The following is a 57671-nucleotide window of genomic DNA, read 5'->3' as shown; positions in this document are numbered from 1 at the left end:
GACGTCGGCGTCGTCGATCCGGCCGTTCTTGGCGGGCGGGACGTTGAGCAGCAGCGAGGCGTTGCGGCCCACGCTGCGCTCGTACAGCGACATCAGCTGCGTGGCCGTCTTGGGGCGCTCGGCGGGGTGGTGGAACCAGCCGGGGCGCAGCGAGACGTCCGCCTCGGCCGGGTACCACTGGAGGTACTTCACGCCGGGGGCGGTCAGCTTCGCGCGGGAGCCGATGTCGGCGTCGGTGGAGTCGTTCGGCAGCCCGCCGCCGATCACGGTCCCGGGGTCGACGGCGGACGGGGTCACCGACCACTCCGTCTCGCGGGCGACGCCGTCCTCGTTGCCCACCCAGCGCACGCCCTGGGCGCCCTGGAAGACGACGGTGTCCGGGGAGAGGGCGCGGATCAGCCGGAACCAGTTGGCGACGTTGTACTTCTGTGTGATCCCGGCGCCCGACCAGGGGTTCGCGCCGTCCAGCCAGAACTCGTCGATGGGGCCGTACTGGGTGAGGATCTCGTAGATCTGGTTGAGGTAGTACGCGTCGTAGTCGTCGGCCGTGAAGCGGAAGCTGGGGAGCTTGCCGGAGGCGACGTCGGCGGCGCGGTCGTCGCCGGGCACGAGGGTGGGGATGGTGCGCTCGGTGGGCGTGCTGCCGTTGCCGTACCGGCCCTGCCCGGCGGGGGCGCGGCCCGCGTCCTCCAGCGCCATGCGCTCCGGCAGCGACAGTTGCCCGCCGTTCGCCTGCTTCTCGCGGACCTTCTCGACCCACTGGGCATGCCAGGCATGCGGCAGCTCGGCCCCGTCGGCGGGCGACAGGTACACCCCGACCTTGAGCCCCGCCGCACGGGCCGCCTTCGCGTACGCCCCGAGCACGTCTCCCTCGGGGTTCTTCTGGTCAGGTCCACGGGTCCACCAGGGACTGGCGGCCACGTCGTGCTGTGTGTAGCGGCTGGGGTAGAGCGTGAAGCCGTCGTGGTGCTTGGCGGTGAGCATGACTTGGCTGGCCCCGGCCGCCTTGTACGTGGTCATCCACTGGCCGAAGTCGAGCGCGGCGGGGTCGAACCGCTTCGGGTCCTCGGTGCCGGAGCCCCATTCGCGGTTGGTGAAGGTGTTCATGCCGAAGTGGGTGAACGCGGTGACGTCGCGCTCCTGCCAGGCGGCTTGGCCGGGCGTGGGGACGGTGTGGGCGGCCTTCTCGATGATGCGGGCGGGGGTGTCGCAGGCCTCGATGACGTGCGTCGGCGCGTTGGCGATGGGGGTCTCGCAGGCGTCTTGGGCGGCGGCGTCACCACCGCCCATGGGTATGAGCGTCGCGGCGGCGGCCATGGTGGCGAGGGCGAGGGTACGGAGTCTTCGGGCGGGCATGGGTCCCCTCCAGTATGCGGTTGTGTCCATGACATCCCTTCCCCGAACCCGGCATGGCTACATGCGGGCGCGGCCCGGTGGCCCGAGCCCCCCAGGCACTGGATGCGGGCCGCTGACCAAGTGCAGGCCGGTGGCCGGTTTGTGCCCACCCGTTCCGCCAGGGGGCACCTCCCAGCGGTAGCTGGGGGAGGAACGATTGCCCACAAACCGGGGCACATGGGCCGCCCCCGCGCCATCGGCGCTCCAGCCCCGGCGGGGGTTCGGCGCGCAGCCCCGGCGAGGCGCGGGAGCGGCCCCCGGCGGGAGCGGCCCCCCGGCGGGTGCAGGACACAGCCCCGGGGGGGGGCGGGGCGCAGCCCCGATTGGGGGTCCGGGGGCGGAGCCCCGGCGGGGGCCGGGGGCGGAGCCCCCGGTTTCGGGAAGGGGCGGGGTGGGGGCTAATCCGCCTCGGTCAGGGCCGTCATCAGGGCGTGGAGGCGGGGGGAGGCGGCCAGGGCCTCCAGGGTCATCGGCCTGCCCGCCGCGTCAGCGATCGGCAGCCGCCAGTTCGGATACTGATCCCACGTACCCGGCAGGTTCTGTGGCCGCCGGTCCCCCACCGTGTCCGGCAGCCACACACCCACCATCCGCGCGGGCGTGCGCAGCAGAAAGCGGTGGACGGCCCTGATCGCGGCCTCCTCATCACCCGGCCCCTCCGGCAGCAGGCCCAGCCGCCCCAGCAGCTCCGTCCACTCGGCGACCTCGGCGGCCTCGGCCGCCCGCTCGGCCGCGAGCGGGCGGGTGAGCAGGCCCAGCCGGTGACGCAGGGCGACGTGGTCGCCCGTGAGGCGGGCCGCGGTGCTGGGGAGGTCGTGCGTCGTGGCGGTGGCCAGGCAGTCGGCGCGCCATTCGCCGGGGGCCAGCGGACGGGCCGCGCCGCCGCCGTTCCAGTCGCGTTCGAACCACAGCACCGACGTGCCGAGCACGCCCCGCCCGGCCAGAGCCTCCCGTACGCCCGGCTCGACCGTCCCCAGGTCCTCGCCTATGACGACGGCACCGGCCCGGTGCGCCTCCAGGGCGAGCACGCCGAGCATCGCGTCCGCGTCGTACCGCACGTACGTGCCCTCGGTCGGCGGCCGTCCCTCCGGGACCCACCACAGCCGGAACAGGCCCATCACATGGTCGATGCGCAGCGCGCCCGCGTGCCGCAGCAGGCCGCGCAGCAGCTCGCGGTACGGGGCGTAGCCGGTGGCGGCGAGGGCGTCGGGGCGCCAGGGCGGGAGGCCCCAGTCCTGGCCACGGGAGTTGAAGGCGTCGGGGGGCGCGCCGATGGACATGCCGGAGGCGAAGACGTCCTGCAGGGCCCAGGCGTCGGCGCCGGACGGGTGCACCCCGACGGCGAGGTCGTGCACCAGCCCGATGCCCATGCCCGCGTCGAGCGCCGAGCGCTGGGCGTCGGCGAGCTGGCCATCAGTGAGCCAGGCGAGCCAGGAGTGGAAGTCGGCACGGTCCAGGTGCTCGCTCCGGGCGCGGGCGGTGCGGGCGGAGCGCGGGTCGGCCAGGCCGCCGGGCCAGCCGCGCCAGTCGGGGCCGTACGTATCGGCGAGGGCGCACCACAGGGCGTGGTCCTCCAGGGCCTGGCCGTGCTCGGCGAGGAAGTCGCAGTAGGCGGCGCGGCGGCCGGGGCTGAGGGGGACGGCCCGGACCAGCTCCAGGGCCTCGCGCTTGAGGGCCCAGACCGCGTCCCGGTCGATCAGCGCGCCGTCCCGCAGGACGGACGTACGGAGCGCGGCCGCGGCCTCCAGCAGCCGGTCGGCCCGCTCACGGGCGGCGCCGCCCAGGTGGGCGTATTCGGGCACGTTCTCGACCCGCAGATGGACGGGGTCGGGGAAGCGGCGCGAGGAGGGGCGGTACGGGGACGGGTCGGTGGGGGCGGCCGGAGTGCCGGGCACCGCCGAGTGCAACGGGTTGAGCTGGAGGAATCCGGTACCGAACGCGCGCCCGGACCAGGCGGCGAGGTCGGCCAGGTCGCCGAGGTCGCCCATGCCCCAGGAGCGGGCGGAGAGCAGCGAGTAGAGCTGGACGAGAAAGCCGTGGCTGCGGTCCGGGGGCGACGGCATCCGGTCGGGGGCCACGATGAGGGCGGCGGTGGCGGTGCGCCCGTCGGGGGCGTGCGCGGTGAGGGTGTGCGTACCCAAGGGCAACTGCGCGCCCAGGGGTGATTCCGCGTCCAGGGGCGCACCCGGAGCCCAAGGCACCCCCTCAGCGCCCATGGGCGCACCCGGAGCCCATGGCGCGCCCAGCGGCGCGCCCGGGGGTAATAACGGGCGCTCGGCGGCCGCCGGCCCCCACCCGCGTGGTGCGCCGTCCTCGGTGCGCACGCGCAGCTCCGTGCCGTCGGGCAGGGCCTCGGCCAGGCCCAGGCCGTCGGGCAGGGCCTGGCGCGGCGTTCCGCCGGGGCGCAGGACCACGCAGGGGGGCAGCAGCCGGTCGCGCTGTCGGCGCTCGTGCCGGTCCAGCGCGTCGTTCACTGATCGGGGGGTGGAAGCGTCCACGCCCAGCGCGGCGAGTACGGCCACGACGGTGTCCTCGGGCACCTGGACGGTGCGGCCCGGGGCGGGCTGGTAAGAGGTGGCGACACCGTGCAGCTCGGCGAGCCGCGCTCTGCCCATCAGTACTCCATCGGCTCCATGGCCGCGCCCGTGCCGGTCCCGGCGGCGGTCGGCTCACTGGTCAGAGGTAGTTCGGTGGCGAGCGGGGGCTCGCTGGTCAGGGGGATGTTGTCGGCGTGTGGGGGTTCGCTGGTGAGGGGCGCCTCGGTGGCGACACCGGACCCGAAACCGTCCAGTCCGCACAGTCCGCAGTCGGGGTCGGAGACCCCGGCGAACGGGTCCGGCTCGCGCACGGCTTCGGGCACGCGTTTGGACAGGGCGGTGGGGAGAAGAGCTGACGCGGCCACACGGACCTCCGTGGGGTGTCGGCAGTGTGTCAATGACGAGCCCTACCCACTCAAACCAGCCGCAGACGTAAACGACACCCGGACGTGCCGTACGTCACACGCGCGGGACAGGCGATTTCGCGGTGGGGAGGGGTCGGGAACACAGAGCTTACGGACAGGGGCCGCCTTCATCCGTCAGACTTGCGGAGGCGACACGACGGCGCGCAGGGGGGCGGCTCCGCAGGGAGCGCACATCCGTCGGCACCACCGCGCTCGCGGCAATGCCGACAGTTCGGTCATGCGCGTTGACACCCCCACCGGCGTACTGGTGGGCTCGTCGCCGATTGGCGCCTTTTTGCGGCCAGATCGACGGGGCCAGCTATCTGAATCGAGGAGACGCCCGTGCACTTCCGGGGGAAGAGGCCGAGGGCAGTGGGGGCGACGGCCATGGCGGCCGCGGTCATCGGCGGACTGCTCGGCGGCGCCCAGGGGGCGAGCGCCGCACCCGTGGACGATCCCGGCACCGCCGGGGCCTCCACACCGGACACACCGGACCGGAACAGCACGGGGGACGTACCGCCCGTCTGGCCTCGGCCCCAGTCGCTGCGCGCGCAGGGGGCGGACGTGGCGATCCCCGGCGAGGCCACGCTCATAGCCGACGGCGACGCCGATCCGTACGCGCTGGACGCGCTGCGCGCCCTGCTGCACGACGCGGGGGTGCGTACGGTCAGCGAGGCCACCCCCGGGGGCACACCCCCGGCGCGCGGGCTCGTGGTGCACGCCGGAGGCAAGGGCGCGCAGAGCGCGTTGCGGGCGCTGCGGGCGCCGGAGCGCGGCGACCTCCCGTCCGGCGGCTACCGGCTTGCCACCGGCCGGGTGGACGGGCGGGCCACGGTCGCGCTGGACGGCGTCGGGCAGGACGGCCTCTTCCACGCCGTCCAGACGCTGCGCCAGCTGCTCGTCCAGCGGTCCGGACAGGAGGCCAGGGCCTTCGCCGGGGTCACCGTCCGCGACTGGCCCGGTACGGCGGTCCGCGGCACCACCGAGGGCTTCTACGGCTCCCCCTGGTCGCAGCGGGACCGGCTGGCCCAGCTCGACTTCATGGGCCGCACCAAGCAGAACCGCTACCTCTACGCGCCCGGCGACGACCCGTACCGCCAGGCCCGCTGGCGCGATCCGTACCCCGCCGAGCGGCGCGCGGAGTTCCGCGAGCTGGCCACCCGTGCCCGCGCCAACCATGTGACCCTCGGCTGGGCGGTCTCCCCCGGCCAGGAGATGTGCTTCTCCTCCGACAGCGACCGGAAGGCGCTGCTGAAGAAGGTCGACGCCATGTGGGCGCTGGGGGTGCGCTCCTTCCAGCTCCAGTTCCAGGACGTCAGCTACAGCGAGTGGCACTGCGACAAGGACGCCGACACCTTCGGCTCCGGCCCCGAGGCGGCCGCGAAGGCGCAGGCCACGATGGCCAACGCGCTGGCCCGCCACATCGCCGGGCGGCACCCGGACGCGGCTCCGCTCTCGCTGATGCCGACCGAGTACTTCCAGGACGGCGACACCGAGTTCCGGCGCGCGCTGGCCGCCGAGCTGGACACCGCCATCGAGGTGGCCTGGACCGGCGTCGGGGTGGTGCCCAGGACGATCACCGGCGGTGAGCTGGCCGACGCCCGGGCCGCCTTCGGCCACCGGCTGGTCACCATGGACAACTACCCGGTCAACGACTACGCCCAGGACCGGATCTTCCTCGGCCCCTACACCGGCCGGGACCCGGCCGTGGCCACCCAGTCCGCCGCCCTGCTGGCCAACGCCATGGAGCAGCCGACCGCGTCCCGCATCCCGCTGTTCACGGCGGCCGACTTCGCCTGGAACCCGCGCGGCTACCGCCCCCAGGAGTCCTGGCAGGCGGCCATCGACGACCTGGCCGGGCCCGACGACAAGACCCGCGCGGCGCTGCGCGCGCTCGCCGGGAACGACGCGTCCTCGGTGCTCAGCGCCGACGAGTCCGCGTATCTGCGCCCCCTGACCGACGCCTTCTGGGCGACGGTCGGCCACACCGACGTGGAGCGGCTGGACCGGGCGGCGAAGCGGCTGCGCGCGGCGTTCGTCACCATGCGCGACGCCCCCGAGCGGCTGTCCGGGACGCTGGGCGAGGACGTACGGCCCTGGCTGGACCAGCTCGGGCGCTACGGCGACGCGGGCGTCCAGGCCGTGGACATGCTCACCGCCCAGGCGCACGGCGACGGCGACAAGGCCTGGACGGCGCGGCTGGCGGTGGAGGGGCTCCGCGAGAAGATCGCGGACAGCCGGGTCACGGTCGGGAAGGGCGTGCTGGACCCGTTCCTGAAGAAGGCCCTGGCCGAGGCGGACGGCTGGACCGGCGTGCACCGGTCGAGCAAGGAGAAGCTCCGTACGCACGAGGCCGACCGCGCGGCCGCCGACGGCAAGGCGACCACCACGGTGGTCTCCCCGGGCAAACCGGTCACCGTACGCTTCGGCCGCACCCGCCCGCTGGCCTCGGTCTCCGCGCTCACCGGGCGGTCCGCCGAGGACTCGGGCACGGTCGAGGCCCATGTGCCGGGCGAGGGCTGGCGCAGCCTCGGCGCGCTGGCCTCGGACGGCTTCACCCAGGTCGGCGGCAAGGGCCTGCGGGCCGACGCGGTCCGGCTGAACTGGGCGGCGGGCACCACCCCGCCCACGGTGCACGAGATCACCCCCTGGTTCGCCGACACCCCGGCCGCCACGCTGCGACTGTCCCGGGGGTCCGTGGACGCGGAGGTCGGCGGGGAGTCCGCGACCATCGAGGCCGAGCTGACCTCGCTGCGCCCCGGCGATGTGAACGACAAGCTCACGCTGCGCACCCCGCAGGGCATCACGGCCCGGGCCCCCGAGGGGGCGGTGGCCCCGCGCGGGGCCACGGCGACCGTCCGGATCGAGGTGTCCGTCGACAAGGACACCAAGCCGGGCACATACGCCGTACCGGTCCGCTTCGGAGCGGAGAAGCGGATGCTGACGGTCCGGGCCCTGCCGCGCACCAGCGGCCCCGACCTGGCCCGTGCGAAGGGGACGAAGGCCAGCTCGTCCGGCGACGAGACGCCCGACTTCCCGGCGTCCGCGGCGGTCGACGGCGACGCCAGGACCCGCTGGTCCTCCCCCGCCGAGGACGGCGCCTGGCTCCAGCTCGAACTGGCCCGCCCGACCCACCTCGGGCGGCTCGACCTGCGCTGGCAGGACGCGTACGCGGCGCGCTACCGGGTCCAGGTCTCGGCCGACGGACGCAACTGGCGCACGGCGGCGACCGTCACGGACGGCCACGGCGGCCGGGAGATGGTGGGGGTGGACGCCCCGGACACCCGGTTCGTCCGCATCCAGGGCATCGAGCGCGGCACCCGCTTCGGCTACTCGCTCTGGTCGGTCGCGGCGTACGCGGTGGAGAAGGGCGAGAAGTAGCCCTTCGGCCCGCCCCCGGTGCTGGCCGGGGGCGGGCCGAAGCGGCGCGCCGGAGGCTGATCGGACCTCAACGCGAATCGGGCCTCAACAAAGCACTGAGCCCGGTATCTCAGGCGGATTTGCCATCGATCCGGGCCATCGCGTCGTCCGCGCCGAATGCCTCCAGGTACGGCATCCAGCGCGGGTCCCTATGGCCGGTGCCGATGATCCGCCAGGCGAGGCCGGACGGCGGCGCGGGTTGATGACGCAGCCGCCAGCCGATCTCGGCGACGTGCCGGTCGGCTTTGACGTGATTGCACCTGCGGCAGGCGGCGACCACGTTTTCCCAGGTGTGCTGCCCGCCACGGCTGCGCGGGATGACGTGATCGACGCTGGTTGCGACGCCACCGCAATAGGCGCATCTCCCGCCGTCGCGGGCGAACAGGGCGCGGCGGGTAAGCGGGACGGGCCCGCGAAAGGGCACCCTCACGAAGCGCTTCAGCCTGACGACGCTGGGAGCGGGGATCGCGTGGGTTGCGCTGTGCATCAGGGCGCCTGAGTCCTCGAGGCTGATGGCCTTGTCGTTGAGGACGAGAATGAGCGCGCGGCGGAGCGGTACGACGCCGAGCGGCTCGTACGACGCGTTGAGGACCAGGACATGCGGCACGGATGCCTCCTTGTACGCCGGCGGCGCGTGGCTCGCGCCGGGACGATCTCCCCCAGTTTCCCCTGAACCCTGGCCGGAACGCCACTATCACCGGGTTAACGGTTGAGAGGCATTTCCGCGTACCGCTCGTATACGGCCCGCACACACCGCTCACGAGGCCTTCAGAACTTCGTGGAGTGGCAAGAATCACGGCCCGGGCGGCCCCGGAGCCGATCTTGTGGCCCTCCGGGAGATCCGGTGAGCGGCGGAAACCGCGAGCTGAGGCCGATCCCCCTGCTTTCGTGCGCCCCCCGAGCGCCTTCGCGCGCTCTCGAACACAGGAACGGCGGTTTCCCGCGCCCGGCTACTGTGTGAAGGAATTGCGCGTGCGCCAACCGCGCGGGCATGCCGTACACGAAGGGTTTCCGCTGTGTTCTGGTCCGCTGCTCTGGCCGCTGACTCGACGCCTCGTCCTACCGCCCCGACGACCCTGGACGATGCGCACCGGAGCGCCACCAACGCCGCGGGCTGGGTGGAGGAGAACTGGTCCACCTGGCTCAGCGTCGGGCTGCGTATAGCCCTGATCCTGGTGATCGCGTTCGTGCTCCGGACCGTCGTCCGGCGGGGGATCACCAAGCTGATAGAGCGCATGAACCGCACGGCCCAGGCCGTGAACGGCACCGCGCTCGGCGGCCTGTTGGTGAACGTCGAACGGCGGCGGCAGCGGTCCGCGGCCATAGGCTCGGTGCTGCGCTCGGTCGCCTCGTTCGCGATCATGGGGACCGCGGGGCTGATGATCCTCTCCGCCCTGCAGATCAACCTGGCGCCGCTGCTCGCGAGCGCCGGTGTGGCGGGTGTGGCGATCGGTTTCGGCGCCCGCAACCTGGTCACCGACTTCCTCTCCGGCGTCTTCATGATCCTTGAGGACCAGTACGGAGTGGGCGACTCGGTCGACGCCGGGGTGGCCTCCGGCGAGGTGATCGAGGTCGGCCTGCGCGTCACCAAGCTGCGCGGGGACAACGGCGAGATCTGGTACGTCCGCAACGGCGAGGTCAAGCGGATCGGCAACCTCAGCCAGGGCTGGGCGACGGCCGCGGTGGACGTGCAGATCCGCTCCGACGAGGATCTGGACCGGGTCCGCGAGGTGATCAACCAGGTCGGCGTGGACATGGGCAAGGACGAGCCGTGGAACGAGCGGCTCTGGGAGCCGATCGAGGTCCTGGGGCTCGCCGCGGTCTATCTGGACTCCATGGTCGTCCAGGTCTCGGCGCGGACCATGCCGGGCAAGGCGCTCGGCGTCGAGCGCGAGCTGCGCTGGCGGATCAAGAAGGCGCTGAACGAGGCGGGCATCCAGCTGGTCGGCCACCCGCCCGAGGCGAACATGGCGACCGACGCGGCCGACGGGTCGGCGGGCATGAACGCGCCGTCCGCGCTGGCCAACCCGGACTCGCCGCAGTCCGTGGCGGCCAGCCCCCTCACGCCGCCCGCGACGACGACCCCGGCACCGGCGCCTCCCACGAAGTAACGGGCCGAGCACACCGCGACAAGACACCAAATCCGGACGCTCCCACCCATTGACGCCACCCCCGCGCCGCCTTACCTTCCTCTTCATCGATAGGAAAGTTTCTTAACAGAGTGAGGCGGGGCACCACCATGGCGGCACCACCCCCCGGCAACACCCCAGGCGGCACCCCCGGGACCCCCCGGGTCCTGCGCGCCATGAACGACCGGGCCGCGCTGGATCTGCTGGCCGCGCACGGCCCGCTCACCCGGACCCGGCTCGGGGAGCTGACCGGGCTGTCCAAGCCGACCGCTTCGCAGCTGCTGACCCGTCTGGAGTCCGCCGGGCTGGTCCGGCCGACCGGCAATGTGACCGGCCGCCCCGGGCCCAACGCCCAGCTGTACGAGATCAACCCGGCCGCCGCCCATGTCGCCGCGCTCGCCGTCGACCAGGAGGGCATCAGCGCCGCCATCGCCGACATCACCGGCCAGGTGGTCGGGGAACACCGGGTGACCGCTCCCACGACCGACGAGTCACTGACCGGCCGCACCGCGGAGCTGGTGGCCGAGGCCGTCGACGGCGCCCTGGCCGCGGCCGGGCTCGTACGGGCCGACCTGCACGGGACCGTCATCGGCACCCCCGGCGCGCTCGACCCGCGCACCGGGACCCTGCGGTACGCGCCGCACCTGCCGGGCTGGCAGTCGCGCGCCCTGCGGGACGAGCTGGCCGAGGTGCTGCACACCCCGATCGTCATCGAGAACGACGTCAATCTGGCGGCCGTCGCCGAACAGCACCACGGCGCCGCCCAGGACTTCGACGACTTCGCCCTCGTCTGGGCCGACGAGGGGGTCGGCGCGGCCATCGTGCTCGGGGGCACGCTGCTGCGCGGGGCCACCGGCGGCGCCGGAGAGATCGGCTACATGCCGCTGCCGGGGGCGCCGCTCGCCCGTGGCGGGCCGGACGCGGCGGCCCGGCCGGACGCGGGCGGCGGGTTCCAGAAGCTGGTCGGCTGCCCCGCCGTCGTGGACCTGGCGCGGGAGCACGGCATCGAGGCGCCCACGGCCGCCAAGGCGCTGACCGCCGCGCTGCGCACCCCGGGGGCGGGCGACGAGGTGCTGACCGAGCTGGCCCGGCGGCTGGCCACCGGGCTCGCGTCCGTGGTCGCGGTGGTCGACCCGGAGCTGGTGGTGCTGTCGGGGGAGGTGGCGCAGGCCGGTGGGGAGCGGCTGCGCGAGCTGGTCGAGACCGAGCTGACGGGGCTCGCACTGCCCCGGCCGGAATTGCGGATCAGCGATATCGAGGGGGATCCGATACTCATCGGCGCGCTGCGTCAGGCGGTCGCCGATGCCCGTAACACCGTTTTCGATACGGCCTGATTTCGGCCTCTTTCCTCCCCCGCAAGGAAGTACCGCCATGCCACCAAGACTGGCTGTTCTCGCGTCGGTGCTCAGCGCCGGTGCCCTTCTGCTGGCCGGTTGCGCCAATCCCAGCACCGGCAGCGCGACCGACGATCCGACCAAACCCGTCACGCTGAAGTTCTGGCACGGCTGGTCGGAGAAGAACGAGGTCAAGGCGATCGATGACAGCATCGCCCGGTTCGAGAAGCTCCACCCCAATATCAAGGTGAAGACCACCGGCAATGTCACCGACGCCACCTTGAACCAGGCCCTGCGGGCCGGCGGGAGCGACGCTCCGGACGTGGCCTCGTCGTTCACCACCAACAATGTCGGGCAGTACTGCTCGTCCGGGATGTGGGCGGATCTCGACCCGTTCATGAAGAAGACCGGGCTGGACAAGAACAAGGTCTTCCCCAAGACGCTCCTGGACTACACCAGTTACGACGGCGACCAGTGCGCCCTGCCGCTGCTCGCCGACGCGTACGGCATGTACTACAACAAGGACGCGTTCAAGGAGGCCGGGATCTCCCGGCCGCCGCGCACCATGTCGGAGCTGAAGCGGGACGCCGTCAAGCTGACCAAACGCACCAAGAACGGCGGTTATGAGCGGGTCGGCTTCATGCCGAACTTCCGGCTCTACCAGAACAGCCCGGACCGCCTCTTCGCCCAGTGGGGTCCGACCTACTTCGACAAGGACGGCAAGGCGCAGCTGGCGAAGGGCAGCGCCGCCAAGGACTTCTTCGCCACCACCCGGGACCTGGTGAAGAGCCAGGGCGGCTACGGTCCGCTGGAGAAGTTCCGTACGTCCTTCGGCGACGAGATGTCCTCGCAGAACGCCTTCCTCACCGGCAAGCTGGCCATGCACATGGACGGCGAATGGCGCGGCCTCTTCATGAAGGGCGCGAAATTCAAATGGGGCACCGCTCCCCTGCCGGTGCCCGACGACCAGCCCGAGACCTACGGCCGGGGCTATCTCACCGGAACGGTGATCGGCATAGGGCACAGCAGCACCCACCAGAACGCCGCCTGGGAACTCGTGAAGTTCCTGACCGCTGACACCAACCAGGTCGTCTCCTTCGCCAACGCCATTCACAACGTACCGTCCACCAAGGCGGCGCTCACCTCCCCCAAGCTCGATCCCGACCCCACCTTCCGCGCCTTCCTGGACATCGCGCAGAACCGATACAGCACCGCCCTGCCCGCCTCGATCAACGGCGGACAGTACGTGGTCTCCCTCCAGGACTTCTCCTATGGCGTCGAAGAAGGCAAGAAACCCGATCTGGACAAGGGCCTGAGGGAACTGGACAAGGAAATCGACGCCGACAATCTCCAGGCCCAGAACTGACGGAGCGCGACATGGCCACAGTGATGAACAACCCCGCCCTGCGCCGCAAGGCCGTGCGCGAGCGGCTGCGCACCCTCGGTTTCCTCTCCCCCTGGCTGGTCGGTTTCACCGTCTTCTTCGGCTATCCGCTGGTCGCCACCGTCTATTTCTCCTTCATGCACTACAACCAGATCGAGACCCCGACCTTCGTGGGGCTGCGGAACTGGCGGTATGTGTTCGAGCAGATGCCGCTGTTCGGCCCGGCGCTGTGGAACACGCTCTGGCTGGTCGTGGTGATGGTCGCGCTGCGGGTCGTCTTCGGCCTCGGCATCGGCCTTCTGGTCACCAAGGTGAAGTCGGGCGTCGGTTTCTTCCGCACCGCTTTCTACCTTCCGTATCTGGCTCCCCCGGTGGCGGCCACCGTCGCCTTCGTCTTCCTGCTGAACCCCGGCACCGGTCCGGTGAACGACATTCTCGGGACGATCGGGATCTCCGCCCCCAACTGGTTCAACGACCCGACATGGGCCAAGCCCTCGCTCGTCCTGCTGTCCCTGTGGGGCATCGGCGATCTCATGGTCATCTTCATGGCGGCGCTGCTGGACGTGCCGAAGGACCAGTACGAGGCGGCCGACCTGGACGGCGCCAACGCGCTGCACAAGTTCCGCTATGTGACCTGGCCGTCGATCACCCCGATCGTGATGTTCGCGGTCGTGACGGGCGTCGTCCAGACCATGCAGTACTACACCCAGGCGCTGGTGGCCGGAAAGCTCGCCTCCGGCGTCAGCATCGGGCCCGGTTCGGTCATCCAGCCCGGCTATCCCGACCACTCCACCCTCACCGTGCCGCAGCTCGTCTACTCGCTCGGCTTCCAGAACTTCAACACCGGAGCCGCCTGCGTGCTGTCGCTCGTACTCTTCGCGATCGCGATGGCGGTGACGACGCTGCTGATGCGTCGGCGCGCCGGCCTGCTGTCGGCCGAGGACTGAGAGGACCCGTCCGCCATGACCGCAACCACCACCACGCTCACCGCGCCCTCCGCGCCCGTCCGTCCCCGCGCCCGGCGCTCCCCCGCCCCGGCCGCCCGCCGCCGCGCCGCGCTCCACTGGATCGCCGTGCACACCGTCGCCATCGCCGCGGCGCTCTTCTTCCTGCTGCCGTTCGTCTTCGTCTTCCTGACCGCCGTGATGAGCGACAGCCAGGCGATGAGCGGCGCCCTGTGGCCCACCGAATGGCACTGGTCGAATTACGCCGAGGTCTTCCGGACCCCCGGTTTCCTCGACTGGTGGCGCAATTCGCTGATGTACGCCGTGCTCGGCACCCTGTTCACGCTCTGTTCGTCCATTCCGGTCGCGTACGCGCTCGCCAAGTTCCGCTTCCGGGGCCGCCGTACCGCCATGCTTCTGGTCATCTCGACGATGATGCTGCCGCCGCAGGTCATCGTGGTGCCCATGTATCTGGTCTGGGCCCAGCAGTTCCATCTGTCGGGCTCGCTGTGGCCGCTGATCATTCCGATGGCGTTCGGTGACGCGTACTCCATCTTCCTGCTGCGCCAGTTCCTGCTGACGATTCCCCGGGAATACCTGGAGTCGGCGCGGGTCGACGGCTGCGGGGAGTTCCGCACCCTGCTGCGCGTCATCATTCCGATGGCGAAGCCGGGCATCGCCGCCGTCGCGCTCTTCCAGTTCTTCTACTGCTGGAACGACTACTTCGGCCCGCAGATCTACGCCGCGCAGAACCCGGGCGCCTGGACGCTCAGTTACGGGCTGGAGAGCTTCAAGAGCGCGCACAGCGTCAACTGGAACCTGACGATGGCCGCGACCTTGCTGGTCATGGCCCCCGTCATCATCGTCTTCTTCTTCGCGCAGAAAGCCTTCGTCGAGGGCGTCACACTGACAGGAGTCAAGGGTTGAAACTCGCAGTCGTGGGGGGCGGTTCCACCTACACCCCCGAACTCATCGACGGGTTCGCCCGGTTGCGGAATGTGCTCCCGATGGAGGAGCTGGTCCTGGTCGACCCGGCCGCCGACCGGCTGGAGCTGGTCGGCGGGCTCGCCCGCCGGATCTTCGCCAAGCAGGGCCATCCCGGGAAGGTCTCCTGGACCGACGACCTGGACAAGGGCGTGGACGGCGCCGACGCGGTGCTGCTCCAGCTGCGCGTCGGCGGCCAGGCCGCCCGCGCGCAGGACGAGACCTGGCCGCTGGAGTGCGGCTGCGTCGGCCAGGAGACCACCGGCGCGGGCGGGCTCGCCAAGGCGCTGCGTACCGTCCCGGTCGTCCTGGACATCGCGGAGCGGGTGCGCCGCCGCAACCCGGACGCGTGGATCGTGGACTTCACCAACCCGGTCGGCATCGTGACCCGGGCGCTGCTGACGGCCGGGCACCGGGCCGTGGGCCTGTGCAATGTCGCCATCGGCTTCCAGCGGAAGTTCGCGAAGCTGCTGAACGTGGCGCCCGGGGAGGTGACGCTGGAGCACGTCGGCCTCAACCACCTCACCTGGGAGCGGTCGGTGCGCGTCGGCGGCCCGGACGGCGAGGACGTGCTGCCGGGGCTGCTCGCCGAGCACGGCGACGCGATCGCCGACGACCTGCGGATGCCGCGCGACCTGGTGGACCGGCTGGGCGTCGTCCCGTCGTACTACCTGCGCTACTACTACCAGCACGACGCCGTCGTACGGGAGCTGCGCACCAAGCCGTCGCGGGCGGCGGAGGTGGCGGCGATCGAGCGCGAGCTGCTGGAGATGTACGGCGACCCCGCGCTGGACGAGAAGCCGGAGCTGCTGAGCCGCCGCGGCGGCGCGTTCTACTCGGAAGCGGCGGTCGATCTGACCTCGTCGCTGCTGCGGGACAGCGGGGAGGTACGCATCGTCAACGCGTTCAACGACGGCACCCTGCCCTTCCTGCCCGACGACGCGGTGATCGAGGTCCCGGCGGCCGTGAACGCACAGGGCGCGAAGCCCCTGCCGGTGCGCCCCCTGGAGCCGCTGTACGCCGGGCTGGTCGCCCATGTCACCGCGTATGAACACCTGGCGCTGGAGGCAGCGTTGAAGGGCGGGCGGGAGCGCGTCTTCCAGGCGCTGCTCTCCCACCCCCTCATCGGCCAGATCGACTGCGCCGAGAAGCTGACCGACGACCTGATCGCGCACAACCGGGAGCACCTGGCGTGGGCCTGACGCAGTCCGAACCGGCCGGTTCCGCACCGGCCTCCACCAGCTCCGCCGCGCCGGGGCCGTCCGTGCTGGCGATCGACGCGGGCAACAGCAAAACCGATGTCGCGCTGATCGGCCCGGACGGAACCGTGCTCGGCACGGCCCGCGGCGGCGGCTTCCAGCCGCCCATCGTGGGCACCGGGCGGGCCGTCGGCGCGCTCGCGCGGCTGGTGGAGGAGGCCGCGCGGCAGGCCGGTGGCACCGGCCCGCCGCGAGTCGGGCACGTCTCCGCGTGCCTGGCCAACGCCGATCTGCCGAGCGAGGAGAAGGAGCTGACGGAGGCGCTGACCGGCCACGGCTGGGGCGACACCGTCACGGTCGCCAACGACATCTTCGCGCTGCTGCGGGCCGGGGCCGCGGACGACGGCGAGCCGACCGGCGTCGCCGTCGTCTGCGGCGCCGGGATCAACTGCGCGGGGCTCGGCCACGGCGGGCGCACCGCCCGCTTCCCCGCCATCGGGCGACTCTCCGGCGACTGGGGCGGCGGGGGCTTCCTGTCGGAGGAGGCGCTGTGGTGGGCGGCCCGCGCGGAGGACGGCCGGGGCGAGCCGACCGAGCTGGCCCGCGCCCTCCCGGCGCACTTCGGCCTGACCACGATGTACGAGCTGATCGAGGCCGTTCACCTGGGACGGCTGGAGGCCTCCCACCGCTATGCGCTGACGCCGGTGCTCTTCGCGGTGGCCGCGGGCGGCGACGCGGTCGCGCGCGCGATCGTCGACCGGCAGGCGGAGGAGGTGGTCACGATGGCCACGGTCGCGCTGACCCGGCTGGACCTGCTGGCCGAGGAGACGCCGGTGATCCTGGGCGGCGGGGTGCTGGCGGCCCGGCATCCGCAGCTGGACGGCCGGATCCGCGAACTCCTCGCGGAGCGCGCTCCGAAGGCCGCGCCCCGGGTCGTCACGGTCCCGCCCGTGCTCGGCGCGGCGCTGCTCGGCCTGGACCGCACCGGCGCGCCGCCGACCGCGTACGCCCGGCTGCGGGCGCACTACGACGGGGCTGCGGAGGCGGCGCCCGCCGAGGGCCGGATGGAAACTGACAGTGACGAAATGGGAACCGGGAGTCCCTCCCGAGCGTAATAAAAAGGGGAGGGAAGATCGCGATCCGAGCAAGATCCAGGCAAGACCGGTGACCTTGTCGGGGGGCGCGGTCCATACTTCTGCGGACAGTGACCGTGGGGTCCGGACCAAGGGGGAGGTCTCGTGTCACATCAGTCGGCTCTGTCGACCACCAGCAGACCCGCGCCGCCACCCGCGCCCGCGGCCCCGCCGCGGACCGCGTGGCGGGAGGGCCTGGACCGGTTGCGGACCGCGGCCACGACGGAGCCCGGGCGGCTGCGGATCATCGGAGCCGTGCTGGCCGCGCTGGTGGTGGCGTTCGGGGCGGTGACGGCCTGGCAGGTCTCCGCCCGGGAGACCGCGGCCGACGCGGTGGCCGAGCACAGCCAGCCGCTGAGCGCGGACGCCGCGCGGATCTACCGCTCGCTGGCCGACGCCGACACCACGGCGGCGAGCGGCTTCCTGGCGGGCGGCCGGGAGCCCGCCGCGGTGCGGCGGCGGTATGAGCGGGACATCGACACCGCGTCCGAGCTGCTGGTGCGCGCCGCGGCCAACACGGAGGGTTCGGCCTCGGCGCGCACCGAGATACGGAAAATCAGCCAACTGCTGCCGGTCTACACGGGGCTGGTCGAGTCCGCGCGCGCCAACAACCGCCAGGGCCTGCCGCTGGGCGGCGCGTATCTGCGGTATGCGAACGACACGATGCGCACCCGGCTGCTGCCCGCCGCCGACCGGCTGTACGAGGCGGAGACGGCCCGGCTCGGCGAGGACTACGGGGACGCGAAGTCCTGGCCCTGGGTGGCGATAGGGGTGGGCGTGGTCGCGCTGGCCGCCCTGGGCTGGGCCCAGCGCCGCAACTACCGGCGGACCAACCGGGTGTTCAACCACGGTCTGCTGGGCGCGTCCGCCGCCGCCACGGTGGTGCTGGTGTGGCTGGTGGCCGGTCATGCCATCGCGCGGGCCGAGCTGAACGACTCCGACGACCACGGGGCGAAGTCCCTGCGGGTGCTCAACGAGGCGCGGATCGCCTCGCTGCGGGCCCGCGCCGACGAGAACCTGACGCTGATCGCCCGTGGCGCGGTCGTCGTCGACAAGGACGGGGCCAACAAGGGCAAGGACGCCTACGAGGTCAGCTATGCCTCGCGGATGGCCGGGCTGGTCGGCAGCGGGCCAGGTGGCCCTCCCGCCGGGGGCAGCCTGCTGGACCGGGCGCGGGATCTCGCGGACGACGGCGGGGGCCGGGAGCCGGTGGAGGCGGCCGCCACGGCGGTCCGCGCGTGGCAGGCCCGCCACAAGGCGGCCCGCGGCGCCGATGACGCGGGCGACTACAAGGACGCGCTGGCGAAGGTCATCGGTGCCAAGGACAGCACGGGCGCGTCCTTCGACCGGGTGGACGACGAGCTGGCGAAGGCGCTGGACCATGAGCAGCGGCAGTTCCAGCAGGCCGCGGACAGCGGGCGCGGGGCGTTCACCGCGCTGGCGGTCGGGGCCGGGGGGCTGGCGGTGCTGGGCGCGGCGGGCGCGGTCCTGGGCATAGGCCGCAGGCTGTCGGAGTACCGGTGACGGCGACGGGGGGCGGAGACATGCGATCGGTGCGACGGGGATCAGCGCGGATGCGATCGGGGCTGGCCGCGGCGGTGTGCGCCCTCGGGGTGGCCACGGCCCTCGCGGGGCCCGCGCTGGTGGGCGGCGGGGGCGGCGGCTCCCAGGAGCCCCAGCCGTCCCAGCGGTCCGGCCTGGGGCCGCACTCCGTGGGGGCCGGTACCGAGGCCGCGGCGGAGAGCTGTGAGAAGCCGGAGGCGAGCCTGCGGCCGTCGTCGGCGAGCGGCCCGGCCATCAAGCGGATCAAGGAACGGGAGATCAACGGGCACAAGGTCGGCAAGCTGATCGCGGGCGTCGACCAGAACAGCTACCGCTGGGGCTATCGCGACCCCGCCACCGGTGAGCTGACCGGATTCGACATCGACCTCGTGCGCGCGATCGCCAAGGACATCTTCGGCGATCCGGACGCGGTCATCTATCGCACCATTCCGACCAGTCAGCGCATCAAGGCCCTCCAGCAGGGCAAGGTGGACATCGTGGTGCGCGCCATGACCATCAACTGCGACCGGATCAAGGACGTGGCCTTCTCCACGGCCTACTTCCAGGCCGGACAGCAGGTGCTGGTCCCCGACGACTCGTCCATCACCGGCTACAACACGACCCTGCGCGGCAAGAGGGTCTGCACGGCGCACGGTTCGACCGCCGAGGCCGTGCTGGACGACCCGGAAAAGGGCGTCAAGGCACTCGGCGCGATCAAGGTCAAGCTCGTCCCCAACCAGCTGGACTGCCTGGTCAGACTGCAGATGGGCCAGGTGGACGCGGTGATAACGGACAATGCGCTGGCGGCGGGCCAGGCCGCCCAGGACCCCTCCGTCAAGCTGGTCGGCCCCCGATTCACCGACGAGTTGTACGGCGTGGCGATGAACAAGAACGACGACGACCTGGTACGCCGTGTCAACAAGGTCCTGGCGGACTACCGCAAGGGCGGTGCCGACAGCCCCTGGCAGCGCGCCTACCGCACCTGGCTCGCAGAGGACTTCGGCAGCACACAGCGGAACCCGGCGCCTCCGGATCCGCTGTACAAGGACTAGAGGGAGTTATGGATTAGCGCCCGGTTCAGACGCGTAAGGATGTCGCAGCAGACGGATCACGCCTGACGGATACGGACACGGATGACGGACACGGACTCGGAGAGGTGATCGATGGGGGTCCCGGGACCCTTCCCCGGCGCCGCGGGGACACCCGAGGGGCCGGTCATGGGCCGCGAAGAGGTGGACCGTGCGCTGGCGAGGCTCGGCGCCGAGCACGAGGCGATCGAGACGTCGCTGCTCGCCCTCCAGGACCACGCGGGCAGAAGGCTGCTCGAAGGCGCCGAGCTGACGGGCGTCACCAAGGACCGGTGGGCCACCACCGAGCAGGCCATCTCCCTGCTGTGGAGCTATTTCGACGCGTACACCGACGCCCTCCGGCGCGCCCGCGAGGTGCGCTCCCGGCACCGCTGGTCCACCCCGGGCGAACTGGCCGAGCTGACCGAGCTGCTGCGCGGCCCCGGCATCACCCTGCCCAGCACCGCCACACTCACCGGAACGCCGCTGCTCAGCGAGCAGTTGAGCCTGGACCGGCTGGTCGACCGGATGAACCGCTGGTATGCCGAGGCGCTGGACGTCATCGTCACGGCCGACGCCGTGTGGTCCGCGCTGCCCGCCCGGATCGACATGCTCTCCGCCGAGCTGCACCGCACCCGTTCGCTCGCCCACTCGGTCGGGGTGCGGCCCGGTGAGCACCCCTCGGGCGACGACCTGGAGCAGATCACCGCCGAGCTGACCGCGCTGCGCGCCGAGGTGGTCTCCGATCCGCTCGCCTTCTGGAAACCGGCCGCCGGGAGTTCGGCGCCCGGCGGCGGCATCCCCGACACCGTCCGCTACGACCGCGCCGCCCGCGCCCTGGACGACGTACGGCGCGAGATCGAGGCCGTCCTCGACGTCCGGCAGGACGCGGAGCGGCGTCTGATGCGGCTGCGCGATGTGCTGTCCCGCGCCGATCGCACCCTCGCGGAGGCCCGGCAGGCGCGCGGTGAGGTGCTGGCGAAGATCGCGGCGTCCGAGGTGCCCGCGGTCAGCGGCCCGCCGACCGCCCTGCACGAGCAGCTGGTCGCGGCCGCCGACTACCGGCGGCGCTCCCAGTGGCACCGGCTCTCCCCGCTGCTGGAGAGCCTGGAGCAGCGCGCCGACGACGAACTGCTGCGGGCCCGTGAGTCGTTGACGGCGGTGACCGCGCCGCTCGCGGTCCGCGCCGAGCTGCGCGGACGGCTGGACGCGTACAAGGCGAAGGTCGCCCGGCACGGCATGGCGGAGGACCCGCTGCTGGTCGAGCGGTACGACGCGGCGCGCCGGATGCTGTGGAGCGCCCCGTGCGATCTGCGCGTCGCCGGGCAGGCGGTCCTGCGCTACCAGCAGGCGGCCGCCGAGGCGTTGACACCCCGGCAGCCGGACCCGGCCGATCGCAGTCCCGCCGATCACGGCAGCGAGGGGGAGCGGTATGAGTGACACGGTCACCTGCCAGCGGCGCGAGTGCGGCGGGTCGTACGAGGACATGGGCGGCGGCGAGCTGTACTGCGACACCTGCGGGATGGCCCCGGTGGTCTCCCCGCAGGGCATGGTGAGTTCACCGCCGACCGGCGTCGCCGCCGGGGGCCATGGCTCGGCCTCGGCCTCGTCGTCGTCCAGCACCTCTCGATCGTCCCGGCCGTCCCGGTCGTCGTCGTCCCGCCGCTCGGTGTCCGGGCGGCTGTCCCGCTCCTCCTCCGGGCGCTCCTCGCGTTCGGTCTCGGTGCGCGGCTCCGGCTCCACCTCGACCCCCTCGGGGCGGAACGCGCTGGGCGCGGGCCTGGTCAGCGTCCCGGAGGTGCCGCGCCCCGATCCGCGTACGGCGGTGCTGGCCGACCCCGAGGTGCCGGAGCGCAAGCGGTTCTGCAGCCGGGGCGACTGCGGGGCGCCGGTGGGCCGCGCCCGCGGCGACCGGCCGGGCCGCACCGAGGGGTTCTGCACCAAGTGCGGCCACCCCTACTCGTTCGTGCCGAAGCTCGGCCCCGGCGACATCGTGCACGGGCAGTACGAGGTGGCGGGCTGCCTGGCGCACGGCGGGCTCGGCTGGGTCTATCTGGCCATCGACCGCGCGGTGTCGGACCGCTGGGTGGTGCTCAAGGGCCTGCTGGACACCGGCGACGAGGAGGCGCTGGCGGCCGCCGTCTCCGAGCGCCGCTTCCTCGCCGAGATCGAGCACTCCAACATCGTCCGGATCTACAACTTCGTCGAGCACCTCGACCAGAACACGGGCAGTCTCGACGGCTACATCGTCATGGAGTACGTCGGCGGCAAGTCCCTCAAGGACATCGCCAACGGGCGGCGCTCCCCGGACGGCAGGCGCGAGCCGCTGCCGGTCGAGCAGGCGTGCGCGTACGGGATCGAGGCGCTGGAGGCCCTCGGCCATCTGCACAGCCGCAATCTGCTCTACTGCGACTTCAAGGTCGACAACGCCATACAGCAGCAGGACCAGCTCAAGCTCATCGACATGGGCGCGGTCCGGCGGATGGACGACGAGGACAGCGCCATCTACGGCACCGTCGGCTATCAGGCCCCGGAGATCGCGGAGCAGGGCCCCTCGGTCGCCTCGGACCTCTACACGGTGGCGCGCACGCTCGCCGTGCTCACCTTCGACTTCCAGGGCTATACGAACGTCTTCGTGGACAGCCTCCCGGACCCCGAGCACATCGAGGTCTTCCGGCGGTACGAGTCCTTCTACCGGCTGCTGGTGCGGGCCACCGACCCCGACCCGGGGCGCCGGTTCTCCTCCGCGCAGGAGATGTCCGACCAGCTGACCGGTGTGCTGCGGGAGGCCGTGGCGCTGCAGACCGGGCGGCCGCGGCCCGCGCTGTCGACCCTGTTCGGGCCGGAGATCCGGGTGGTGGACTCGGAGTTGTTCGCCGAGCACGGCCAGGATGCGTCCCTGCTGGGCGGCCGGGCGGCGGGCCGGGGCGCGCCGCCCGGCGGGCCCGTACCGCCGCAGGGACCGCCGCAGGGCCTGCCGACGCTGCCGCTGGCCGCCATCGCGCCGCTGGACACCCGGGCCGCCGCGCTCGCCCTGCCGGTGCCGCTGGTGGATCCGTCCGATCCGAACGCCGGTTTCCTGGCCGGGCTGCTGTCCGCCCCGCCCGCCGAGGTCGACGCGGCGCTGCCCACCGCGCCCGTCGACTCGCCCGAGCTGCGGCTGCGCCGGGTGCGCGCCCTGCTGGAGCTGGGCCAGGCGCGGGAGGCGGGCGTCGCGCTGACCGGTCTGGAGGCCGCGTACCGCGACGACTGGCGGATCGTCTGGTACCGGGGGGTGCACGCGCTGGCGATCCGCGACCACGAGACGGCCGCGCTGTCCTTCGACGCCGTCTACGACGCGTTCCCCGGGGAGCCCGCGCCCAAGCTGGCGCTCGGCGTCTGCGCCGAGGTGCTGGGCCAGCTGGACAACGCGGCGGAGTACTACCGGCTCGTCTGGGCGACCGATCCGAGCTTCGTGTCCGCCGCCTTCGGGCTGGCCCGGGTCCGGCTGTGCTCCGGGGACCGGGCGGACGCGGTGCGGGTGCTGGAGTCGGTCCCGGAGTCGTCGATCCACTTCACGGCGGCCCGGGTCGCCGCGGTCCGGGCCCGGCTGCGCCAGCGTGCCGCCTGGGAGGGGCTGTTGGCCGATCTGACGGCGGCCGCCCTCCAGGTCGAGCGGCTGGGCGAGTTCGGCCTCGACGCGGTGCGGCGCGAGCGGCTGTGCACGGAAGTCCTGGGCAGTGCGCTGGATTGGGTACTGTCCGGCAGCAGCGGCGCGCCGCCGGGCCAGACCCGGCCGCCGCTGCTCGGCAGCAGCCTGGACGAGCGCGGGCTGCGGTTCGGACTGGAGCGCTCGTACCGGGTACTCGCCAGGCTCGCGCAGCGCGGCGAGGAAAGGATCGAACTGGTGGAGCGGGCCAACCGCTACCGCCCCAGGACGTGGGTGTGATCGATGTCGCAGATGCCACAGCTACCGCAGCTGTCAGCCTGCCCGACCTGTGCAGAGCCGCTGGAGGCGGGAGACAACTACTGTGGCGGGTGCGGGGCCGACCTGTCGGCGGCCGTGCCGTCCCCGCGGCGGGAGCCTGAGGACTACCCGCTGGCAGCCCCGACGCCGCCCCCGGTAGCCGACCCGCGGACCTCGGCGGCGCTCGACGCCCCGCCCCCGCCGGGACCCGGCACGCAACCGACCACCCCCGCCGGTGCGCCGACCGGCCCGCACCCGCACACTCAGACACACACTCAGACGCACACGCACACCAGTACACGCACGGCAGCGAGCGCGGGCACCGGCACCGGGGCGGACCCCCGGCAGCCCGGCGGCGAGAGCCGCCCCCGGTGCGCCGCGTGCCAGGAGGGCACCATCGACAGGGACGGATACTGCGAGCACTGCGGGCACGCGCAGGCGCGTGAGCGCGACCATATGGAGCGGGAGTTGGCGGGCGTCGCCGCGGCCAGTGACCGCGGCCTGCGCCACCACCGCAACGAGGACGCGTTCTCGGTGGCTACCGCCGCCCTTCCGGACGGCTCACCGGCCGTCGTCGCGGTGGTCTGCGACGGGGTCTCCTCGGCCACCCGCCCGGACGACGCGTCAGCGGCGGCCGCCCACGCGGCGGAAGAGTCGCTGCTCACCTTGCTCCCCCGGGGCACTCACCCCCAGGAGGCCATGAACGAGGCGATCGTGGCCGCCGCCGAGGCGGTCTCCTCGCTCGCCCTGGAGCCCGGCGTGCCGGCCCAGCACGAGGAGAACCAGCGCTATCAGAACGCTCCGGCCTGCACCATCGTCAGCGCCGTGGTCACCGGCGGGATGCTCACCGTCGGCTGGATCGGTGACAGCCGCGTCTACTGGGTGCCCGACGACCGGACGACCCAGCCCGCCCGGCTCACCGAGGACGACTCGTGGGCGGCCCAGATGGTGGCGGCGGGGCTGATGTCGGAGGCCGAGGCGTACGCGGACGAGCGGGCGCACGCCATCACCGGCTGGCTCGGGGCGGACGCCTATGAACTGGAGCCGCACACCGCCTCGTTCAAGCCCGACCGGCCGGGGGTCGTGGTGGTGTGCACCGACGGGCTGTGGAACTACGCCGAGTCGGCGGAGGAGATGGCCCGCGCGGTGCCGCCGGACGCCCGGGGCAGGCCGCTGCAGAGCGCGCGCGTCCTGGTGGGCCACGCCCTCAACGGCGGGGGCCACGACAACGTAACAGTGGCCGTGGTGCCGTTCCCCGCCGCGCCGGGAGGGGCAGGATCGGCCTGACGGCCCGAGGGGGGACGGGCTCCGGCCCGGAGGGGTAAGCGGGCTCCGGCCCGCGGGGCGGCTCCGGACGCCATCGCTCCGCCCACGTTCTCGCGGCACGACGCTATGCCCGTACGTCCCTGTGGAGTGCCAAGGAGCGGATCAGATGGCCAATTTCTCCAAGTCCCAAGCGCCGCGGTTCTCGGTCGACGTCTATCAGAACGAGTACCTCCCGGAGGGAGGCCGTGAGGTCAACGCGATCGTCACGGTCACCTCGACCGGCGGCGGGACGACCGGAGGGATACCCATCTCCGCTCCCGTCGCCGCCCCGGGCCAGTACGCCCAGGGCGGCGGCTCCACCGGCGCGGCCGTGGTGATCATGGTGGACTGCTCCGGCTCCATGGACTATCCGCCGACCAAGATGCGCCACGCCCGCGACGCGACCGCGGCCGCGATCGACACGGTGCGCGACGGGGTCGCCTTCGCCGTGATCGCGGGCACCCACAAGGCGGTCGAGGTCTTTCCGGGCAACGGGAGGCTGGCGATCGCCGATCCGCACACCCGCGCCGAGGCCAAGGACGCGCTGCGCGGGCTCTCCACGGGCGGCGGCACGGCGATCGGCACCTGGCTGAGGCTCGCCGACCGGCTGCTGGGCGCCGCCGATGTCGCGATCCGGCACGGCATCCTGCTCACCGACGGCCGCAACGAGCACGAGAAGCCGGAGGAGTTGCGGGCCGCGCTCGACGCCTGCGCGGGCCGCTTCACCTGCGACGCCCGAGGGGTGGGCACGGACTGGGAGGTCAAGGAGGTCACCGGGATCGCCTCCGCCCTGCTCGGAACGGCCGATATCGTGGCGAACCCGGCCGAACTGTCCGCGGATTTCACGCGGATGATGGCGACGGCCATGCGGAAGGAAGTCGCGGACGTGCACATGCGGCTGTGGGCCCCGGTGGGCGCCGAAGTGGTTTTTGTGAAACAGGTCGCACCCACGGTCGAGGATCTGACCGGGCGGCGCACCGAGGCCGGACCGCGCTCCGGCGACTACCCAACCGGGTCATGGGGGGACGAATCCCGCGATTACCACGTGTGTCTGCGGGTTCCGGCGGCGGAAATCGGCCAGGAAATGCTCGCGGCCCGGGTCTCTCTCGTCCTGCCGCAGCCGGACGGCCAGAGCCCTCCGGCCCCGCTGTCCCAGGGGCTCGTCCGGGCCGTGTGGACGGCCGACATGACCGCCTCCACCTCGATGAATCCGCAGGTCGCGCACTACACGGGCCAAGCCGAACTGGCACAGGTCATCCAACAGGGCATGGATGCGCGTAAGTCCGGCGATGTCGAGGGAGCGACCGCCAAGCTGGGAAGGGCCGTACAGCTGGCGAACACCTCGGGGAACAGAGACACGGCGAAACTGCTTGCGAAGGTGGTGGATGTGGTCGATGCGGCGGCAGGTACTGTGCGACTGAAAGCGAAGGTCGCGGAGGCGGACGAGATGACACTCGAAACACGCTCCACCAAGACAGTCCGCGTCAAGAAGTAGCACGAAGAGATCGCGTTACGGCAGAAATGCCAAGAACGGCACAAGAGGGGGATCACCGACATGCCGACTTGCCCTAACGGCCACCAATCGGCGGCCGACGACTGGTGCGAGGTGTGTGGCCACCGGATGTCGGGGACACCCATGCCCTCCGGCCCCGTCCCGCCGCCTCCGCCGCCCCCGCCGATGCCCGGCGGCTACGGCTACCCGGCCCCGGGCGGCCCGCCGCCCCCGCCCGGCGCGCCCTCCAGCGGCTACGGCTACCCCAGCCCCGCCCCGGCGCCCCCGCAGCCGGGCGGCTACCAGCCGGAGACGTGCCCGCAGTGCCGTACGCCGCGTGAGGCGCAGGCGCCGTTCTGCGAGGAGTGCCGCTACAACTTCCTGACGCAGCAGCCCACCTCGTACGCCCCGCCGCCCCCCGGACAGGGCGGTTTCCCGCCGCCGCCCGGACCGCCGCAGCCGTACGGGCAGCAGCCGTACGGGCAGCCGCCGCAGGGTCCGCCCGGGCAGCCGCAGCCGCCGCACGGCCAGCAGCAGCCGCCGCACCAGACCCACGGCGGCGACTACCAGGCCTCGCGCCCGTCCCAGGTCAACCGCCCTGCCGAGCCGCTGTCGCCGTCGCAGCCGAACCAGTCCTCCGGCCCGGCCTTCGGCTCCGCGGAGGACGACTGGCCGCTGGCGCCGCCGCAGGCGTCGGCGGGCGGCGCCCCGCCGCCCCCGGCTCCGGCCCCGCCACAGCAGCAGGGTTACGGCTACCCCCAGGCGCCGCAGCCGCCCGCGCCCCCGGCCCCGTCCTACGGCAACGAGGCGTACCAGGGCCCCGGCGCACCCCCGCCGCCCGGCCCGCCCGGCCCGCCCGGCCCGTACGGACAGGGCGGCGGCCACACGCCCCCGCCCCCGGCCGGACCGGCGAACTGGACGGCGGTCGTCGCGCCGGACCGTGACTACTTCACGGCGATGATGCACCGCAGCGGCCCGGAGGCCGCCGGGCTGAACCTCCCGGCGTACTCCCCCGAGCAGCAACTGCAGCTGGGCGGCCAGCAGATCACCATCGGCCGCCGCCGCCACAGCACGGGCGAGGCCCCGGACATCGACCTCGGGCGCGCGCCCGAGGACCCGGGCGTCTCGCACCAGCACGCGGTCCTCGTCCAGCAGCCGGACGGCGGCTGGGCGGTCGTCGATCAGGACTCGACGAACGGCACGACGATCAACGGCGGCGAGGAGCCGATCCAGCCGTACGTCCCGATCCCGCTCCAGGACGGCGACCGGGTGCACGTCGGCGCCTGGACGACGATCACCGTCCGCCGAGGCTAGGGCCCAAGCGACACATGGGCCGGGGCACTTCGCCCCGGCCCATGTCTCATCTGGCGAGGTCCGCGCCCAGCGGCCAGGCGTACGCGCCCTCCGCGTCGTCCAGCCAGGCCCACTGCCGCTCGCCCCGCACCGTCACCCCGTAGCGCTCGCGGCCCGGCCGCCCCTCGTGCTCCCACAGCGCCAGCGCCTCGACCGGTTCCAACTGGCCCGCGGCCACGTTCAGCAGGAAGCGGAACGAATCGTCCAGCAGCGGCCACGACGGCAGCCCGTGGGTGGGAACGGGCCCCGGCTCCCCACTGCCGCGCAGCGGGACGAAGTACGCGGGAGTGGCCAGAAAACGGCCCTCCGCATGCCGGGCGTCATGGACCCGCAGCACGATCAGCCCGGTGGCCAGCGGCATCAGCACCAGCGCCCCGGGCCGGCACTGACCGAGCCACGCGGACGGTACGGACGGCACGGCACACGTCGCGATGATCCGGTCGTAGGGGGCCCGCGCGGGAGCGCCGCGCGCCCCGTCACCGGTGACGACGGCCGGACGGAAGCCGGCCGCGGCCAGATGTCTGCGGGCGGCCTCGGTGATCTCCGGGTCGAGGTCGACGGTCGTCACCCGGGTGTCGCCGAGCCGGTGGGCGAGCAGCGCCGCGTTGTAGCCGCTGCCCGCGCCGATCTCCAGCACCCGGTCCCCGTCCCGTACCCGCAGCGCGTCGAGCATCCGCGCCATCAGGGACGGCTGGCTGCTGGAGGAGAGCAGCTCGCCGTCGCGCACCCGCGTCGCCAGGGGCGCGTCGGCGTACGCCCCGGCCAGCCAGCGGGCCCGGCGCAGCGGGTCCCGGTCGTCCCGCCACAGCCGGGTGGTGAGCCCCGCGCCGCCCGCCGCGTCCGCCGCGCCCGCTTCGTAGTAATACGGCACGAAAAGATGGCGCGGGACCGCCTCGAACGCCGCCCGCCACCGCGGATCGGTGAGCCCGCCGCCCGCCATGATCTCCCGGACGAGCCCGGCGCGCGCCACGGCGGCCGCGTCGGCATGACGGTCGGGCCGGTCGCCCGTACGTCCGCGCCCGCCGCCCGTCTCCGTCACGCCCGCGCCGCCCATGCCTCCACTGTCCTGCGGCCGGGCCGGGCCCGCTACAGGTCCGCCGGGTCCTACGCCCCCTTACCTAGGGCGGGCTGTCTGAGAGCATGGAGGCGTGAAAGATATTCCGCGCGGCACACTTCAGGAGCAGACCTTCTACGAGCTGGTCGGCGGCGAGCCGACCTTCCGGCGCCTGGTGCGACGCTTCTACCAAGGCGTCGCGGAGGACCCGCTGCTCCGGCCGATGTACCCCGAGGACGATCTGGGCCCGGCGGAGGAGCGGCTGGTGCTCTTCCTCATGCAGTACTGGGGCGGGCCCCGCACCTACAGCGACAACCGCGGCCATCCGCGGCTGCGCATGCGCCACGCGCCGTTCACCGTGAACCGGGCGGCGCATGACGCCTGGCTGCGCCATATGCGGGACGCGGTGGACGAGCTGGAGCTGGCGCCCGACTTGGAGCGCCAGCTGTGGAACTACCTCACCTACGCGGCCGCCTCCATGGTCAACACCGAGGGCTGAGACCACCCGGAGCCGCCCAGGGCCGGGACCGCCTAGGCGGGCGTCACGGACAGCCCGGGCAGCCCCGACGTACGCACCGCGATCGAGCCGTACGGAGTACGCAGCCGCAGCCAGCCGCCCGCGGCGAGCAGGGCCAGCGGCTCGGCCGCCGGGGCGAGGGCGGTGGCACCACGGGAGCCGGTGGCGGCACCCGCGCCCGCGCTCGCCCCCCGCGCGGGGCGCAGGAAGCCCAGCGACTGGGCGGCGTGCACGGCGCGCAGCGGCAGTCCGGTGTCCCCGAGCGTGCGGGACCAGATCTCGTGGCCGATACGGTCGCGCTCGGCGCGCGTACGGCGCTCCTCGGGGAGCGCCTCGTCGCGGGCCCGGAACTCGGCGACCGCGGCCGCGACCGCCCGGCGCACCTCGTCCGTGCCGGGCAGCTCCGCCTCCCGGCGCCAGCCGCCGCGCGGCGGCAGCACTCCGGCCCAGGGCGGGCCGGTGACGGCCTCCGGCACGGCGACGGTGAGCCCGCCGGACGCCGTCCGGCCGGTGCCCGCCGTGTCCAGCGCGTCGGCGAACTGACCGGCGGAGACGGTGGTGTCCAGCGCCCCCGGTCCGCCGGGCGCCCCGGCCTCCGAGGCACCCGCGGTGCCGACGGCTTCCAGCCGTGCCGTGCGGATGGCCAGCACCTCGAAGGACGGCGGCCGGCCGAAGACGGCCAGCACCCCGCCGCCCGCCTGCAGCCGGACCGCCGCGGCGCGGTCGTAGTGGATCAGCCGGGCCAGGAAGGCGGCGAGGTCGGCCGCCTCCCCGGCGTCGGCGAAGTGGAGCTGGTTCCCGAATGCCGTCATACGGTGACGGCCCCCTCGGCTGACTTCCCGGCGGACTTCCCGGTGCCCGGTTCGGGCTCCAGGTAGTCGGTCAGGAAGCTCTCCTCCTCGGACGTGACGCGGCGCGGCCGGCCCGCTTCGAGGTCGAAGGGGACGATGCGGGTGGCGGCCCGCACGTACACGGTCTCCTCGTCCTTGATCTCGTAGCGGAGGTTGATGTAGGCGGCACGGATGTCCGTCACCCAGGTCTCGATGCTCACCGGCGTGTGCCGGTGGACGAGCGGCTTCAGATAGTCGATCTCGTGCCGGGCCACGACCACCCCGCCGGTGAACGCGTCACTCCCGTTCCCCGGCGCCAGCCGCCACATGAAGTCGACGCGCGCCTCTTCCAGATAGCGCAGGAAGACCACGTTGTTGACATGGCCGAACGCGTCCATGTCGAACCAGCGCAGGGGGCAGGAGTAGATGTGCCGGGCCATGCGATCAGCCCCGGGTGAGCTTCTTGTAGGTGGCGCGGTGCGGACGGGCGGCGTCCGGGCCGAGCCGCTCGATCTTGTTCTTCTCGTACGACTCGAAGTTGCCCTCGAACCAGAACCACTTGGAGTCGCCCTCGTACGCCAGGATGTGGGTGGCGACGCGGTCGAGGAACCAGCGGTCGTGGGAGACGACCACGGCGCAGCCGGGGAAGTCGAGCAGCGCGTTCTCCAGGGAGGACAGGGTCTCCACGTCGAGGTCGTTCGTCGGCTCGTCGAGGAGCAGCAGGTTGCCGCCCTGCTTGAGGGTGAGCGCGAGGTTGAGGCGGTTGCGCTCACCGCCGGAGAGCACCCCGGCCGGCTTCTGCTGGTCCGGGCCCTTGAAGCCGAAGGCGGAGACGTAGGCGCGGGACGGCATTTCGACCTGGCCGACGTTGATGTAGTCCAGCTCGTCGGAGACGACGGCCCACAGCGTCTTCTTGGGGTCGATGTTGGCGCGGCTCTGGTCGACGTAGGAGATCTTGACGGTGTCGCCGACCTTGATCTTGCCCGCGTCCGCGGTCTCCAGGCCCTGGATCATCTTGAAGAGCGTGGTCTTGCCCGCGCCGTTGGGGCCGATGACGCCCACGATGCCGTTGCGCGGCAGGGTGAAGGAGAGGTCATCGATGAGGACCTTCTCGCCGAACGCCTTGGAGAGATTCTCCACCTCGACCACGACGTTGCCCAGGCGCGGGCCCGGCGGGATCTGGATCTCCTCGAAGTCCAGCTTCCGGGTCTTCTCGGCCTCGGCCGCCATCTCCTCGTAACGGCTCAGCCGGGACTTGGACTTGGCCTGGCGGCCCTTGGCGTTGGAGCGGACCCACTCCAGCTCTTCCTTGAGGCGCTTGGCGCGCTTGACGTCCTTCTGCCCCTCGACCTTGAGGCGGGCCTGCTTCTTCTCCAGGTACGTGGAGTAGTTGCCCTCGTAGCCGATGGCGCGGCCGCGGTCCAGCTCCAGGATCCACTCGGCGACGTTGTCCAGGAAGTACCGGTCGTGGGTAATGGCCACGACGGTGCCCGCGTACTTGGCGAGGTGCTGCTCCAGCCACTGGACCGACTCGGCGTCCAGGTGGTTGGTGGGCTCGTCGAGGAGCAGCAGGTCGGGGGCCTCCAGCAGCAGCTTGCAGAGCGCGACGCGGCGCTTCTCACCACCGGAGAGCTTGGTGACCGGCGCGTCGCCGGGCGGGCAGCCGAGGGCGTCCATGGCCTGCTCCAGCTGGGCGTCCATGTCCCACGCGTTGGCGTGGTCCAGGTCCTCCTGGAGCTTGCCCATCTCCTCGAGCAGCGCGTCGCTGTAGTCGGTCGCCATCTGCTCGGCGATCTCGTTGAAGCGGTCGAGCTTGCCCTTGGTCTCGGCCACGCCGTCCTGGACGTTCTCCAGCACGGTCTTGGACTCGTCCAGCGGGGGCTCCTGGAGCAGGATGCCGACGCTGTAGCCCGGCGAGAGGAAGGCATCGCCGTTGGACGGATGCTCCAGACCGGCCATGATCTTCAGCACCGTCGACTTACCGGCGCCGTTGGGACCCACGACACCGATCTTCGCGCCGGGCAGAAAGCTCAGCGTGACGTCGTCGAGGATCACCTTGTCGCCGTGAGCCTTGCGCGTCTTGCGCATGGTGTAGATGAACTCAGCCAAGAGAAACCGTCCGGCAGTCTGGTAGGTATCGATCTGCGGCCCGCGCCGCATGGGTGCATGCGGGCTCCGCCGCGTCCAGGGCAGAGACACCCCACCCCATCTTGCCGTACGGCAGGCCCGAGGCGGAAACCCATTGCTCGCCGCCCCGGCCCTTCCTCACCGTCCGTCGTCAGTAGTCACTCCACCGACGGTCACTCGCCCGTGGGGGACTTCTTCTTCCGGACGAAGAAGATCGCGGCGCCTCCGACCACGACGAGCGCTATGGCGATGCCCGCGATCACCGGGGTGGTGCTGCTGCCGCCGGTCTCGGCGAGGTCACCGCCGGTGTCGTCGACGGCGGTGGTGTCACCGCTGACGACCTCGCCGGTGCCCCCGGCCGACGCCGGGCCCGCCTTGGTGGAGGGGCTGTCACTGTCGCCGCCGGTCGCGGTGCCCGCGGTCTCGCAGTCGAGGACCCCGGAGAAGGACTTCTTGAAACCGTTCGGGCCCCGGACGCTGAACGTGTAGCTCCGGTCCTCGTTCACCGGAACGGTGACGGTCTTCGACTGACCGGCCTCGACCGTGTACTTCTGGTTCAGCAGCGAGAACGTGAACGCCTCGTCGCCCTTGTTGGTCGCCGTGACGTCCACACCGCCCTCGGCGCAGTCCTTCTCGGCGGTGACGGCCGGGACCGCGCCCTCCTCCGCCCAGTGGGCGGTGGCGGAGGCGGAGACGGTGCTCTCGCTGGAACCGGCGAGTATCTGGGTCTGGCTCTTGGTGTCGCTGGAGAACGCGCGGCCGACCGAAACCTTGGTGGCGGCCTGGGCGGTCAGCGAGATGGAGCCGTCGTCCGCGCCGGACGGCACGTCGACGTAGACCTCGCCGCCGTTGGCGGCGCTGGTGATCGTCTTGCCGCTCTTGTCGACGAGCCTCGCGCCGGATTCGACGGCCTCGGTGCCCGGGGTCAGGGTGACGCTCTCGGCGTTGGTGCGGACCGTGACCGGACCGATCGGCTCACCGGCCTTGCCGGAGACGGCGGACGGTTCCAGGCTCAGCGAGGCCTTGGGCTCGGCCAGGTTCCGCGCGCTCTTCTCCAGGTAGTCGGCGAGCTTCTCGGCCGCCGGGTCGACCGCGTCGACCTTCGCCCGGTCGGAGAAGCGCCAGATGGCGACCTGCGTACCGGCGGCCGCGGTCTTCTCGGTGAGGGCGCCGGAGCCCGCCTTCGAGGCGAGTTCGGCGAGGTCGTTCACCTGGGGGTAGGAGTTCTGCAGAATCCAGTTGATCTTGCCCGCTTCGCGGTTGTTGGCCAGTGAGGTCTGACTCCAGGGCTTTTCCTCGTACTTGGCCTTGCTCTGCGTCGGGTTGTGCAGATCGATGCAGTACGTCTGAATGCTGCCGCCGTTGTCGACCGCCATCTCGAAGAGACCGGCGCCGACCTCCTGGTCGCCCTTGCCGCCCTTTTCGTGGATGACCGCCTTGTCGAAGGTCTTGAGGCCGCTCAGCGTGGTGGTGGCCCCACCGCTTCCCGGAGGCACCTCGTCCGCGGCGGCGGCGCCGGCGCCGGCTATCGCGCCCACGGCGACCAGCCCAGACGCCAGAACGGCGGCCGCGAATCGGGCGGCACCCCGCCTCTTCACAGAAATCATGGTTTCCCCTCCGGGCGAGCGCCGGTCAGTCGGTGCGCATCGCCAGCGAACTCAAAACTCAGTAACCCCCGTTGGGCACTCAGGGATCCTAGGGAGCGAAAAGCCGCGTGATCCCCGATTGGACCTGACCCCAACCGATCCGAATCGGAATTGTTATCTCGCCCACAGACCCCAAATGACCTGGGATTATCGATAAATCCCCCCTGGTCACGGCGACGTTGCCCCGGTCGGTGCGTTTAAAAGCGGTTTGGCCTGTGAGACTCGCCGGAAGGCGGAGGTACCGCGCGTGAGGTCGTGCCCGACCGCCACCGCGTCGATCTCCGCGGTGACCCACCGCTTGGGTCCGCTCTCCCCCTCCCCCGCGCCCTGCCGGGCTCCCTCCCGCTCCCGCTCCTTTTCCCGCTCACGCACCCGCAAGGTGCCATGGACCAGCAGCGGTTCGCCGAGTGTCACCGAAGCGGCCACGTTCGCCGCGAGGGTGCGCCAGGCCCAGACCGTATAGAAGCTCGTGTACGCGTCCACCCAGCCGTCGCTCTTCCGGTCCCAGCGGCGCACCGTCGCCGCCAGCCGGAACCGGGCCACCGCGACCCCGGCCGCCGTCTCCCAGAAATCCGGCCGCGTCGCCGCGTTCCCCAGCACCGTCGTCCAGGTCTCGTTCATGCCCGCTCCCCCGCTCTCCCGCGCTCCCCCGGCGGCCCACCGGACCGCCGACCCCCATGCTGCCCGCGATCCGCGCCCCTCGCCGGAGCCTGTGCACAACCCCCAGGCTGTGGATAACCCGCGCCCTCGTTCCGGTGAAGCGACCCGGTGAGCCCCGACCGCCCTCAGCCCTCCCCCGCCGCGATCACGTACTGCGCCCGCACCTCCCGGTACCGCGCCAGCTCCGCGCCCACCGGCCCCAGCACCCGCGCTCGCCCGCAGCCCACCGCCGCGTCCCGCAGCCGGGTCTCCGCCGCCTGGCCGTACCGCCGCGCGGGCCCCCTCGCCGCCAGCCCGCACGCCCACGCCAGCCCCGTCCCGGCCAGCGCGCCGCCCGCCGCCAGCGCCACGGGCGCCCACCACCCCGGCCCGCCGAACAGCCCCGCCACGGCCCCCACCAGCCAGACCGCCGCCACCACCTGGAGCACCAGCAGCGCCACCTGGGCCCCCGCCATCGCCGACCACCACGCGGGCCGGGTGAGGCACTGTCCGCGCCGCGCCGCCGCCACCGCCTCGTCCACCGCCTCCGGCAGCCCCCGGCCGCCCCAGCCCGCCGCCTCCCGCACCGCCTGTGCCCAGGGCCCGGGCAGCCCGGCCGTGGCCTCGTCGGCGAGTGTGCGCACGGCCTCCTCCACCGCGGGCCGGGCCGTGACCGCCTCCCGCTCCGCCGCCTTCGCCCGCGCCCCCGGGGCCTCCCGCTCGTCCTCCGCCCGCCCGCCGCCGGGCCCGCGCCCCCGTACCAGCCGCCCCCACGGCGTCCCGCACGCCCACTGCGCGTCCCGCAGCCAGGCCCGCTCCGCGGCCTGCCCGGCCGCCGCCGCGCCCGCCGCCTCCGCCAGCCGGTCCTCGAACGCCGCCCGCGCCCGGCCGGTGAACCCGGCCGGTGAACCGTCCGCCACGTACTGCGGCCGCAGCCGCGCGGTCGTGCCGTCCACGTCCGCCGCCAGCCGCCGTTCCGCCGCGCCGCACTCGGCCGCGAGCCCGCCCAGCATGTCCCGCAGCTCCCCGACGCCCTCCCCGGTGAGCGCGGACAGGGCGAGCACGGCCGCGCCCGGCTCCCCGTGCTCGCCGAGCGCCAGCCCGTCCTCGTCCAGCAGCCGCCGCAGATCGTCCAGCACCTGATCGGCGGCGTCGCCCGGCAGCCGGTCCACCTGGTTGAGGACGACGAACGTCACCTCCGCGTATCCGGCGAGCGGCCGCAGATAGCGCTCGTGCAGCACCGCGTCCGCGTACTTCTCGGGATCCACCACCCACACCACCGCGTCGACCAGCCCCAGCAGCCGGTCCACCCGGTCCCGGTGGCCCGGGGCGGCCGAGTCGTGGTCGGGCAGGTCGAGCAGGACGAGACCGCGCAGCGCCGGGTCGTACGGATACGCCGGGCGGCGGCGGTCCACGGGCGGGATGCCGAGCCGGTCCAGCAGCCCGTCGGCGTGATCGGTCCACGCGCAGGAGAGCGGCGCGGCGGTGGTCGGCCGCCGGATCCCGGCCTCGGAGAGCGGCGCCCCGGCGAGCGCGTTGAAGAGTGTCGACTTACCGCTTCCGGTGGCCCCCGCGAGGGCGACGACGGTGTGCCCGAGCGGATGCCGTCCGCGCGCGGCGGCCTCGTCCAGCACCCGCCCGGCCCCGGCGAGGGTGCGTCCGTCCAGCCGGGTGCGGGAGAGCCCCACGAGCTGGCGCAGGGCGTCCAGGCGCGGCCGCAGACTCCCGGCGGCGAAGCTGCGGGCGCCGGGCCCGAAGGGTCGCTCGTACGAGGCGTACGCCTCGTAGGCCTCATACGTCTTATAGGGATCGCCCGAGCAGTAGTCGCCGGAGCGGTAGTCACCGGACCGGAAGTCACCGGCCCGGTAATCGTCCGACCGGAAGTCGCCGGACCGGTAGGGGACGCAGGACGGCTCGCGGGTCTGCCGCGCGTCATCGGTCCCGTACGGCTCGCACCGCTCGCCCTCGGGAGCGGTCCGTGCCGCCGGTGCCGCCGGGCCGGGCACCTCCCGGGGGGCGCGGCGGGCGACCCGCCGCCCGGCGCGCCGGGCGATCAGCCCGTCGTCCCACGTCTGCCGCGCCCGCACCACACCCTCGGCGCCCGCGTCGCCCCCGTGCCCGCACTTGTCCCCGCCGTCGAGACCAGCAGCAGTAGCCGCCACGTCGGTCACCTCTCCTTCTGCAGTAGGGACAGCGCGGCGATCAGCTGGACCTGGTGGTCCGGGGTCACGTCCAGCGCGTCGAGCGGCGCGAGCCGCCGGTCGCGCTCCGCCTCCAGGGCGCGCGCGACGCAGCCGTCCAGCAGCCGTCCGCCTCGGTCGCCCAGCCGCAGCGCGCGGTGCGCGCCCAGCGTCTCGGCGAGCCGTTCGCCCGCCTTACGGGCCCGCCGCCCGCCCAGCAGGGAGGCCACCAGGAAGGCGGCGACCTCGTCGGACGCGTCGGGCCCGGCGCCGTCGGGGACGCGGGCGCGGGTCTCCTCCTCGGCCAGCTCCTCGACGCAGCGCCGCCAGCGCCGTACGGCCACGCCGATCCGCTCCCCGGCCTCGCGCGCGTCGGCCGGGGCGAGCCCGGTACGGGCGGCGGGGTCCCGCTTCCCGGCCTCGGCGATCCGGTCGTCGGCGGCGGCCGCCGCGCTGCGCAGCAGGGTCGCGAGGGAGTCGGTGAGCGCCGTAAGAAGCTCATCGGGGGTGCTGTCGTGCGGCTGGCCGTGCCAGTGGGTGAGCGCGCCGCCCGCGAGGGCCGCGCCCGCGGCGATCTCCCGCCGCACCCGCTCGGCCGCCTCCCCGTACGCCCCCTCGACCCGCTGGACCAGCCGCACCGCCGCGGCGTGCTGGGCCGCGGCCGCCCCGGCCAGTGCGGGCATCCGGGCCTGGAGCGAGGCGAGGACACCGGCCGCGGTGCGGGCGGCGGCGACGGTACGGGCCTGCGGGTCCTGGGCGTGCCGGGTGAGCCAGTCGCGCAGCGCGGCGACGGCGGTGGCCGGGAGCAGTCCGCTGCCGCCGCCCGCCGACTCGGGAAGCTCGGGGATGGTGAAACGGGGCACATCGCCGAGCCCGGCCACCGTGAGGAGCGCGGCGTACTGACGTGAAACTTCGGCGGCGACCTGGTGCGGAACCCGGTCCAGCACGGTGACAAGTGTCACGTCGTACTCCTTCGCGGTCCGCAGCAGATGCCAGGGGACGGCGTCGGCGTACCGGGTGGCCGTGGTGACCAGCACCCAGATGTCGGCGGCGCAGATCAGCTCGGCCGCGAGATCGCGGTTGCGGGCGACGAGCGAGTCGATGTCGGGCGCGTCGAGCAGGGCGAGCCCCCGGGCGAGTCCCGGGTCGGTCTCGATCCGCAGCGCCGCGGGCCCCTCGCCCTCCCGGGCCCGTTCCTCCTCGTCGTACGGGCCCTCGGCGCGGTCTCCCTGGGCCGGTACCCAGACCCGGGTGAGCTGCGGCAGCACCCGTTTCCCGGCGAACCAGGAGTGATCGTCGGGGTGACAGACCAGCACCGGGGTACGGGTCGTCGGCCGCAGCACCCCGGCCTCCGTGACCCGTCGACCGACCAGGGAATTGACCAGAGTGGACTTCCCTGCTCCGGTAGATCCGCCGATCACCGCCAGCAGAGGCGCTTCGGGGGCACGCAACCGGGGCACGAGGTAGTCGTCCAGTTGAGCGAGCAACTCGGCACGGCTGCGGCGAGCGCGGTCGGCACCGGGAAGGGGGAGCGGAAAGCGTGCGGCGTCAACGCGGTCACGCAGAGCGGTCAGCGCGTCGAGCAGCCGGGGCCGTACGTCCAAGATCGCCACATGCGAAGAATGCCCGGTTTTGATCTCTTTTTGAAGCGTATGGTCACTCGTGCGCGTCAAAGAGACCCACCCGGATCACCTCAGATCGGACATGAGGCAGGCGGGGCGGACGGGGCTCAGGCATAACGAGTAGACAACACCCGCCGTTTGGGGCGTGAAAAACGATGCGAGTTTCGTACCTGCCTGCGATTATCGGACCGCTTCACTGAACCTCCACAACGTGCCACGGAGGTGAAGCAACCGGGGCGAGGCGCAGGGAGCCCTATCCTTGTCCCCGGCAAGGTCACGGATCCGCCGCGCCCGGCCACCGGCACCACGGCCGCACCGCGGGCCCGTCGGCACCCGGGGGCTCAGCAGTTCCAGGCCCACCACCGGCCCCCGTAGCTCAGTGGATAGAGCAGGCGCCTTCTAAGCGCTTGGCCGCAGGTTCGAGTCCTGCCGGGGGCGCCACTGGCTCACCGCCCCGGCGCGCTGGGGGGCGCCGCGTCGCCGAGGGAGAGCAGCAGCTTCCGCATCAGCTGCGACAGCTGCTCCTGCTCCGTCCGGTCCAGGGCGCTGAACAGGCGTTCCCCGTTGCGGATATGCCCCTCCACCGCGTTGTCCACCAGCTCGAACCCCTCCTGGGTGAGTGAAATCACCATGCGGCGGCGGTTGGTGGGGTCGAGTTCGCGGTCGACCAGGCCGCGATTCACCAGCCGGTCGACCCGGTGGGTCAGCGCCGGCGGCTTGATCATCATGGTCGCGGCCAGGGCTTTCGGGGACAAGGCGTACGGCGGACCACTGCGCCGCAATGTTGCGAGTACGTCAAATTCCCAGCGCTCCATGCCCTCGGCGTCGAGGTGTTCCACCACCCCCCACTCGACGAGCCGGGTCGCGCGGAAGAGCCGCCCCATCATTCCCATGGACCAAGGGTCCAGGTCAGGGCGGCTTTCCGCCCACTGCTGAAGGATGCGGTCGAGCGCGTCCTCGCCCTCCTCACGCACCTGTTCGTGATGCTCGTTCACCTCGCCGGTCCCGTCTCTTCGAGGTGAGTTCAACATCGAACTATTTGACATGGAGCAAGCCTGCTTTCTACGGTCAGTGGCTGTCAGACAGCTCTGGGTACGCAACGGGGGCACAACCAGGCGGGCCCTTGAGCACACAACCCTCGTCCATGCCCCTTGCCTGCGCCAGGCCCGGGATCCGTTCCGGGCCACAGCCCGGGCGGGGCCATGGCCCGGGGGAGACCACCGAAGACCTGAACAGACCAGTCTCGTCATAACTGCTTGATCTCATCCGCCGGCGTTCGCATCCGAAAGCCATCGCCGGAAGCCATCAACAGAGACAGCGGGAAGGTTTTTCATGCCTGTCGGAAACCACGCCACCCTGCCTGCGCTCCTTCGAGCACAGGCCGCCGCACGGCCCGACGACATCGCCGTCGTCGCCGGCGACACCCACCTCACCTATGGGGACCTCCTCGACCGGAGCACCCGTTTAACTCTTCGGCTCCAGAAGTCCGGCGTAGGCCGTGACCACCGGGTGGGGCTCTTCGCTGATCCGTCACTCGACCTCATCGTCGGCGCGTGGGGCATCCTGAGCGCCGGAGGCGCGTATGTGCCGCTCTCCCCGGACTATCCCGAGGAGCGGCTGCGCTTCATCATCGACAACGCCCGCGCCCACGTCATCGTCTGCCAGCCGCATCTGGCCGACCGGCTGCGCCAACTCGCCCCGCCCGAGACCCTCGTCCTCACGGTGGACGAGGCCCTGACCGAGCTGCCGAGCGGGTCGCCGCCAACCCAGCCGGACCCACAGGAAGAGCCGCGGCCGGACGGGCTCGCCTACGTCATCTACACCTCCGGGAGCACCGGCAAGCCCAAGGGGGTGATGGTCGAGCACCGCAGCATCGCCGCCCAGCTCGGCTGGCTCCAGGAATCCGGTCATCTCGGCGGCGGCACCGTCATCCTCCAGAAGACCCCGATGAGCTTCGACGCCGCCCAGTGGGAGATCCTCGGCTCGGCGTGCGGCGCCCGCGTGGTGATGGGCGCCCCGGGCGTCTACCGCGACCCGGAGGGGCTGATCGACACGATCGACCGCCACGGGGTGACCACGCTCCAGTGCGTCCCGACGCTGCTCCAGGCCCTGGTGGACACCGAGCGGCTGGGCGACTGCACCAGCCTGTCCCGGGTGTTCAGCGGCGGCGAGGCGCTCACCAGAGCACTGGCCTCGGAGTTCTTCGCGACGCTGCCGACGGCGCGGCTGGTGAACCTGTACGGACCCACCGAGTGCACCATCAACTCCTCGGCGTACGAGGTGGCCCCGGCCACCGTGGACGACGAACCCACCGTCATCCCCATCGGCGCCCCGGTCGCCCGCACCGGCTACCACGTGCTGGACGAGAGCCACCGGCCCGTGCCGCATGGCGAGACCGGTGAGCTGTACATCTCCGGTGTCCAGCTCGCCCGCGGCTATCTGCACCGGCCCGAGGTGACCGAGGAGCGCTTCACGCACCTCGCGCTGGACCCCGGGCAGGACCCGGTGCGGCTGTACCGGACCGGCGACCTGGTGTCCCAGGCGCCCGACGGCATCGTCCACTTCCTCGGCCGGACCGACAGCCAGGTCAAGCTGCGCGGCTACCGCGTCGAACTGGACGAGGTCGCCCGCACCATCGAGAACCACGCCTGGGTCAAGCGGGCCGCCGTCCTGGTCAAGGACGATCCGCGCACCGGCTCCCAGAACCTCGTCGCCGCCGTGGAGCTGAACCCCAAGGAAGCCGCCCTGATGGACCAGGGCAACCACGGCTCCCACCACCAGTCCAAATCCAACAAGCTGCAGGTCAAGGCCCAGCTCTCCAACCCCGGGCTGCGTTCGTCCGAACAGCTCACCGGGCGGACCCAGGTGGACCTTCCCGGCCGCGACGCGAGCCCGGAGCTGCGCCGCGAGGCGTTCGCCCGCAAGACCTACCGCTTCTACGAGGGCGGGGACACCAGCCGGGCACGCATCCTCAAGCTGCTCGACCACGGGGTGGACCCCTTCGCGTCCCGGCCGCTCGGCGATCTGACCCTCAGCGGTCTCGGCGCGATCCTGCGCTCCTTCGGGCAGTTCCACAGCGAGGAGCGGCTGCTGCCGAAGTACGCGTACGCCTCGCCCGGCGCGCTGTACGCGACCCAGATGTACCTGGAGATCGCGGGCATCGGCGAGCTGGCGGCCGGTATCTACTACTACAACCCGCTGGACCACCAGCTCGCGCTGATCCGCACGGTGAAGGGTGACGGATCCCCGCGACTGAAGGTCCACTTCGTCGGCAAGCGGCAGGCCATCGAGCCCGTCTACAAGAACAACATCGGCGAAGTGCTGGAGTTCGAGACGGGCCATATGGTCGGCCTGTTCGAGCAGGTGCTGCCCGCCCATGGCCTGGCCATCCATCCGGACGGGTTCCATCCGGAGCTGCTGCCGCAGTTCGACGTGGCCGAGGACGACCACTACCTGGGCACCTTCGACATCCGGCAGAGCGACGGCCGTCAGCCGGACGACCCCACCGAGGTCTACCTCCAGGTGCACCCCGGGAAGGTCACCGATCTGCCGGGCGGTCAGTACCGCTACCGGTCCGGCGACCTGGAGAAGATCTCCGACGAACTGGTGGAGAAGAGGCATGTGATCGCCATCAACCAGGCGGTCTACGAGCGCTCCAGCTTCGGCATCAGCGCCGTCAGCCGGGCCACCGAGCCCTGGCTGGAGTACATCGCGCTCGGCAAGAAGCTCCACCACCTCCAGGCCAACCAGCTGGGGCTGGGCCTGATGTCCTCCGGCTACAGCTCCAAGACCGGCCATCCGCTGCCCGCCGCACGGCGTCTGGACGCCATCCTGACCGAGTGCTCGATCCCGACCGGCGCCTCCTACTTCTTCGTCGGCGGCCGAATATCGGCCGAGCAGGAGGCGAGCGAGGGCATGGGCGAGGACATCGTCCATATGAAGGGCCCGACCGAGGTGATCAGGGACGACCTGGCCTCCTATCTGCCGGACTACATGCTGCCCAACAAGGTCGTCGTCCTGGACGCGCTGCCGCAGACGGCCAACGGGAAGATCGACGTCAAGGCGCTGGCCGGCTTCGACGAGATGTCCCAGGGGCTGGAGAGCCGGGAGTTCGTGGCCCCGGAGACGGACATCGAGAAGGCCCTCGCCGAGCTGTGGGGCGCGGCGCTGAAGTACGAGCCCGTATCCACCGAGGACAACTTCTTCGAAGCGGGCGGCAATTCGCTCATCGCCGTGACCCTGGTCAACCGCCTCAACAAGCGATTCGGGACCAAGCTGCCGGTCCAGGTGCTCTTCGACGCGCCCACGGTCAGCCGTCTCGCCCCCCATGTCGACGGCACCGCCACCGGGGAGATATCCCGCTTCCTGCGGCTGCACCCCGAGGGCGGAAAGTCGCCGGTCTTCTGCTGGCCGGGACTCGGCGGCTATCCCATGAACCTCCAGCAGCTCGCCTCCGGCGCGGATGTCAACCGGCCGTTCTACGGAATCCAGGCGCACGGCATCAACGACGGCGAGACGCCGTACCCGACGATCCGGGACATGGCCGCGGCGGATGTGGCCGAGATCCGGAAAATCCAGCCGGAGGGCCCCTACACCCTGTGGGGCTATTCCTTCGGCGCCCGGGTCGCCTTCGAGACCGCGTGGCAGCTGGAGGACGCGGGGGAACGGGTGGAGAACCTGTTTCTGATCTGCCCCGGAAACCCCAAGGTCCGGGAGACGGAGGGGAAGCAGTACGGGCGTGAGGCGACGTACCGCAATCCGGCCTACCTCACGATCCTCTACTCCGTCTTCACCGGCGGAATCAGCGGGCCCGACCGCGATCGGTGCCTCGAAACGGTCCGGCACGAGGACGAGTTCGTGGCGTTCATCCATGAACTCCTCCCGCAATTGGACGAAGCGCTCATCCGCCGGATCACCCGGATCGTGGAAGCGACGTACGAATTCGAGTACAGCTTCCGCGAACTGGCCGAGCGCAAGCTGAACACGCCCATCACCATCTTCAAGGCCACGGGCGACGACTACTCGTTCATCGAGGACAGCTCGGGCTATTCCGCGACCCCGCCGACCACGGTCGAGCTGGTCGGGGATCACTACAGCGTGCTGAAGAAGAAGGGGGTCGGCGAACTCATCTCGGCAATCCACACCCGCCTCGACAACTGATCCCCCAACTGATCCTCACGGAGGAAGACGTGCCTCATCTCAACATCAAGCACTTTCCCCTGGACGTCGGCGAAGAACAACGGAGGCAGCTCACCGAGGACCTCACCGCGCTGGTGATGCGGCACTTCGAGGTCCCCGAGGGCGCCGTCTCGATCGCACTGGAGCAGGTGGACCAGTCGTCATGGAACGACGCCGTCATCGTTCCGGAAATCATAGGGCGGCAGCACCTCCTCATCAAGGCCCCGGGCACTTAAGAATCAGCCCCAACTCACCGTCACAGCACAGCACAAGGAGCGCGATATGACCGACTGCCTCGGACCGCGTCTCAAAGTCGGCGTGGTCCTTCCGGCGACCAACACCTCCGTCCAGCCGGAAATGGAAGCCATGCGGCCGGAGGGGGTCACCAACCACACCGGACGCATGCAGACCCAGGACACCTCGCTCACGGGCGGTATCGACGATCTGGTCAGCAGTTACCGGGAGTCGACCCACCGGGCGATCGACAGTCTGCTGCCGTGCAAACCCGACTGCTTCGTCATCGCTTTCTCCCCTGAGATCTACTGGGACGGCCCCGGCTCTCAGGACGAGGTGGTGGCTTCGATGAAGTCCGCCAGCGGGGGCCTTCCGGTCACCATGAGCCCGGACGCCTTCACCACGGCGCTGTCCCAATACGGCGCCCGGCGGCTCGGCGTCATCACCCCGTACGTGCCGGCCGGTGACGACTCGGTGAGCCGGTTCTTCACCGAATCCGGATATGACGTGGTATCGATGACAGGACTGGGGTGCAGCAGTCCGGAGCGGATCGCCCATGTGCACGAACCGGAGCTGCGCGAGGCCATCAAGGCCGTCGACACCCCGGACGTGGAGGCGATCGTGCAGGTGGGCACCAACATGGCCATGATGCGCGTCGCGGCCGGTGCCGAGGAATGGCTCGGCAAGCCGGTCATCTCCAACAACACGGTGCTCTATTGGCGGGCGCTGCGGCAGAACGGCATCGCCGACCGCATCAGGGGATTCGGCTCCCTGGCCGAGCAGTACTGAGCCACCGAGCGGTACTGGATAACCGAGCAGTACTGAATCACCAATAAAGCTGGGCGGGGGCGGCCTGAACGCCCCCGCCCGGCGCCGATTTGGAAAACAAGGAGACCTACGTGAGCAATACCGGCAGTGACACAACTGCCATCGACCCGCAGCGGGTCACCGACGGCGACCGGCTTCCCATCGGGAAACTGCTGGCGCTGACCACGGCCGGATTCCTGGCCATCATGACCGAGACGACGCCCGCGGGCCTCCTCCCGCAGATCGGCGACGGTCTCGGCGTCTCCGAAGGGCTGGCGGGGCAGCTCGTCACGCTGTACGCGATCGGTTCCGTGGTAGCGGCCATCCCTGTCATCGCCGCCACCCGCAGTATGCGACGACGGCCGCTGCTGCTCCTCTCGGTCGGCGGGCTGCTGATCTTCAACACCATCACGGCGCTGTCCACCAGCTACGAACTCACCCTCGTCGCCCGCTTCATCGCCGGTATGGCGGCCGGAGTCGTCTGGGGGCTGCTCGCCGGATACGGCAGGCGGCTGGTACCCGAAAGCCTCCAGGGCCGGGCGCTGGCCATCGTCGGGGTGGGCCAGCCGGTCGCGCTGACTCTCGGGGTCCCGCTGGGCACCTGGCTGGGGTCGCTGTTCGACTGGCGCGGAGTGTTCTGGATCATGTCCGCCGTCGCGCTGCTGCTGGTGCTCTGGATCCGTGCGCTGGTCCCGGACTTCCCCGGTCAGACCGCCACCGAACGGGAGCCGCTCCGGAAGATCTTCGCCCTGCCGGGCATCGCTTCCGTGCTGGCCGTGGTGCTCCTGTGGATCCTGGCGCACAACATCCTCTACACCTACATCGCGCCCTTCCTGGAGCGGTCCGGTCTCGGTGGGCGCGTCGACCTCGCGCTGCTGGTGTTCGGCGCCGCCGCCATCGTGGGGATCTGGCTCACCGGAGTCCTGGTGGACCGCAAGCTGCGCCCGGTCACCCTGCTGAGCCTCGCCGGGTTCGCGCTCGCGTCCCTGGTGCTGGGGGTCGCGGGCTCGTCGGTGCCGATGGTGTTCCTCGGCATCGTCGTCTGGGGTGTGACGTTCGGCGGCGCGCCCACGCTGCTGCAGACCGCCAACGCCGACGCGGCCGGGGACGCGGCCGATGTCGCGCAGTCGATGTTCGTCACCGTCTTCAACCTCGCGGTCGCGGGCGGCGGGGTGTTCGGCGGTCTCCTCCTGGAGTCGACCGGTGCCGGGTCCATACCCTGGGTGCTGCTCGGGCTGGCCGTCCTGGCCACCGCCGTCGTCGCGCTGGCCCACCGGCACGGCTTCAAGCCCGGCCCCCGGGTCACCGACGGCTGAACCCCGCCGGCCTCCTCCCCTACGGACGTAGCGGAGGAGGCCGTTTCGCATGACGCGCCGCCCGCCGCCGTCAGCGGCGGGAGTGGCCGAACAGCAGACGGTAGGCGATCAGCAGCACCAGGGAGCCGCCGATGGCGGCTCCCCAGGTGGCGGGGTCGAAGAACTGGTCGTCGACGGGCCGGTCGAGGAACTTGGCGGAGAGCCAGCCGCCGATGAAGGACCCGACGACGCCGATGACGGTGGTGCCGATCAGACCGCCCGGGTCACGGCCGGGGAGAAGGAACTTGGCGACGGCTCCGGCGATCAGCCCGAGGACGATCCAGCTCACGATGCTCATGGTGCGGTTCTGGCCTTTCGATATGCGGGGTGCAGGGCTGGGCTGCCCGTTCCGGCTTCTTTACCGGGCCACGGGGGTCAAACCTCGCGCCGGGCCGGTCAGGGCGCGTCCGATGCCGCCTCCCCCACCAGCTCCTCCAGGACGTCCGTCATCGTCACGAACCCGAGGACGGAACCGTCGTCGCCCGTCACCGCCGCCAGGTGCGTACCGGCGCCGCGCATCGCCGTCAGCGTGTCGTCCAGCGGGGTATCGGCCGGCACCCGGGTGACGGTGTGCAGGGCGGCGCCGGGGAAGGGCCGGTCGCGGTCGGTGACGCCGAGGGTGTCCTTGATGTGGAGGTACCCCAGCACGGCGCCGCCGGGGCCGGTGACCGGCAGCCGGGAGAAGCCGGAGGCGGCCGCGGTGCGCTCCAGACGTGCGGGGGTGACCCGGTGGTCCACGGTGACCATCTCGCCGAGCGGGACCAGGATGTCCCCGGCCCGCCGGGTGCCCAGCTCCAGGGCGTCGCGCAGCCGCTCGCTGCCGGAGGCGTCGAGGAGGCCCGCGTCGCTGGAGTCCCGGACCAGGCGTATGAGTTCGGCGTCGGTGTAGACCGACTCGACCTCGTCCTTGGGCTCGACCTTCAGCAGCCGCAGCAGCGCGTTGGCGAAGGCGTTGACGCCGAAGACGACGGGGCGCAGCGCGCGGGTGACGGCGACCAGGGGCGGGCCGAGGAGCAGCGCGGTGCGCTCCGGGGCGGCGAGGGCGATGTTCTTGGGGACCATCTCGCCGATGAGCATGTGCAGATAGGTGGCCGCCGCCAGGGCGAGGACGAAGGCGATCGGGTGCACCAGGGCCTCGGGGACGCGGGCGGCGGCGAACACCGGCTCCAGCAGGTGGGCGATGGCCGGTTCGGCGACCGCGCCGAGGACCAGCGAGGAGATGGTGATGCCCAGCTGGGCGGTGGCCAGCAGGGCGGACAGGTGCTCCAGCGCCCACAGCACGGTGCGGGCGCGCTTCCCGCCCTCCTGGGCGCGCGGTTCGATCTGGCTGCGGCGCACGGAGATCAGGGCGAACTCGGCTCCGACGAAGAAGGCGTTGGTGAGCAGGGTGAGGGCGCCGATGGCCAGTTGCAGCAGGGTCATCGGGGGTCCTCCTGCGCGTGGGCGGCGGCCGGGGCGGTGATCCGTACGCGGTCGGCGCGGTGGTGGTCCACCTTGAGCACAGTGAGCTGCCAGCCGTCGGTCTCGATGCCGTCGCCCGCCTCGGGGATGCGCGCGAGGGCGGTGGCCATCAGGCCCGCGACGGTCTCGTACGGGCCCTCGGGCACGGTCAGGGCGATCGCGGACAGCTCGTCCAGCCGGACGGCGCCGTCCGCCTCCCAGGTGCCGGGTCCGGCGGGCACCAGGGCGGGGGTCTCGTCGGGGTCGTGTTCGTCGCGTACGTCGCCGACGACCTCCTCGACGACGTCCTCCAGGGTGGCGACCCCGGCGGTGCCGCCGTATTCGTCGATGACGAGGGCCATGGTGTGCGCGCCGCGCAGCCGGTCCAGCAGCCGGTCCACCGGGAGGCTGTCGGGGACCAGCAGCGGGGCGGTGGTCAGCTCGGTGACCGGGGTGTCGGCCCGGCGGGCGGCGTCCAGCGCGAGGACGTCGCGGATGTGCACGGTGCCGACCACCTCGTCCAGGCTGTCGCGGTAGACGGGGAACCGGGACAGGCCGGTGGCCAGCGTGAGGTTGGCGGCGTCGGCGGCGCTCGCGTGCGCCTCCAGCGCCTGGACGTCCACCCGCGGGGTCATCACGTTCTCCGCGGTCAGCTCGCTCAGGTGGAGCGTACGGACGAACAGCTCGGCCGAATCGGGCTCCAGCGCGCCCTCCGCGGCCGAATGGCGGGCCAGCGCGACCAGTTCGTCCGGGGTGCGCGCCGAGGCCAGCTCCTCGGCGGGCTCAAGACCGGCGCGGCGCACCAGGCGGTTCGCGGTGTTGTTCAGGTGGTGGATCAGCGGGGCGAAGGCGGCGGTGAAGCCGCGCTGGGGGCCCGCGACCACCTTGGCCACGGCCAGCGGCCGGGAGATCGCCCAGTTCTTGGGCACCAGCTCGCCGATCACCATCAGGACGACGGTCGAGACCGCCACGCCCAGCACCGAGGCCACGGACGAGGCGGCGCCGCCAAGACCTGCGGCCCGCAGCGGGCCCCGCAGCAGGACGGCCAGCGAGGGCTCGGCGAGCATGCCGATCACCAGTGAGGTCACGGTGATGCCCAGCTGGGCGCCGGAGAGCTGGAACGTCAGCCTGCGCGCGGCCTTGAGCGCGCTTCCGGCGCCCCGCTCGCCCGCCGCGGCGGCGCGCTCCAGCTCACCCCGCTCGACCGTGGTGAGCGAGAACTCCGCGGCGACGAAGACCGCGCAGGCCAGGGTCAGCGCCAAGGCCAGCAGGACCAACAGCACTTCGGTCAGCACGCCGGTCCCCTCTCTGTGCGCTCGGCGGACCGCTCACGGGTGGATATGGGGGCGCATACGGGGGCGGATACGGACTCATGCGCATCCGGGGCGGGGCGGGGGGTACTGGGAGGGTCGTCCATCGCGGTGACCGCGACTCCTTCGTGGCTCGAGGGGCTGTTGGTAAAAGAACGGTAAAGCACGATCCGTGGTTCCCGCCCGTCGGCCCGGCACCCCGCCCTGGCAAGGGCCGCGGGGAAGTGCGGGCGACACCCGGCCAGTTGGCCGAATTGATCCACCCATGGCAGGGGCGTGGGAGTTGCTTTACCCGGCCGGAGCGTTCGGTCCGGCAAGAACGGTGAACGGCGCACAGAGAAGGAGTGAACGCCGCGATGGTGTTCAAACGACTGCCTGGTCGATTCGGCACCGAGAGCCCCTTCGTGGGCCCGGTACCGGCCGCCGGTCCGGCGCGCCCCGGCGGGCCGCCACGGAACGGGGCGCGAGAGACCCAGCTCACACAGGCGCTGCGCTGCGCCCTCGCGGCCAGGGAGATCGGAGTGGCCTTATCGGCCAACCCGGGCGGCCCGGATGGCGTCTTGAAGGCCGACAGGCAGGGCGGGTTGCCCGGGGAGCGGCACGGCACCCCCGGAAAAGCGGAGGTGGAGGCAGGTATGCGGCAGGTGACCGGCGTTCACGCCGGGGCCGTCGCGGCACGGACCGCAGACCGGAACCGGGGCATCGGTAATGGAATTGCGCGTGCGGTGTGACGTACTTCATGCTGTCACAGATCTGACATAACAGCGCGTAGCGAGACTCCTACCAATTTAGTACGTACTGTTGTGTGATGGTGCAGCTCATCTCGAAACAAGCGAATCCCGTGGAGCATTAGAGGTCCGTCATGAAGCCCTTCGCCCTGAACCACGCGGTCCCAGCCGAACAATCACCGGCTGTCATTCCGTACTCGTACAACGCCGCCCTGCAGCTGAATGTGCTGCCCGATGGACGCCCCGCCATCTCCGACCGGGGGGTGCTTCTGGAATGCGGCACGACGACCTCCACCGCGGGCTCCAAGACGCACTTCGACGACTGACCGTCCCCACCGACCCACGACGTCGATGACCGTACTGATCCTGACCTGCCAGGAGGATGTGACAGCGGACCTGGTGGTGTCCGAATTACGTGAGCGAAATGTCCCGCTGATCCGATTCGATCCCGCCGACCTTCCCGGCCAGGCAGGGATCTCGACAGAATTCGACCGCGGCGACTTCACCGGCTATCTGTCGACCGACGGCCGTCTGGTCAGCGTGAACAGCTTGCGGTCCATATGGGTGCGCCGCCCGGGGCAACCAGCGGCGCACGCCCCCGAGCCCTCCGAGTGGCTGACCGCCGAGTGCGGACAGGCCCTGTACGGAATGCTGTATTCCACCGAGGCGCGCTGGATGAACCATCCCAGTGCCGCCCAGTTGGCACGTTCCAAACCGTGGCAGTTGCGCACCGCCCATCGCAGCGGATTCGCCGTTCCGCCGACGCTCATCACCACCTATCCGCGCGCCGCCAAGGAGTTCGCCAGCCAGTTCCAGGACATCGTGGTGAAGACCGTCTCCGGCCCTCCGCCGGTCAATCCGCCCATCACACTGCCCACCACCCGCATTGACCCCGAGACGGATTTCTCGGGCGTCGCGGCAGGTGCCACGCTTCTTCAGCGCTACATTCCCAAAACGGCCGATATCCGGCTCACCTGCGTCGGCGGCCGTTTGTTCGCCGCCCGGAAGACAGCAGCTTCCGGGCAGGTTGATGGGAGGTATGGTTTCTATGGCCATCTATGGGACGCGGTGGACGTTCCCCACCGGATCGCCCGGGCCGTCCGGGAATACCTGACCTTTGGCGGTCTCGCCTACGGGGCTTTCGACTTCGCCGAGGACGAGGACGGCACCTGGTGGTTTCTGGAGTGCAATCAGGGCGGTCAGTTCGGGTTCATCGAGCTGGAGACCGGACAGCCGATCGCCGCCGCCATCGCCGACTGGCTCGCCGCGCCCCGTCCCGTCTGAGAGCGCCGCTCAGAGCGTCAGTACCGCGACGCCGTTCACCCGGTCGTTCGCGAGGTCGTCCAGGGCGGCGTCCGCGCGGTCGAAGGGGTACGGGGTGACCGTGGCGCGGATGTGGTGGGCGGCGGCCGCGGTGAGGAACTCGCGGCCGTCCTCCCGGGTGTTGGCGGTGACGCTGCGCAGGGTGCGTTCGTGGAAGAGATGGCGCTCGTACGTCAGCGCGGGGATGTCGGAGAGGTGGATTCCGGCGACGCTCAGCGTGCCGCCCGCGTCCAGCGCCTCCAGGGCCACCGGCACCAGCTCGCCCACCGGGGCGAACAGGATCGCGGCGTCGAGCGGTTCGGGCGGCCGGTCGCGGGCGTCCCGGGCGGAGGCGGCGCCGAGTTCGAGGGCGAGGGCCCGGGCGGCGGCCGAGCGGGTCAGCACATGGACGACGGCGCCGCGCGCGATGGCGACCTGCGCGGTGAGGTGCGCGGAGCCGCCGAAGCCGTAGATGCCGAGCCGTCCGCCCGCCGGGAGGTCGGCGCGGCGCAGCGCGCGGTAGCCGATGATCCCGGCGCACAGCAGTGGCGCCAGCTCCTCGGCGGCGTATCCGGCGGGCAGCTCATAGGCGTACGCCGCCGGTACGGTGACGTACGGGGCGTAACCGCCGTCCGCGTCCCAGCCGGTGTAGACGGACGCGGGGCACAGGTTCTCCTGGCCGCGTACGCAGAAGCGGCACCGGCCGCAGGTGTGGCGCAGCCAGGGGACGCCCACCCGGGCGCCGGGCGCGGGCCCGGCGGCCCGCTCGCCCGCCGCGATCACCTCGCCGACGGCCTCGTGCCCGGGGACGACGGGGGTGCGGTGCGGCGGCAGGTCGCCGTCGCGGACGTGGAGATCGGTACGGCAGACCCCGCAGGCCCGCACCCGGACCAGCAGTTCACCGGCGGCCGGGCGCGGAATCGGCAGCTCTACCTGGTCGATCCGGCCCGGCGTGCGGACCACCCAGGCACGCATGGTGCCCGGAATGTCAGCGTTCGCACCCGTCACACGCCCAACGTAACGCCGTGGCGGGGCCGCCTGCGATCAGGAACGGTCAGGACGCGGGGGCGTCCATCGCGGTCGCGAGGCTCTTCGGACGCATGTCGGTCCAGTGCTCCTCGACGTAGCCCAGACACGCCTGGCGGTCGTCCTCACCGTGGGCGACGGTCCAGCCCTCGGGCACCTCGGCGAAGGAGGGCCACAGGGAGTGCTGTCCTTCGTCGTTGACGAGCACGACGTAACGGCCGTCGGGATTGTCGAACGGGTTACTCATGGCTGACTCCTGTCTCAACTGCTGTCCGGCACGCCTCACGATCTTCCGGCCCGACGGTACCGGCCGGGGACACGCGGCGTGAAGCCGCGCCCGCGCCACGTAGCCTGAATCGCATGGTGAAGGACCCACGACGGCCGCGGCACGGCGCATGGCACGGGCAGGGCCCGGTGGTGTGCGTGGTGGCGGTCGGCGGCGCCATCGGCGCGTCCGCCCGGTACGGGGCGGCCCTGCTGTGGCCTACCCCCACAGGCGCCTTCCCGTGGACGACGCTGCTGGTCAACGCGGTGGGCTGCGCGCTCATCGGCGTCCTGCTGGCGCTGATCGGCGAGGTATGGGCGGCCCACCGGCTGGTGCGGCCCTTCCTCGGCACCGGGGTGCTGGGCGGGTTCACCACCTTCTCGACGTACGCCGTGGACTTCAGGCAGCTCGTCGTGGACGGCCACGCCGCGACCGGGGCGGCCTATCTGGTGGTGACGCTGCTGGCGGCGATGGCGGCGGTATGGGGCGCGGTGGCGGGCACCCGTCGGGTCATCGGGGCCGTCGGGGCGTAGGGCAGGAGCACGGGATGAACGCGAACGGACTGAGGCTGAGCGTCTTCGTCGGCGAGAGTGACACCTGGCACCACAAACCGGTCTTCGCCGAAATCGTGCATCGCGCACACCGGGCGGGGCTGGCGGGGGCGAGCGTGTTCCGCGGGGTGGAGGGCTTCGGCGCCTCGTCCCTGGTCCACACCTCCCGGCTGCTGTCGCTCAGCGAGGAACTGCCGGTCTGCGTGGTGATCATCGATACGGAGGAGCGGGTGCGGTCCTTCCTGCCCGAGCTGGAGGAGATCACCGGCGACGGCCCGGTGATCCTGGACCCGGTCGAGATCGTCCGCTTCCCGGAACGCGACGCCCCGGAACGCGACGCCCCGGGACGTGATGACCGGTGAACTGGCTCCTGGTGGTGGCGGGCGCGATGGTCGGCGCCCCGCTGCGGTATCTGACCGACCGGATGGTGCAGGCCCGGCACGACTCGGTGTTCCCCTGGGGGACGTTCGTGGTGAACGTGGTGGGGTGCGCGGTGCTGGGGGCGGTGGCGGCGGGAGCCGCGTCGTCGCAGGTGCGGCTGCTGCTCGGGACGGGTCTTTGCGGGGCGCTGACCACGTACTCGACGTTCTCGTACGAGACGCTGAAGCTGGCGGAGGACGGGGCGCTCGGTCTCGCGGTCGCCAACGCGGTCGGCAGCGTGGTCGCGGGGGTGGCGGCCGCCTTCGCGGGCGCAGCGGCGGCCACCGCGCTCTGGGGCTGAGCGCGCGGCAGGATCAGCGAGGTCAGGGCAGCAGGCGGGTGCCCGCCGGGAGGCCCGGGAGGTCGTCGGCGTCGGCCGAGCGCAGATACGCCAGCAGCACCCGGCGCAGCTCGCGCGCGGCCCTCGGCGGGGCGACGTCCTTGCGGTGGGCGACGGCGATGGTGCGCCGCATCGCCGTGCCCGCGAAGGGCGTGACCCGCAGCCCCGAGCGCGCCGCCACCATGGCGGGGAGGACGGCGATGCCGAGCCCGGCCCGTACGAAGCCGAGCACCGCGTCCATCTCGCCGCCCTCGACCGTGAACAAGGGCTCGAACCCGGCAGCCCGGCAGGCCGCCGTGGTGAATTCCCGCAGGTCATAGCCTCGGCGGAACATCGCCATCGGCCGGTCGCGGAGATCCTCGACCCGGATCCGGCGGGCTTTCACGGGCGGCGGGGACGCGGGCGAGGAGGCGACCACCAGCTCCTCCCGCAGCAGCTCGGTGGCGGCGAGCGCGGGGGCCTGTCCTGGCAGCGGGGTGATGATCAGCGCGAGGTCCAGCTCACCGGCGGCGAGGGTGCGCACGAGGTCCTGGGAGCCGCCCTCGTCGATGATCAGCTCGATGCCCGGGAACTCGTCGTGGAAGCGGCGCAGCACATCCGGAACGAGGCTGGCGCACAGGCTTGGCGGGGCGCCGAGCCGCACCCGGCCGCGCCGGAGCTGGGCGACCTCCTGGACCTCGCGGCGCGCGGTCTCGGTGTCGGCGAGGATCTGGCGGGCCAGCGGAAGGAGCGCCTCCCCCGCGTCGGTGAGGGCGATGTGGCCGCGCGCACGGTGGAACAGCTCGGCGCCCAGCTCCCGCTCCAGCGCCCTGATCTGCTGGGACAGCGACGGCTGGGCGACATGGAGCCGCTCGGCGGCGCGGGTGAAGTGGCGGGTGTCCGCGACGGCGGCGAAATAGCGGAGCTGCTGCAGCTGCACCCAGCGATCATAGGCAATGACTATGGAATCCAGCCATAGCATGTCTTGGACTAATCACCAGGGCGCTGCCTAGCGTCACAGACATGGCACTGGCGACACGGACGGACACGGGCCACGAGCGGCGGCCCGGCCAGAAGCGGAAGCCGCCGCGGAAGCCGTCCCTCATCGGCTCCGTGTGGCGGTCGACCATCGGTAAGAAGGCCGTGATGGCCGTCACCGGGCTGATCATGCTGAGCTACCTGGTGGCCCACATGTTGGCCAACCTGAAGATCTTCTTCGGGCCCGGCGACCTCAACGGCTACGCACACTGGCTGCGCACCCTCGGCGAACCGTTCCTCCCGCACGAGGGGTTCCTGTGGCTGGCCCGGGTCGGGCTGCTGGCCGCCGTCGTCCTGCATGGCGTGGCCGCGTACCAGCTCAGCCGCCGGGATATCGCGGCCAGGCCGCGCGGCTACGCGCATCAGCGGCGGCGGGCGAGCTACGCGACCCGCACGATGCGCTGGGGCGGGGTGATCCTCGGGCTGTTCATCGTCTGGCACATCCTGGATCTGACGACGCTCACGGTGAACGAGCGCGCCGAGCCCGGCCATCCGTACGAGAACGTCGTGGCGACCTTCTCCACCTGGTACGGCAACACCATCTACATCGTGGCGATGCTCGCCCTCGGCCTGCACATCCGGCACGGCTTCTGGAGCGCCGCCCAGACCCTCGGCGCGGGCCGCCCGCGCCGCGACCGGGCCCTCAAGCTGGCCGCGAACGGCCTGGCTGCCGTCCTGACCTGCGGTTTCATCGCCGTACCCATCGGCGTGATGAGTGGAGTGGTGAGCTGAGATGAACACGTACACGGACTACGCCACCGGTGAGCCGATCGCCGACACCAAGGCCCCGGACGGGCCCGTCGAGGGGCGCTGGGACCGCCGCCGCTTCGAGGCGAAGCTGGTCAACCCGGCCAACCGCCGCAAGTACACGGTCATCGTGGTCGGTACGGGGCTGGCGGGCGGCGCGGCCGGGGCGACGCTGGCCGAACAGGGCTACCACGTCGTGCAGTTCTGCTACCAGGACTCGCCGCGCCGGGCGCATTCCATCGCCGCCCAGGGCGGCATCAACGCCGCCAAGAACTACCGCAACGACGGCGACTCCGTCCGCCGCCTCTTCTACGACACCGTCAAGGGCGGCGACTTCCGGGCCCGCGAGTCCAACGTCCACCGGCTCGCCCAGGTGTCGGTGGAGATCATCGACCAGTGCGTGGCGCAGGGCGTGCCGTTCGCCCGCGAGTACGGCGGTCTGCTGGACACCCGCTCGTTCGGCGGCGTCCAGGTCTCCCGCACCTTCTACGCCCGCGGCCAGACCGGTCAGCAGCTGCTGCTCGGCGCGTATCAGGCGCTCAGCCGCCAGATCGCCGCCGGGGGCGTGGAGATGCACGCGCGCACCGAGATGCTCGACCTGATCGTGATCGACGGGCGGGCCCGCGGCATCGTGGCCCGCGACCTGATCACCGGCCAGGTCTCCACCCACTTCGCGGACGCGGTGGTGCTGGCCTCCGGCGGCTACGGCAATGTCTTCTACCTCTCCACCAACGCCAAGAACTCCAACGCCACCGCGATCTGGCGGGCCCACCGGCGCGGCGCCTACTTCGCCAATCCCTGCTTCACCCAGATCCACCCCACCTGCATTCCGCGCTCCGGCGACCACCAGTCGAAGCTGACCCTGATGAGCGAGTCGCTGCGCAACGACGGCCGCATCTGGGTGCCGAAGGCGAAGGGCGACACGCGTCCGCCCGCCGCGATTCCGGAGGACGAGCGCGACTACTACCTGGAGCGGATCTACCCGGCGTTCGGCAATCTGGTGCCGCGCGACATCGCCTCCCGCGCCGCGAAGAACGTATGCGACGAGGGACGCGGGGTGGGCCCCGGCGGGCAGGGCGTCTATCTGGACTTCGCGGACGCCATCGGGCGGATGGGCCGGGCGGCGGTCGAGGAGAAGTACGGCAACCTCTTCGAGATGTACCAGCTGATCACGGCGGAGAACCCGTACGAGGTGCCGATGCGCATCTACCCCGCCCTCCACTACACGATGGGCGGACTCTGGGTCGACTACGACCTGCAGACCACCGTGCCCGGGCTGTTCGCGATCGGCGAGGCCAACTTCTCCGACCACGGCGCCAACCGGCTCGGCGCCTCCGCCCTGATGCAGGGCCTGGCCGACGGCTATTTCGTCCTCCCCGCCACCATCAACGACTACCTCGCCCGCCATCCGCACGACGAGGTCGACCCGGCCCATCCGGCGGTGTCCGAGGCCCTGATGTCGGTGACCGACCGGCTGCGGCGGCTGCTGGAGAACGACGGCGACCGCACCCCCGACTCCTTCCACCGGGAGCTGGGCGAGCTGCTGTGGGACGAGTGCGGCATGGCCCGCACCGAGCCCGGGCTGCGCAAGGCGCTGGAGCGCATCCCGGCGCTGCGCGAGGAGTTCTGGCGGCGGATCAAGGTGCCGGGCCACGGCAAGGAGCTGAACCAGTCGCTGGAGAAGGCCAACCGGGTCGTCGACTATCTGGAGCTGGCCGAGCTGATGTGCCTGGACGCGCTGCACCGCGCCGAGTCCTGCGGCGGCCACTTCCGCGAGGAGAGCCAGACCGCGGACGGCGAGGCGGCCCGCGACGACGAGGCGTTCTCGTACGCCGCGGCCTGGCAGTTCCGGGGCACGGGTCGCGCGCCCGAGCTGCACCGCGAAGACCTGGTCTTCGAGTACGTCCACCCCACCCAGCGGAGTTACGCATGAGGCTCACCCTGCGGATCTGGCGCCAGCGCGGCCCCGAGGAGCCGGGCGCCCTGACCGTGTACGAAGTCGAGGGCATCTCGCCCGAGATGTCCTTCCTGGAGATGCTCGACACGCTCAACGAACAGCTGACCCTGCGCGGGGAGGAGCCGGTCGCGTTCGACCACGACTGCCGCGAGGGCATCTGCGGGGCGTGCGGCATGGTGATCAACGGGCAGGCGCACGGGCCGGTGCGCACCACCACCTGTCAGCTGCACATGCGGCACTTCGAGGACGGCGACACCATCGACGTGGAGCCGTGGCGCGCCGCCGCGTTCCCCGTCGTCAAGGACCTGGTGGTGGACCGGTCGGCGTTCGACCGGATCATCGGCTCGGGCGGCTTCGTCTCCGCCCCGACCGGGAGCGCCCCGGAGGCGCACGCCACGCCGGTGCCGAAGCCGGTCGCGGACACCGCGTTCGAGCACGCGGAGTGCATCGGGTGCGGGGCGTGCGTGGCTGCCTGCCCCAATGGCTCGGCGATGCTGTTCACCTCGGCGAAGGTGACGCATCTGAACGTGCTGCCGCAGGGGCAGCCCGAGCGCGAGTCCCGGGTGCTGGACATGGTCGGCACGATGGACGAGGAGGGCTTCGGCGGCTGCACCAACACCGGTGAGTGCGCGACGGCCTGCCCGAAGGGCATCCCGCTCCAGTCCATCTCGACCATGAACCGGGAGTTCCTGCGGGCGAGCCTCAAGGGCCGCCACTCCTGAGGCTTCTGAGGCTCCTGAGACGACGCGAGTGCCCGGCAACGTCCCCCGGCGGGGTCGGTTGCCGGCCCGAGCGGGCGACGGGGGGGCGGCCC

The 57671-nt window shown here is 71.9% G+C and carries 47 protein-coding genes and 1 tRNA gene (1 of these 48 running past the window's edge); 29 read left to right on the top strand and 19 right to left on the bottom strand.

What is annotated here, in order from left to right:
• From ACFV9T_RS31695 to ACFV9T_RS31685, 3 genes are all read right to left on the bottom strand, one after another.
• Window positions 1–1356: the 5' portion of an alpha-L-fucosidase gene (locus ACFV9T_RS31695; RefSeq protein WP_385445899.1), read on the bottom strand. Its footprint begins 318 nt before the window's first position; 1356 of the gene's 1674 nt are visible here — the first part of the coding sequence; it begins with the start codon at window positions 1354–1356; its stop codon lies off the left edge, out of view.
• A 437-nt stretch (window positions 1357–1793) separates the two neighbouring features.
• On the bottom strand, window positions 1794–4007 hold the full coding sequence (gene malQ / locus ACFV9T_RS31690) for a 4-alpha-glucanotransferase (protein WP_385445898.1): 2214 nt from the start codon (window positions 4005–4007) through the stop codon (window positions 1794–1796).
• The gene (locus ACFV9T_RS31685; protein ID WP_385445897.1) at window positions 4007–4294 is read right to left on the bottom strand and encodes a hypothetical protein; all 288 of its coding nucleotides are present in this window, start codon (window positions 4292–4294) and stop codon (window positions 4007–4009) included. The genes malQ and ACFV9T_RS31685 overlap by 1 nt, the downstream gene beginning before the upstream one ends.
• Window positions 4295–4720: 426 nt before the next feature.
• Between ACFV9T_RS31685 and ACFV9T_RS31680 the strand changes: the two genes are divergently transcribed.
• The gene (locus ACFV9T_RS31680; RefSeq protein WP_385445895.1) at window positions 4721–7714 is read left to right on the top strand and encodes a beta-N-acetylglucosaminidase domain-containing protein; all 2994 of its coding nucleotides are present in this window, start codon (window positions 4721–4723) and stop codon (window positions 7712–7714) included.
• A gap of 109 nt (window positions 7715–7823) precedes the next feature.
• Here ACFV9T_RS31680 and ACFV9T_RS31675 read toward each other — a convergent pair whose 3' ends face one another.
• The gene (locus tag ACFV9T_RS31675; RefSeq protein WP_385445894.1) at window positions 7824–8360 is read right to left on the bottom strand and encodes an HNH endonuclease; all 537 of its coding nucleotides are present in this window, start codon (window positions 8358–8360) and stop codon (window positions 7824–7826) included.
• A 409-nt stretch (window positions 8361–8769) separates the two neighbouring features.
• Between ACFV9T_RS31675 and ACFV9T_RS31670 the strand changes: the two genes are divergently transcribed.
• The 14 genes from ACFV9T_RS31670 (at window position 8770) to ACFV9T_RS31605 (ending at window position 27526) form a co-directional block, all read left to right on the top strand.
• Window positions 8770–9864, top strand: coding sequence for a mechanosensitive ion channel family protein (locus tag ACFV9T_RS31670; RefSeq protein WP_385445892.1), 1095 nt, complete (start codon window positions 8770–8772; stop codon window positions 9862–9864).
• Window positions 9865–9992: 128 nt separating this feature from the next.
• The gene (locus ACFV9T_RS31665) at window positions 9993–11216 is read left to right on the top strand and encodes an ROK family protein (RefSeq protein ID WP_385445890.1); all 1224 of its coding nucleotides are present in this window, start codon (window positions 9993–9995) and stop codon (window positions 11214–11216) included.
• Window positions 11217–11253: 37 nt separating this feature from the next.
• A complete protein-coding gene (locus ACFV9T_RS31660) occupies window positions 11254–12582 on the top strand; it encodes an ABC transporter substrate-binding protein (protein ID WP_385445889.1) in 1329 nt (442 codons plus the stop codon).
• Between the two features lie 11 nt (window positions 12583–12593).
• Window positions 12594–13547, top strand: coding sequence for a carbohydrate ABC transporter permease (locus tag ACFV9T_RS31655; RefSeq protein ID WP_385445888.1), 954 nt, complete (start codon window positions 12594–12596; stop codon window positions 13545–13547).
• Between the two features lie 15 nt (window positions 13548–13562).
• Window positions 13563–14471 carry a carbohydrate ABC transporter permease gene (locus tag ACFV9T_RS31650; protein ID WP_385445887.1) on the top strand — a complete coding sequence of 303 codons (909 nt, stop codon included), beginning with the start codon at window positions 13563–13565 and terminating at the stop codon, window positions 14469–14471.
• Window positions 14468–15730 (top strand): 6-phospho-beta-glucosidase, encoded by a 1263-nt coding sequence (locus tag ACFV9T_RS31645; protein WP_385445885.1) that lies wholly within the window; start codon window positions 14468–14470, stop codon window positions 15728–15730. The genes ACFV9T_RS31650 and ACFV9T_RS31645 overlap by 4 nt, the downstream gene beginning before the upstream one ends.
• 62 nt (window positions 15731–15792) lie before the next feature.
• Window positions 15793–16842, top strand: a complete 1050-nt coding sequence (locus tag ACFV9T_RS31640) for an N-acetylglucosamine kinase (RefSeq protein WP_385445916.1) — start codon at window positions 15793–15795, stop codon at window positions 16840–16842.
• Between the two features lie 123 nt (window positions 16843–16965).
• Window positions 16966–18384, top strand: coding sequence for a hypothetical protein (locus ACFV9T_RS31635; RefSeq protein WP_385445884.1), 1419 nt, complete (start codon window positions 16966–16968; stop codon window positions 18382–18384).
• Window positions 18385–18404: 20 nt separating this feature from the next.
• The gene (locus ACFV9T_RS31630; RefSeq protein WP_385445883.1) at window positions 18405–19454 is read left to right on the top strand and encodes a glutamate ABC transporter substrate-binding protein; all 1050 of its coding nucleotides are present in this window, start codon (window positions 18405–18407) and stop codon (window positions 19452–19454) included.
• Between the two features lie 111 nt (window positions 19455–19565).
• A complete protein-coding gene (locus tag ACFV9T_RS31625; protein ID WP_385445882.1) occupies window positions 19566–20909 on the top strand; it encodes a hypothetical protein in 1344 nt (447 codons plus the stop codon).
• Window positions 20902–23397, top strand: coding sequence for a tetratricopeptide repeat protein (locus tag ACFV9T_RS31620; protein WP_385445881.1), 2496 nt, complete (start codon window positions 20902–20904; stop codon window positions 23395–23397). The genes ACFV9T_RS31625 and ACFV9T_RS31620 overlap by 8 nt, the downstream gene beginning before the upstream one ends.
• Window positions 23398–23400: 3 nt before the next feature.
• Window positions 23401–24702, top strand: a complete 1302-nt coding sequence (locus tag ACFV9T_RS31615) for a PP2C family protein-serine/threonine phosphatase (RefSeq protein WP_385445879.1) — start codon at window positions 23401–23403, stop codon at window positions 24700–24702.
• A gap of 145 nt (window positions 24703–24847) precedes the next feature.
• Window positions 24848–26215 (top strand): VWA domain-containing protein, encoded by a 1368-nt coding sequence (locus tag ACFV9T_RS31610; protein WP_385445878.1) that lies wholly within the window; start codon window positions 24848–24850, stop codon window positions 26213–26215.
• Window positions 26216–26275: 60 nt separating this feature from the next.
• Complete coding sequence (locus tag ACFV9T_RS31605; protein ID WP_385445877.1) at window positions 26276–27526, top strand: FHA domain-containing protein; 1251 nt, start codon at window positions 26276–26278, stop codon at window positions 27524–27526.
• A 46-nt stretch (window positions 27527–27572) separates the two neighbouring features.
• On the opposite strand, the gene ACFV9T_RS31600 is transcribed toward ACFV9T_RS31605, so the two are convergent.
• The gene (locus tag ACFV9T_RS31600) at window positions 27573–28619 is read right to left on the bottom strand and encodes a methyltransferase domain-containing protein (RefSeq protein WP_385445876.1); all 1047 of its coding nucleotides are present in this window, start codon (window positions 28617–28619) and stop codon (window positions 27573–27575) included.
• A gap of 94 nt (window positions 28620–28713) precedes the next feature.
• Between ACFV9T_RS31600 and ACFV9T_RS31595 the strand changes: the two genes are divergently transcribed.
• Window positions 28714–29118 (top strand): globin, encoded by a 405-nt coding sequence (locus ACFV9T_RS31595; protein ID WP_385445874.1) that lies wholly within the window; start codon window positions 28714–28716, stop codon window positions 29116–29118.
• A gap of 32 nt (window positions 29119–29150) precedes the next feature.
• Here the strand turns inward: ACFV9T_RS31595 and ACFV9T_RS31590 are convergent, their stop codons facing one another.
• The 7 genes from ACFV9T_RS31590 to ACFV9T_RS31560 form a co-directional block, all read right to left on the bottom strand.
• On the bottom strand, window positions 29151–29948 hold the full coding sequence (locus ACFV9T_RS31590) for a hypothetical protein (RefSeq protein WP_385445873.1): 798 nt from the start codon (window positions 29946–29948) through the stop codon (window positions 29151–29153).
• Complete coding sequence (locus ACFV9T_RS31585; protein WP_385445872.1) at window positions 29945–30406, bottom strand: acyl-CoA thioesterase; 462 nt, start codon at window positions 30404–30406, stop codon at window positions 29945–29947. The genes ACFV9T_RS31590 and ACFV9T_RS31585 overlap by 4 nt, the downstream gene beginning before the upstream one ends.
• Window positions 30407–30410: 4 nt before the next feature.
• Window positions 30411–32075: an energy-dependent translational throttle protein EttA gene (gene ettA, locus ACFV9T_RS31580; RefSeq protein ID WP_385445871.1), complete on the bottom strand. Its 1665-nt coding sequence runs from the start codon at window positions 32073–32075 to the stop codon at window positions 30411–30413.
• A 191-nt stretch (window positions 32076–32266) separates the two neighbouring features.
• Entirely contained in the window at window positions 32267–33700 is a 1434-nt protein-coding gene (locus ACFV9T_RS31575; protein ID WP_385445869.1) for a Cys-Gln thioester bond-forming surface protein, read from the bottom strand.
• Between the two features lie 207 nt (window positions 33701–33907).
• Window positions 33908–34360, bottom strand: a complete 453-nt coding sequence (locus ACFV9T_RS31570) for a single-stranded DNA-binding protein (protein WP_385445868.1) — start codon at window positions 34358–34360, stop codon at window positions 33908–33910.
• Window positions 34361–34524: 164 nt separating this feature from the next.
• The gene (locus tag ACFV9T_RS31565; protein ID WP_385445867.1) at window positions 34525–36549 is read right to left on the bottom strand and encodes a GTPase; all 2025 of its coding nucleotides are present in this window, start codon (window positions 36547–36549) and stop codon (window positions 34525–34527) included.
• A complete protein-coding gene (locus tag ACFV9T_RS31560; RefSeq protein WP_385445915.1) occupies window positions 36546–38162 on the bottom strand; it encodes a dynamin family protein in 1617 nt (538 codons plus the stop codon). The genes ACFV9T_RS31565 and ACFV9T_RS31560 overlap by 4 nt, the downstream gene beginning before the upstream one ends.
• 383 nt (window positions 38163–38545) lie before the next feature.
• Here ACFV9T_RS31560 and ACFV9T_RS31555 point away from each other — a divergent pair.
• Window positions 38546–38621, top strand: a tRNA-Arg gene (locus tag ACFV9T_RS31555).
• Window positions 38622–38626: 5 nt separating this feature from the next.
• On the opposite strand, the gene ACFV9T_RS31550 is transcribed toward ACFV9T_RS31555, so the two are convergent.
• Window positions 38627–39175: a MarR family winged helix-turn-helix transcriptional regulator gene (locus ACFV9T_RS31550; RefSeq protein WP_385445866.1), complete on the bottom strand. Its 549-nt coding sequence runs from the start codon at window positions 39173–39175 to the stop codon at window positions 38627–38629.
• Window positions 39176–39512: 337 nt separating this feature from the next.
• On the opposite strand from ACFV9T_RS31550, the gene ACFV9T_RS31545 reads away from it, so the two are divergent.
• The 4 genes from ACFV9T_RS31545 (at window position 39513) to ACFV9T_RS31530 (ending at window position 45715) form a co-directional block, all read left to right on the top strand.
• Window positions 39513–43340 carry an amino acid adenylation domain-containing protein gene (locus ACFV9T_RS31545; RefSeq protein ID WP_385445865.1) on the top strand — a complete coding sequence of 1276 codons (3828 nt, stop codon included), beginning with the start codon at window positions 39513–39515 and terminating at the stop codon, window positions 43338–43340.
• A 29-nt stretch (window positions 43341–43369) separates the two neighbouring features.
• Window positions 43370–43594, top strand: a complete 225-nt coding sequence (locus ACFV9T_RS31540) for a tautomerase family protein (RefSeq protein WP_385445864.1) — start codon at window positions 43370–43372, stop codon at window positions 43592–43594.
• Between the two features lie 46 nt (window positions 43595–43640).
• Complete coding sequence (locus ACFV9T_RS31535) at window positions 43641–44381, top strand: arylmalonate decarboxylase (RefSeq protein WP_385445863.1); 741 nt, start codon at window positions 43641–43643, stop codon at window positions 44379–44381.
• A gap of 110 nt (window positions 44382–44491) precedes the next feature.
• Window positions 44492–45715, top strand: a complete 1224-nt coding sequence (locus tag ACFV9T_RS31530) for an MFS transporter (protein ID WP_385445862.1) — start codon at window positions 44492–44494, stop codon at window positions 45713–45715.
• Window positions 45716–45785: 70 nt separating this feature from the next.
• On the opposite strand, the gene ACFV9T_RS31525 is transcribed toward ACFV9T_RS31530, so the two are convergent.
• The 3 genes from ACFV9T_RS31525 to ACFV9T_RS31515 all read right to left on the bottom strand — a co-directional run bounded on the left by ACFV9T_RS31525 (window position 45786) and on the right by ACFV9T_RS31515 (window position 48486).
• The gene (locus ACFV9T_RS31525; protein WP_385445861.1) at window positions 45786–46052 is read right to left on the bottom strand and encodes a GlsB/YeaQ/YmgE family stress response membrane protein; all 267 of its coding nucleotides are present in this window, start codon (window positions 46050–46052) and stop codon (window positions 45786–45788) included.
• Between the two features lie 98 nt (window positions 46053–46150).
• The gene (locus ACFV9T_RS31520) at window positions 46151–47176 is read right to left on the bottom strand and encodes a hemolysin family protein (RefSeq protein WP_385445859.1); all 1026 of its coding nucleotides are present in this window, start codon (window positions 47174–47176) and stop codon (window positions 46151–46153) included.
• Entirely contained in the window at window positions 47173–48486 is a 1314-nt protein-coding gene (locus ACFV9T_RS31515; protein ID WP_385445914.1) for a hemolysin family protein, read from the bottom strand. Before ACFV9T_RS31515 ends, ACFV9T_RS31520 begins: the two co-directional genes overlap by 4 nt.
• A gap of 880 nt (window positions 48487–49366) precedes the next feature.
• Between ACFV9T_RS31515 and tgmA the strand changes: the two genes are divergently transcribed.
• On the top strand, window positions 49367–49558 hold the full coding sequence (gene tgmA / locus ACFV9T_RS31510; protein WP_358617536.1) for a putative ATP-grasp-modified RiPP: 192 nt from the start codon (window positions 49367–49369) through the stop codon (window positions 49556–49558).
• Between the two features lie 25 nt (window positions 49559–49583).
• Window positions 49584–50516 carry an ATP-grasp ribosomal peptide maturase gene (gene tgmB / locus ACFV9T_RS31505; protein WP_385445858.1) on the top strand — a complete coding sequence of 311 codons (933 nt, stop codon included), beginning with the start codon at window positions 49584–49586 and terminating at the stop codon, window positions 50514–50516.
• Window positions 50517–50525: 9 nt separating this feature from the next.
• Here the strand turns inward: tgmB and ACFV9T_RS31500 are convergent, their stop codons facing one another.
• Together ACFV9T_RS31500 and ACFV9T_RS31495 are read right to left on the bottom strand one after the other, a co-directional pair.
• Entirely contained in the window at window positions 50526–51509 is a 984-nt protein-coding gene (locus ACFV9T_RS31500; protein WP_385445857.1) for a zinc-binding alcohol dehydrogenase family protein, read from the bottom strand.
• Window positions 51510–51588: 79 nt separating this feature from the next.
• Window positions 51589–51807, bottom strand: coding sequence for an MbtH family protein (locus ACFV9T_RS31495; RefSeq protein WP_385445856.1), 219 nt, complete (start codon window positions 51805–51807; stop codon window positions 51589–51591).
• Window positions 51808–51920: 113 nt separating this feature from the next.
• Between ACFV9T_RS31495 and ACFV9T_RS31490 the strand changes: the two genes are divergently transcribed.
• The 3 genes from ACFV9T_RS31490 to crcB are packed head-to-tail and all read left to right on the top strand — an operon-like array spanning window position 51921 to window position 53097.
• The gene (locus ACFV9T_RS31490) at window positions 51921–52358 is read left to right on the top strand and encodes a fluoride efflux transporter FluC (RefSeq protein ID WP_385445855.1); all 438 of its coding nucleotides are present in this window, start codon (window positions 51921–51923) and stop codon (window positions 52356–52358) included.
• A 14-nt stretch (window positions 52359–52372) separates the two neighbouring features.
• Window positions 52373–52738 (top strand): DUF190 domain-containing protein, encoded by a 366-nt coding sequence (locus ACFV9T_RS31485; RefSeq protein WP_385445854.1) that lies wholly within the window; start codon window positions 52373–52375, stop codon window positions 52736–52738.
• Window positions 52735–53097: a fluoride efflux transporter CrcB gene (gene crcB, locus ACFV9T_RS31480; RefSeq protein ID WP_385445853.1), complete on the top strand. Its 363-nt coding sequence runs from the start codon at window positions 52735–52737 to the stop codon at window positions 53095–53097. Before ACFV9T_RS31485 ends, crcB begins: the two co-directional genes overlap by 4 nt.
• Window positions 53098–53119: 22 nt before the next feature.
• On the opposite strand, the gene ACFV9T_RS31475 is transcribed toward crcB, so the two are convergent.
• On the bottom strand, window positions 53120–54055 hold the full coding sequence (locus tag ACFV9T_RS31475) for a LysR family transcriptional regulator (RefSeq protein WP_385445852.1): 936 nt from the start codon (window positions 54053–54055) through the stop codon (window positions 53120–53122).
• A gap of 83 nt (window positions 54056–54138) precedes the next feature.
• Here ACFV9T_RS31475 and ACFV9T_RS31470 point away from each other — a divergent pair, with 83 nt between their 5' ends.
• From ACFV9T_RS31470 to ACFV9T_RS31460, 3 genes are read left to right on the top strand one after another with little or no spacing between them, the layout of a single operon-like run.
• Entirely contained in the window at window positions 54139–54885 is a 747-nt protein-coding gene (locus ACFV9T_RS31470; protein ID WP_385445851.1) for a succinate dehydrogenase cytochrome b subunit, read from the top strand.
• A gap of 1 nt (window position 54886) precedes the next feature.
• A complete protein-coding gene (locus ACFV9T_RS31465; protein WP_385445850.1) occupies window positions 54887–56833 on the top strand; it encodes a fumarate reductase/succinate dehydrogenase flavoprotein subunit in 1947 nt (648 codons plus the stop codon).
• Window positions 56830–57579, top strand: a complete 750-nt coding sequence (locus ACFV9T_RS31460; protein ID WP_385445849.1) for a succinate dehydrogenase/fumarate reductase iron-sulfur subunit — start codon at window positions 56830–56832, stop codon at window positions 57577–57579. Before ACFV9T_RS31465 ends, ACFV9T_RS31460 begins: the two co-directional genes overlap by 4 nt.
• Window positions 57580–57671: the final 92 nt, after the last annotated feature.

It is taken from the genome of Streptomyces sp. NPDC059850 (genome assembly GCF_042731515.1).
Lineage (GTDB): Bacteria > Actinomycetota > Actinomycetes > Streptomycetales > Streptomycetaceae > Streptomyces.
The sequence above is the reverse complement of the archived record's forward strand: the minus strand, read 5'-3'. Positions and strand labels throughout refer to the sequence as shown.

Bases quoted from the DNA above. Each gene is read 5' to 3' on its own strand.
- ACFV9T_RS31525 (WP_385445861.1), bottom strand. From the start codon at position 46,052: ATGAGCATCGTGAGCTGGATCGTCCTCGGGCTGATCGCCGGAGCCGTC.
- ACFV9T_RS31625 (WP_385445882.1), top strand. From the start codon at position 19,566: ATGGGGGTCCCGGGACCCTTCCCCGGCGCCGCGGGGACACCCGAGGGG.
- ACFV9T_RS31520 (WP_385445859.1), bottom strand. From the start codon at position 47,176: ATGACCCTGCTGCAACTGGCCATCGGCGCCCTCACCCTGCTCACCAAC.
- ACFV9T_RS31585 (WP_385445872.1), bottom strand. From the start codon at position 30,406: ATGGCCCGGCACATCTACTCCTGCCCCCTGCGCTGGTTCGACATGGAC.
- ACFV9T_RS31495 (WP_385445856.1), bottom strand. From the start codon at position 51,807: ATGAGTAACCCGTTCGACAATCCCGACGGCCGTTACGTCGTGCTCGTC.
- ACFV9T_RS31470 (WP_385445851.1), top strand. From the start codon at position 54,139: ATGGCACTGGCGACACGGACGGACACGGGCCACGAGCGGCGGCCCGGC.
- ACFV9T_RS31500 (WP_385445857.1), bottom strand. From the start codon at position 51,509: ATGCGTGCCTGGGTGGTCCGCACGCCGGGCCGGATCGACCAGGTAGAG.
- ACFV9T_RS31665 (WP_385445890.1), top strand. From the start codon at position 9,993: ATGGCGGCACCACCCCCCGGCAACACCCCAGGCGGCACCCCCGGGACC.
- tgmB (WP_385445858.1), top strand. From the start codon at position 49,584: ATGACCGTACTGATCCTGACCTGCCAGGAGGATGTGACAGCGGACCTG.
- ACFV9T_RS31660 (WP_385445889.1), top strand. From the start codon at position 11,254: ATGCCACCAAGACTGGCTGTTCTCGCGTCGGTGCTCAGCGCCGGTGCC.
- ACFV9T_RS31535 (WP_385445863.1), top strand. From the start codon at position 43,641: ATGACCGACTGCCTCGGACCGCGTCTCAAAGTCGGCGTGGTCCTTCCG.
- ACFV9T_RS31605 (WP_385445877.1), top strand. From the start codon at position 26,276: ATGCCGACTTGCCCTAACGGCCACCAATCGGCGGCCGACGACTGGTGC.
- ACFV9T_RS31620 (WP_385445881.1), top strand. From the start codon at position 20,902: ATGAGTGACACGGTCACCTGCCAGCGGCGCGAGTGCGGCGGGTCGTAC.
- ACFV9T_RS31680 (WP_385445895.1), top strand. From the start codon at position 4,721: ATGGCGGCCGCGGTCATCGGCGGACTGCTCGGCGGCGCCCAGGGGGCG.
- tgmA (WP_358617536.1), top strand. From the start codon at position 49,367: ATGAAGCCCTTCGCCCTGAACCACGCGGTCCCAGCCGAACAATCACCG.
- ACFV9T_RS31615 (WP_385445879.1), top strand. From the start codon at position 23,401: ATGTCGCAGATGCCACAGCTACCGCAGCTGTCAGCCTGCCCGACCTGT.
- ACFV9T_RS31610 (WP_385445878.1), top strand. From the start codon at position 24,848: ATGGCCAATTTCTCCAAGTCCCAAGCGCCGCGGTTCTCGGTCGACGTC.
- ACFV9T_RS31570 (WP_385445868.1), bottom strand. From the start codon at position 34,360: ATGAACGAGACCTGGACGACGGTGCTGGGGAACGCGGCGACGCGGCCG.
- ACFV9T_RS31575 (WP_385445869.1), bottom strand. From the start codon at position 33,700: ATGATTTCTGTGAAGAGGCGGGGTGCCGCCCGATTCGCGGCCGCCGTT.
- ACFV9T_RS31460 (WP_385445849.1), top strand. From the start codon at position 56,830: ATGAGGCTCACCCTGCGGATCTGGCGCCAGCGCGGCCCCGAGGAGCCG.
- ACFV9T_RS31630 (WP_385445883.1), top strand. From the start codon at position 18,405: ATGCGATCGGTGCGACGGGGATCAGCGCGGATGCGATCGGGGCTGGCC.
- ACFV9T_RS31465 (WP_385445850.1), top strand. From the start codon at position 54,887: ATGAACACGTACACGGACTACGCCACCGGTGAGCCGATCGCCGACACC.
- ACFV9T_RS31485 (WP_385445854.1), top strand. From the start codon at position 52,373: ATGAACGCGAACGGACTGAGGCTGAGCGTCTTCGTCGGCGAGAGTGAC.
- malQ (WP_385445898.1), bottom strand. From the start codon at position 4,007: ATGGGCAGAGCGCGGCTCGCCGAGCTGCACGGTGTCGCCACCTCTTAC.
- ACFV9T_RS31590 (WP_385445873.1), bottom strand. From the start codon at position 29,948: ATGACGGCATTCGGGAACCAGCTCCACTTCGCCGACGCCGGGGAGGCG.
- ACFV9T_RS31490 (WP_385445855.1), top strand. From the start codon at position 51,921: ATGGTGAAGGACCCACGACGGCCGCGGCACGGCGCATGGCACGGGCAG.
- ACFV9T_RS31600 (WP_385445876.1), bottom strand. From the start codon at position 28,619: ATGGGCGGCGCGGGCGTGACGGAGACGGGCGGCGGGCGCGGACGTACG.
- ACFV9T_RS31655 (WP_385445888.1), top strand. From the start codon at position 12,594: ATGGCCACAGTGATGAACAACCCCGCCCTGCGCCGCAAGGCCGTGCGC.
- ACFV9T_RS31650 (WP_385445887.1), top strand. From the start codon at position 13,563: ATGACCGCAACCACCACCACGCTCACCGCGCCCTCCGCGCCCGTCCGT.
- ACFV9T_RS31545 (WP_385445865.1), top strand. From the start codon at position 39,513: ATGCCTGTCGGAAACCACGCCACCCTGCCTGCGCTCCTTCGAGCACAG.